Here is a 54746-nt window from a genome sequence, read left to right as displayed (position 1 = left end):
GTGCCATTCACCGGCGAAGTGTCGCTGGTGGCCGTGCGTGCCCGTGATGGCGAAACCCGCTTCTACCCGCTGGTGCACAACACCCACGAAAGCGGCATCCTGCGCCTGTCGGTCGCCAGCCAGGCGCACCCGCTGCAGGCCTTGGCCGAAGACTACGTGGGCCGCGTGCTCAAGCAACTGGACTATGTGGGCGTGATGGCCTTCGAGTTCTTCGAAGTCGACGGTGGCCTGAAGGCCAACGAAATCGCCCCGCGCGTGCACAACTCCGGGCACTGGACCATCGAAGGCGCCGAATGCAGCCAGTTCGAGAACCATCTGCGTGCCGTCGCCGGCCTGCCGCTGGGCTCGACCGCCAAGGTCGGCGAGAGCGCGATGCTCAACTTCATCGGTGAAGTGCCGGCGGTGGACAAGGTGGTTGCCATCGGTGACTGCCACCTGCACCACTACGGCAAGGCCTTCAAGGCCGGTCGCAAGGTCGGCCACGCCACCCTGCGCTGCCACGACATGGCCACCCTCGAGCGCAAGATTGCCGAAGTAGAAGCCCTGATCGACAACTGATCGAACTTCTGCCAGCGGCTTGCCCTCTGAAATGGCGACAAGCCAAAGCGCTGTCTAGGCTTTGGCTTGTTCCACTTTCACTGCAGAGGGATTGCCATGGGTATCATTGGAACCATCTTCATCGGCCTTATCGTCGGCCTGCTGGCCCGCTTCATCAAGCCGGGCGACGACAGCATGGGCTGGATCATGACCATCCTGCTGGGGATTGCCGGCTCCCTGCTGGCCACCTACGGCGGCCAGGCGCTGGGCATCTACCAGGCCGGGCAGGCTTCGGGTTTCCTTGGCGCGCTGGTCGGTGCCGTGATCCTTCTGGTGGTCTACGGATTCATCAAGAAACGCTGAATAGTGGTTAGAATGCCCGGCAATTCATTCGAGTTGCCGAGCATTTTCATGCGTGCCTTTTTCCTCGCTCCACTGCTGTTGGCCAGCGCCCTGGCCCATGCCGAACTGCCTGAAACCGACTGGCTGGAGCTGATGCCCGAGTCGGACCAGCAGGCGCTCGAGCAAATGCCCGAAATCGACCACAACTCGCCGGAAGCCATGGGCACCTTTACCGACAAGGGTGGCCTGAAGCAGAGCAAGGGCCTGCCGGCGGTGATGTACTCGACCAAGACCGTGGCGGCCATGAACGGCAAGGACATTCGCCTGGGTGGCTACCCGGTGCCGCTGGAGAGCGACGCCAAGGGCAACAGCACACTGTTCTTCCTGGTGCCATACCCGGGCGCGTGCATCCATGTGCCGCCACCACCGCCTAACCAGCTGGTGCTGGTGCGCTACCCGAAAGGCCTGAAGATCGATGACATCTACACACCGCTGTGGGTCAGCGGCAAGCTGAAGGTGGAGAAGGTCAGCAATGACCTGGCCGATGCGGCCTATGCGCTGGATGCGGGGAAGGTCAGGGTGGTGGAAGACGCAGACCTCTGATTGCCTGCGCCGGCCCTTTCGCGGGTAAACCCGCTCCCACAGGGTCTCCACAAACCCTGAATATTGTGGCGACCCTGTGGGAGCGGGTTTACCCGCGAAGGGGCCCGAACAGGCACTGCAAGACTCAGATCATTTCACAGCCAATCCTGACCCCCAGCGAGCTGCTGGCCCCAGGCTTCAATTCCACCAGGTCATCCCACACGTTCGCCGTCTCGATGCACAGCATCCGCTGCCACCCGTCATCGGCCATGTCCGGCAGATCCTTGGCCCGCTCGGTCCAAGGGTTCCAGATCACCGCCGAGCGCGACCCGCTGCTGGTCAAGGTAATTCGCCGGCTCCAATGTGGGTCGACAATGCTCAGCGTCTGCGGGGTTGCCAGGTAGATCCGGTCAGTCTCCCCGGCAAACCCCAGCGGCCCCTGCTGCTGGCGTTGTTCCCAGCCAGCCAGGGTCTCGATATAGCCCAGCCCTTCGACCCCTTCGACCCGCGCCTGGCGCACGTCACTGACCGCGAAGTAGCTGTGCAGGGCCTGGCTGATGGTAACGGGGGTATTGCCCATGTTGCGGCTGGTCAGGTTCAGCTGCAGGTCCTCGCCCAGCTCCACTACCAGCTTCAGCTCGACGTCATGAGGCCAGCCAGGCAGGTCACCCTGCGCTTCTGGCAGTTCGAATTCGATGCGCAGGCCATCACCTGCTTCCTCGATACCCAGCAATTGCCAGTCGCGCGCGCGCGCCAAGCCGTGGGCAGGTGCCTGCTCGCCGCGGTACATGGCCTGCACGGCCTGGGGGTTGCGCTGCAGGTTGCCGAACCACGGCCAGCACACCGGCACACCGGCGCGTACCGACTTGCCCTGACGGAAGATGGCCTGGTCGCTCAGCCACAGCAGCGGTGGCTGGCCAACGCGCTGGTAGCTGAGGATCTGCGCGCCCTGCTGGGCGATCAGTAGTTCGGCGTGGTCGCTGCTGATACGCCAGCAGTTGAGTTCGCCATGTTGCTCGGTTACGACCTGGAAGGTAGCCATTGCATTTATCTCATTGATTGCCAGTGGGCCTTGGACCCGGGCACATGCAATGAGTTTACCGCCGGCGTGGCTTAGCGACGAGGTACGGAGCGGGTGCGGCCACTGCCGTCGATGGCGACAAAGACGAACACGGCTTCGGTGACCTTGCGCCATTCGCTGGACAACGGGTCGTCGCTCCACACTTCGACCATCATCTGGATCGAGCTGCGGCCGATTTCCAGGGTCTGGGTATAGAACGACAGCTGCGCGCCGACGGCGACCGGTACCAGAAAGGCCATGCGGTCGATGGCTACGGTGGCCACGCGGCCGCCGGCGACACGGCTGGCCATGGCGGTGCCGGCCAGGTCCATCTGGGCGACCAGCCAGCCGCCGAAGATGTCGCCAAACCCGTTGGTCTCGCGCGGGAGTGCGGTGATCTGCAAGGCCAGGTCGCCTTGCGGGATTGGATCTTCTTGTTCGAGCTCAATCATGCGATGGGGCCTCTGACCCGTGACGCTTTTCGTTGGTGTGGCGCAAAGGCCGGGTAAACGATTCAGCTTGAAACATACTACGCCGATTTCGTTTCACTGGGCGGCCGTAGGGAAACTCTGCGAAACCGTCTGACAATAATGACCGGCGTTTTCGCACAACATCCCACGTTAGGAGCAACCTTTTCCTACGAATCGCCAGTATATAGAGCATAACGGCCAGCGACGACCGCGCATTCATGAATATGTGTAGGGATTTTGTATCGCTTTCGGCGCAGCTCAGCAATTTGCTATCTTCGCCTGTCTCCCAATCCAGAAGCCGCATGCCAAGCGGCCTGCATGCCCACAAAGAGAACAACGAGCGATGACTTCCGTGCCCAGCAGTATCGAGCAGCCTTCGCGGCCGCTGACCCGCAGTGACTACAAGACTCTCTCACTGTCCGCCCTGGGCGGTGCGCTGGAGTTCTACGATTTCATCATTTTCGTGTTCTTCGCCACGGTGGTCGGCAAGCTGTTCTTCCCGGCTGACATGCCCGAATGGCTGCGCCTGATGCAAACCTTCGGCATTTTCGCCGCCGGCTACCTGGCGCGGCCGCTGGGCGGCATCATCATGGCCCACTTCGGTGACCTGCTCGGGCGCAAGAAGATGTTCACCCTGAGTATCTTCATGATGGCCCTGCCAACGCTGATCATGGGCCTGCTGCCAACCTATGCACAGATCGGCATGTGGGCGCCGATCCTGTTGCTGCTGATGCGCGTGATCCAGGGCGCAGCGATCGGTGGCGAGGTACCGGGCGCCTGGGTGTTCGTGTCCGAGCACGTGCCAGAGCGCAACACCGGCTACGCCTGCGGCACCCTCACCGCAGGCCTGACCGCGGGTATCCTGCTGGGCTCGCTAGTGGCAACCCTGATCAACAGCGTCTACAGCGCGCAGGAAGTGGCTGATTACGCCTGGCGCATCCCGTTCCTGCTCGGCGGTGTATTCGGCCTGTTCTCGGTGTACCTGCGCCGCTGGCTGCACGAAACCCCGGTGTTCGCCGAGATGCAGCAGCGCAAGGCGCTGGCCGAGGAGCTGCCGTTGCGCGCGGTGCTGCGTGACCATCGCGGCGCGATCATCCTGTCCATGCTGCTGACCTGGATGCTGTCGGCCGCCATCGTGGTGCTCATCCTGATGACCCCGGCACTGCTGCAGAGCATCTACCACATCAGCCCCACCGACTCGCTCAAGGCCAACAGCCTGGCCATCGTGCTGCTCAGCTTCGGCTGCATCGGTGCTGGCAGCCTGGCCGACCGCTTTGGCGCGGGCCGGGTATTCGTGATCGGCAGCCTGCTGCTGCTGGCCAGTTCCTGGACCTTCTACCACAGCCTGCCGACCCGGCCCGAGCTGTTGTTCCCGCTGTATGCGGTGACCGGTTTGTGCGTGGGTGTGATTGGCGCGGTGCCTTATGTAATGGTCAAGGCCTTTCCGGCGGTGGTGCGCTTCAGCGGGCTGTCGTTCTCGTACAACGTGGCCTACGCGATCTTTGGCGGGCTGACACCGATGGTGGTGACTGCGCTGCTGAAAGTGAGCCCGATGGCGCCTGCCTACTATGTGGCGGGGCTGTGTGCCGTTGGTCTGGTCGTGGGCGTGTACCTGCTCGCCAACAAGCGCTGATCTGCGCCACGGCTGCTGCCCTCTTCGCGGGCACGCCCGCGAAGAGGCCGGACCTGCTTTTCGGTGATGGCCTTTCATCCAATTGTCATATTCAAGTCATATCGTATTCATGCGGCCTGCAGATACTTGGGCCCGTTCCATCCAACACCCCAATATTCCTGCTAGGAGCAAGGCATGAAACTGAAGCGTTTGATGGCGGCCCTCACCTTTGCCGCCGCTGGCGTTGCAACCGCCAACGCGGTAGCCGCTGTCGATCCTGCGATCCCGACCTACACCAAGACCACCGGTGTTTCGGGCAACCTCTCCAGCGTCGGTTCGGACACCCTCGCCAACCTGATGACTCTGTGGGCCGAGGCCTACAAGAAGGAATATCCGAACGTAAACATCCAGATCCAGGCTGCCGGCTCCTCCACCGCGCCACCCGCGCTGACCGAAGGTACCGCCAACCTCGGCCCGATGAGCCGCAAGATGAAGGACGTCGAGTTGCAGGCCTTCGAGCAGAAGTACGGCTACAAGCCGACCGCCATCCCGGTCGCCGTAGACGCCCTGGCTGTGTTCGTACACAAGGACAACCCGATCAAAGGCCTGACCATGGCCCAGGTCGACGCCATCTTCTCTTCCACCCGCCTGTGCGGTGGCAAAGCCGACGTCAAGACCTGGGGTGACCTGGGCGTGACCGGCGACCTGGCCAACAAGCCAGTACAGCTGTTCGGCCGTAACTCGGTATCGGGCACCTACGGCTACTTCAAGGAAGAAGCCCTGTGCAAAGGCGACTTCAAGCCTAACGTCAACGAACAGCCTGGCTCGGCTTCGGTCGTGCAGTCGATCAGCTCCTCGCTGAACGGCATCGGCTACTCGGGCATCGGCTACAAGACCGCCAGCGTCAAGACCGTGGCCCTGGCCAAGAAGGAAGGCGGCGAGTTCGTTGAAGACAACGAAACCAACGCCCTGAACGGCACCTACCCGCTGTCGCGCTTCCTGTACGTCTACGTCAACAAGGCCCCGAACAAGCCTCTGGCCCCGCTGGAAGCCGAGTTCGTCAAGCTGGTGCTGTCGCAAGCTGGCCAGCAGGTCGTGGTGAAGGACGGCTACATCCCGCTGCCGGCCAAAGTCGTCGACAAGACCTTGGCTGACCTGGGCCTGTCCCACGCAGGTAACGTTGCAAAAAAGTAAGTAACTGAGGGGGAGGCCGGTGCTGATGCCCGGCCTCTTCCACGAATTTCCAGTCCGAAGCCAGGTTTCCTGTGCGGCGGGCTTTCGTGCGTCACCATTTTGTAATGTTTTTGTCACACGGGACCGCTAGGGTGTGCGCATGAATGATCTGGCCAACTCCAACATGACCCAAAACTCCCAGCCCGTGCGGATTGATTTCAATACGCCGGAGTTGCAACGCAAGCGCCGCATGCGCGCGCTCAAGGACCGCCTGACCCGCTGGTATGTACTGGTGGGCGGGCTTGCCGTACTGGCGGCGATCACCCTGATCTTCTTCTATCTGGCCTATGTGGTGCTGCCGCTGTTCCAGGGTGCCGAACTGACCAGCAAGAAGGCCCTGGAGCCAACCTGGCTGCAACAGGATGCCGGCAAGCCGCTGATGATCGCGCTTGAAGAGCAGAACCTGGTGGGCATGCGCGTTTCGGACAAGGGCCAGGCACTGTTCTTCGATACCAAGAGCGGTAACGAGCTCAAGCGTTTCGACCTGCCAGTGCCGGCAGGCACCCAGGTCACTTCGATCAGTGCCGATCAGCCGGGTAGCCCGCTGGTGGTGCTGGGCTTGTCCAATGGCCAGGCGCTGGTGTTCCACCACTCCTACAAGATCACCTACCCGGACAACAAGAAAACCATCGCCCCCGGCATCGACTACCCGTACGGCGAGCAGCCGTTCGTGCTCGACGAGCAGGGCCGTGCGCTGGAGCATGTCAGTGTCAACGTCAACGGCGACACCCTGCTGCTGGCCGGCTCCACCGGCGCGCACCTGCAGGTGGTCGAGCTGACCCGTACCGAAAACATGATGACCGAAGAGGTCACCACCGAGCAGAACCGCATTGAACTGCCGCAGATGACTGAAACGGTGAAGAACATCTTCATCGACCCGCGTCAGCAGTGGCTGTACGTGATCAACGGCCGCGCCACCGCGGACGTGTTCAACCTGCGCGACAAGAGCCTCAACGGCCGCTACAAGCTGTCTGACAGCGCCGACACCGAAATCACCGCCACCGCCCAGCTGGTCGGCGGCATCTCGCTGATCATCGGCGACTCCAAGGGCGGCCTGTCCCAGTGGTTCATGGCCCGTGACCCGGACGGCGAATCGCGCTTCAAGCTGATCCGCACCTTCCAGATGGGCAAGGCCGCGGTCGTGCAGATCGACGCCGAAGAGCGCCGCAAGGGCTTCGTCGCCCTCGACGCCGCAGGTGAGCTGGGCGTGTTCCACAGCACCGCGCACCGCACCCTGCTGGTCGAGCCGGCCGCCGAAGGCCCGGGCATCCTGGCCCTGTCGCCACGCGCCAACCGCATCATCATCGAAGAAGGCGGCAAGCTGCTGCCACTGAGCTTGCGTAACCCGCACCCGGAAATTTCCTTCAGCGCGCTGTGGGGCAAGGTGTGGTACGAGAACTACGACGAGCCGAAGTACGTCTGGCAATCGACCGCTTCGAACACCGACTTCGAGCCCAAACTGAGCCTGTCGCCGTTGACCTTCGGTACCCTGAAGGCCGCGTTCTACGCGATGATCCTGGCGGCCCCGCTGGCGATTGCCGCGGCCATCTACACCGCCTACTTCATGGCCCCAGGCATGCGCCGCAAGGTCAAGCCGGTGATCGAACTGATGGAAGCGATGCCGACGGTGATCCTCGGCTTCTTCGCCGGCCTGTTCCTCGCCCCGTACCTGGAAGGCCACCTGCCGGGCGTGTTCAGCCTGTTCCTGCTGATGCCGCTCGGTATCCTGCTGGCCGGCTTTGCCTGGACCCGCCTGCCCGAGTCGATCCGCCTGCGTATCCCGGATGGCTGGGAAGCGGCGATCCTGATCCCGGTCATCCTGTTCACCGGCTGGTTCGCCCTGACCATGAGCCCGCACCTCGAGAGCTGGCTTTTTGGCGGCGACATGCGCCTGTGGATCACCAACGACCTGGGGATAACCTACGACCAGCGCAACGCCCTGGTCGTGGGTATCGCCATGGGCTTCGCGGTCATCCCGAACATCTACTCCATCGCCGAAGACGCCGTGTTCAGCGTGCCGCGCAGCCTGACCCTGGGCTCCCTGGCCCTGGGTGCAACGCCCTGGCAGACCTTGACCCGCGTGGTCATTCTCACCGCCAGCCCGGGTATCTTCTCGGCGCTGATGATCGGCATGGGCCGTGCGGTGGGCGAGACCATGATCGTGCTGATGGCCACCGGCAACACCCCGGTGATGGAGCTGAACCTGTTCGAGGGCATGCGCACCCTGGCCGCTAACGTGGCCGTGGAAATGCCGGAATCGGAAGTCGGTGGCAGCCACTATCGCGTGCTGTTCCTGGCCGCGCTGGTGCTGCTGATGTTCACCTTCATCATGAACACCTTGGCCGAGCTGATTCGCCAGCGTCTGCGCAAGAAATACTCGTCGCTTTGATAGAAAGGTAGCGATCCGTGAAAAAGGATTCCCTCAAAGGCTGGTTCAAGAGCGGCGCCCCAGGCGTCTGGATGAGCGGCGGCGCGGTGGCCATGGCCGTGATCATGACCGTTGGCCTGCTGGCGGTGATTGCCGTGCGCGGCCTGGGCCACTTCTGGCCGGCCGATCTTGTCCAGGCCACCTACAAGGTGCCGGGCCAGGCCGATCACGTCGTCATTGGCGAAGTGGTGCAAAAGGAAGAAGTACCCCGTGCCCGCCTGAAGGGCGCCGGCCTGCCAGTGCCTGACCAGGGCCCGGAGTTCATGACCCGCGAGCTGATCAAGGTGGGCAACCGTGACCTCAACGGCAGCGACTTCACCTGGGTGGTCGGCGACTGGCTGGTGGACGAAAAGCACCCGACCGACCTGATCGCCCTGGAGCGCCGCGAGTGGGGCAACTTCTACGGCTACCTGGTCAGCGTCAAGGAAGAGGGCCGCGTGGTCGCAGAAGGCGCTGCCGCCTGGAACGAGCTGCAGGCCCGTCTCAAGCGCGCCAACCAGCTCAACAGCGAACTGCAAAGGCTCGAGAAGAAAGACATCGGTGCCATCAACCATGGCCTTGAGCGCCTGCGTCTGCAGGCGCGCAAGCTGGAGCTGGAGGGCAAGCTGGACGCCGCCGCCCAGGCCGACATGGACGCCGAGCGTGCCGAGCTGAACAGCCGCTACAAGGCCATCGAAGACCGCCTGACCGGCCTGCACCAGGCCTTCGCCCGCGACAGCCTGGTGGCCCGCGATGGCGACGGCCGTGAAGTGGAAATCAACCTCAGCAAGGTGGTGCACGCCATCCAGCCGAACGCCATGTCGGGCTTCACCAAACTGGGCAGCTACTTCACCAAGGTCTGGGAGTTCCTCAGCGACGATCCGCGTGAAGCCAACACCGAGGGCGGTATCTTCCCGGCCATCTTCGGTACCGTGATGATGACCCTGATCATGGCCGTGATCGTCACCCCGTTCGGTGTGCTGGCTGCCGTGTACCTGCGTGAATATGCCAGACAGGGCCCGGTGACCCGCCTGATCCGCATCGCTGTGAACAACCTGGCCGGTGTACCGGCGATCGTCTACGGCGTGTTCGGCCTGGGCTTCTTCGTCTACGTGCTGGGTGGTTCGATTGACCGCCTGTTCTTCCCTGAAGCACTGCCGGCGCCAACCCTGGGTACCCCGGGCCTGCTGTGGGCATCGCTGACCCTGGCGCTGCTGGCCGTGCCGGTGGTGATCGTGGCCACCGAAGAAGGCCTGGCGCGCATCCCGCGCACCGTGCGCGAAGGCTCGCTGGCCCTGGGGGCGACCAAGGCCGAGACCCTGTGGAAGATCGTCCTGCCGATGGCCAGCCCGGCGATGATGACCGGCATGATCCTCGCCGTGGCCCGCGCCGCCGGTGAAGTGGCGCCGTTGATGCTGGTAGGTGTGGTGAAGCTGGCGCCATCGCTGCCGGTGGACGGTAACTACCCGTACCTGCACCTGGACCAGAAGATCATGCACCTGGGCTTCCATATCTATGACGTCGGTTTCCAGAGCCCTAACGTCGAAGCAGCGCGGCCGCTGGTATACGCCACGGCGTTGCTGCTGGTGCTGGTGATCGCGGCCCTCAACCTCTCGGCCGTGTGGATCCGTAACCACCTGCGCGAGAAGTACAAGGCCCTCGACAGCTGATCCTGATTGCAAGCGTGCCGCCCGTGAGCCGGGCGGCCCTTTGAAACGAATTGTTAGCGTATGGAGTTGACCATGCAGCAAGAATCCCATGCCCACGGCATCGACATGTCTGCCCTGGGCCGCGACAAGCAGAGCCTGCGCCTGGCCGAAGAAACCGTAGCCATCGAAGTGCCGGGTCTGAGCCTGTTCTACGGCGACAAACAAGCGCTGTTCGATGTGCAGATGAATATCCCCAAGCAGCGCGTGACCGCTTTTATCGGCCCGTCCGGCTGCGGCAAGTCGACCCTGCTGCGCACGTTCAACCGCATGAACGACCTGGTTGACGGCTGCCGCGTGGAAGGCGCCATCAACCTGTACGGCAACAATATCTACCGCAAGGGCGAAGACGTGGCCGAGCTGCGCCGCCGTGTGGGCATGGTATTCCAGAAGCCCAATCCGTTCCCCAAGACCATCTACGAAAACGTGGTCTATGGCCTGCGCATCCAGGGCATCAACAAGAAGCGCGTGCTCGACGAAGCGGTCGAGTGGGCGCTGAAGGGCGCGGCCCTGTGGGACGAGGTCAAGGACCGCCTGCACGACTCGGCACTGGGCCTGTCCGGTGGCCAGCAGCAGCGTCTGGTCATTGCCCGCACCATCGCCGTGGAACCGGAAGTGCTGCTGCTCGACGAACCGTGCTCGGCACTGGACCCGATCTCGACCCTGAAAGTCGAGGAACTGATCTACGAATTGAAATCCAAGTACACCATCGTCATCGTGACCCACAACATGCAGCAGGCGGCCCGTGTTTCGGACTACACCGCGTTCATGTACATGGGCAAACTGGTCGAATTCGGGGATACCGACACCCTGTTCACCAACCCGGCGAAGAAGCAGACCGAAGACTACATCACCGGTCGCTACGGCTAGCAGCCGCTCGGGACAGGTGCCTGGCCCCTGTGGGAGCGGGTTTACCCGCGAAGCAGGCGCTGCGGTGTCTGGCACCGGCTTCGCCGGTGTTCGCGGGTGAACCCGCTCCCACAGGATGTGTTTGCCAGGGTGGGCCAGGGTATGACACGAACAAATTGAAGCTTGCAGCTTCTTCGCGGAGCGAACGATGATCAACAAAGAAAGCCTTACGCATCACATTTCCCAGCAGTTCAACGCCGAGCTCGAAGAGGTGCGTAGCCACCTGCTGGCCATGGGCGGCCTGGTCGAAAAGCAGGTCAACGACGCAGTTACCGCGCTGATCGAAGCCGACTCGGGCCTGGCCCAGCAAGTGCGCGAAGTCGATGAGCAGATCAACCAGATGGAGCGCAACATCGACGAGGAGTGCCTGCGCATCCTCGCCCGTCGTCAGCCGGCGGCCTCCGACCTGCGCCTGATCATCAGCATCTCCAAGTCGGTGATCGACCTGGAGCGCATCGGTGACGAGTCGACCAAGATCGCCCGTCGCGCCATCCAGCTGTGCGAGGAAGGCGAGTCGCCGCGCGGTTACGTCGAGGTGCGTCACATCGGTGACCAGGTACGCAACATGGTCCGCGACGCGCTGGACGCCTTTGCCCGCTTCGACGCCGAACTGGCACTGTCGGTGGCCCAGTACGACAAGACCATCGACCGTGAATACAAGACCGCCCTGCGTGAGCTGGTGACCTACATGATGGAAGACCCGCGCTCGATTTCGCGGGTACTGAGCGTGATCTGGGTGCTACGTTCGCTGGAGCGCATCGGCGACCATGCGCGCAACATCTCCGAGCTGGTGATCTACCTGGTGCGCGGCACCGACGTGCGTCACATGGGCCTCAAGCGCATGACGGCAGAAGTGCAGGGTACCGCTGTCGCTGACGGCGAAAACGCTAATGTTCCGGCTGAACCGGACGATAAGTAAGGTTGCTCCCGAGCATCGACGCCCGGCCTTGGCCGGGCGTTTTCGTTTGCGGTCGAGGAGCCGGCAGGCACCCGCGAACGATGTGAAGAAGTCCCGGCGTGACCAGGTTGTAGCAAATGGCCATTATTCGGCAGTAGGCTAGTCGGGATTCAGAAGGAGTATCGATGAGTAAAGTGAATGTGCTGGTCGTGGATGACGCCCCGTTTATCCGTGACCTGGTCCGCAAATGCCTGCGTAATGCCTTCCCGGGCATGACCATCGACGATGCCGTCAACGGTCGCAAGGCCATGGCCATGCTGGGCAAGGAAGCGTTCGACCTGGTCCTGTGCGACTGGGAGATGCCGGAAATGTCCGGCCTGGAACTGCTCACCTGGTGCCGCCAGCAGCCTGCGATGAAGAACCTGCAGTTCATCATGGTGACCAGCCGTGGTGACAAGGAAAACGTCATCCAGGCGATCCAGGCGGGCGTTTCCGATTTTGTCGGCAAGCCGTTCACCAACGAGCAGCTGCTGACCAAGGTGAAAAAGGCCTTGGCCAAGATCGGCAAGCTCGACAGCCTGATGGCCAGTGGCCCGGCGCGGATCAATTCGGCGTTCGCCAATGACTCGCTGAATGCGCTGACAGCCGGCAAGCCTGAAGCGGTGAAGGTCGCGGCGCCAGCGGCGGCACCCGTACCCGCCAGGCCACTGGCCAGTGCCCCCAGGCCCGCAGCCCCCGCGCCGACTGGCCGCGGCCAGGGCCAGTTGCGCCTGGCCAGCGGCATGCAGCCGTGCGTGATCAAGGCGCTGAGCCTGAAGGAGGCCCTGCTGGTGGTGCGCCGTGGCGAAGTGCTGCCGCAGGTGCTGGAGGGCGCGGTGCTGGACCTGGAGCAGGGCGAGAGCGCCGAAGTCGCGCGCCTGAACGGCTACCTGCATGCCGTCGCGGCACTGGAGCCCAAGCCCGACAGTGACTGGTTGCAACTGACCTTCAAGTTCGTCGACCAGGATGCCCAGAAGCTCGACTACCTGTCGCGGCTGATTGCCCGCGGGACGGCGCAGAAGCACTTCACCCCGGGCGCCTGAGTCATGGCTACTGGCCTTGTCGCCGGCAAGCCAGCTCCCACGGGTACAGCGCCAACCTCTGGCCTTGTGCAATTCCTGTGGGAGCTGGCTTGCCGGCGATGGGGCCAGTCCTGTTGACGCCATCCGACCAACTGTCATACCCGCCACAAAACCCGCTGCTAGGCTTCGACAGATCATAACTGTCAAAAAGCCACTATCATGCCCGCCCGCCTGCTGCTGTTCTGTGCATTGCTCATGGCCTCGGCGTCGAGCCTGGGCATGACCATCTACGAGATCACCGACGATGGCCGTGTGACCTCCTATTCCGACCGGCCCGGCCCCGGTGCCAAACCCTTGGTGCGGCGCGTACCCATGGTCGAAATGGCCGAAGGCCAGGTGCTGCTGAACGCGATTACCTTCAACGGCGGCGTGAGCTTCTCGGCGCGCAACCAGCTGCATGTGCCGGTGGAGGTGGAGTTGCGCCTGGACAACCTGGTGAACGCACAAGGTGGCAATGCCCCACGTATCGTGCGCCGGGTGCTGCCGCCGCGCACCACGCAAATGCTCAGCGTGCTCAGGGGGCGGCCCGGAATGCTGCTGAACTACCGCTCGACCCTGCTGCAGGCCATGGGCGACCCGGGCAAGCGGCCGCAGGGTTTCCGTTATGCCTTTCCCTGGCTCGGCGGGCCGTTCCGCGTGACCCAAGGGCCCAATGGCCGAGTAAGCCATTTTGGGCCCAAGGGGCGCTATGCCATGGATATCGCCATGCCCGAAGGCACCACCATCATTGCGGCGCGGGAAGGAGTGGTGGTGAAGACGGAGAACAGCCAGAGCGGGCGCGGGCCCAACCCGTCGGGCAATTTCGTCAGGATCCTGCACCCGGATGGCACCATGGGCGTGTACCTGCACCTGATGCGCGGTTCGGTGGTGGTGGCGGAGGGGCAACGGGTGCGGCAGGGGCAGATGCTGGCCAGGTCGGGCAATACCGGCAACAGCACCGGGCCGCACCTGCATTTCGTGGTGCAGCGCAATGTGGGGTTGGCGCTGGAGTCGATACCTTATCGGTTCGACAGGCCGATCAGCGGGTTGCCTGACTTCACTGCGGGTAACCCTTGATCCGTGCCGGCTTCTTCGCAGGCTCGCCCGCTCCCACAGGTAATCTGAAAGGCCCGGCCTTTGGCGATCCTGTGGGAGCGGGCGAGCCCGCGAATGGCCCTCAATCCAGCTTGAGCACCTTGGCCAACACGATCTTCGGCCCTTTCATCTTCTTGATGATGATGCGCAGCCCTTCGACCTCCAGCACTTCCTCTTCTTCAGGTACGCGCTTGAGTGTCTCGTAGACCAGACCGGCCAGGGTTTCTGCCTCGATGTGGTCAAGGTCGACGCCCAGCAGGCGTTCGACCTTGAACAGCGGCGTATCGCCACGCACCAGCAGCTTGCCCGGCTGGTAGGCGAGGATGCCGCGCTCGGTCTTGCGGTGCTCGTCCTGGATGTCGCCCACCAGCACTTCCAGTACGTCTTCCATGGTCAGGTAGCCAATCACCTTGCCATCGGCTTCCTCCACCAGCACGAAGTGTGCGCCGCCCTTACGGAACTGCTCCAGCAACTGTGCCAACGGCATGTGCCGCGACACGCGCTCCAGCGGCCGGGCCAGGTCGTCCAGGTCGATGGTTTCGGGCAGGTGCTCGAGTTCGGCCAGCTCCAGCAGCAGGTCCTTGATGTGCAGCAGGCCGGTGAACTCCTCGCGCTCGGCGTCGTACACCGGGTAGCGGCTGAACTTGTGGCGGCGTACCAGGGCCAGGATCTGCTTCAGCGGCGCATGGGCGTCGATGCTGACCATGTCCTCGCGCGAATTGGCCCAGTCGACCACCTCCAGCTCACCCATTTCCACGGCCGAGGCCAGTACGCGCATGCCCTGGTCGCTCGGGTCCTGGCCCCGGCTGGAGTGCAGGATCAGCTTGAGCTCTTCACGGCTGTAGTGGTGCTCGTGGTGCGGGCCGGGCTCGCCCTGGCCGGCAATGCGCAGGATGGTGTTGGCACTGGCATTGAGCAGGTAGATGGCCGGGTACATCACCCAGTAGAACAGGTACAGCGGCACGGCGGTCCACAGCGACAGCAGTTCGGGCTTGCGGATGGCCCAGGACTTGGGCGCCAGCTCGCCGACCACGATGTGCAGGTACGAGATGACGAAGAAGGCGACGAAGAACGAGATCGCCTTGATCAGCTCGGGCGTGTCCACGCCGACGTATGCCAGCAGCGGTTCGAGCAGGTGGGCGAACGCCGGTTCACCGACCCAGCCCAGGCCCAGCGAGGCGAGGGTGATGCCCAGCTGGCAGGCCGACAGGTAGGCGTCGAGCTGGTTGTGTACCTTGCGCAGGATGCTGCCACGCCAGCCATGCAGCTCGGCGATGGACTCGACGCGGGTGGCGCGCAGCTTGACCATGGCGAACTCGGCGGCAACGAAGAAGCCGTTGAGCAGCACCAGGAGCAAGGCAAAGATGATCATGCCGAAATCGGCGAATAACGAGGTGAGGCTGATACCAGGGGAAGGGTCCATGATGGAGTTTTTACGGGGTCCGTCTTCAAGATAGAGAGAAAAAAAGTGCCAGCTCTTGCTGGCACAGGGGGTCCAATGTAGCGGCTGGGGCCGTAAAAGCAAAGGGTGGCGGACTTATTGCGGCCCCTGTGGGAGCGGGCGTGCCCGCGAAGGGCCGCGCAGCAGTCCCGATCTCAAGCCTTGCCGTTAGCCAATTGTGCCGGTGCAAAGTGACAGGTAAAGGTACTGCCATGCCCCGGCACGCTGCTGATCTCCAGCTTGCCGCGGTGGCGCATCAGCACATGCTTGACGATCGCCAGCCCCAGCCCGGTGCCGCCGGTATTCGACGCACGGCTGGAATCGACCCGATAGAAGCGCTCGGTCAGGCGCGGCAGGTGCTTGGCATCGATGCCCACCCCCGAGTCCTGCACCGACAGGTGTGCGCCCTGGGCATCGGCCCACCAGCGAATACGGATGCTGCCGTTGTCCTGGGTGTACTTCACCGCGTTGAACACCAGGTTGGAAAAGGCACTGCGCAGCTCCGACTCGCTGCCCTTGAGCTTCACGCCGGGTGTGGCTTCCAGGGTGATGCGCTGGTTGCGTGGCCCGGACAGGGCCTGGGCGTCGTTCCTGATCGCGGTGAGCAAGGCATCGACTGCCACCGGCTGGTTGTCCGACGGGTAGTCGGTAGCCTCCAGCTTGGCCAGCAGCAACAGGTCGTTGAGCAGCGTCTGCATGCGCGAGCCTTGCTGGCTCATCTGCTGCAGGGCTCGGCTCCAGCGCGGGTTCACGTCCTCGACGTTGTCCAGCAGGGTTTCCAGGTAGCCGGTGATCACCGTCAGCGGCGTGCGCAGCTCGTGGGACACGTTGGCGACGAAGTCCTTGCGCATCTGCTCCAGCTGGTGGATGCGGGTAACATCGCGCACCAGCATCAGGTGCTCGTTGTTGCCGTAGCGGGTGATGTGCAGCTGCACGCGCATGCGGTCGTTGATCGGCGAGGGGATCTCCAGCGGCTCTAGGTAGTTCTCCGCCTCGAAGTATTCCTTGAAGCGCGGGTGGCGCACCAGGTTGGTCACCTGCTGGCCGCCGTCCTGTGGGGTCTTGAAGCCCAGCAGGGTCTCGGCGGCGCGGTTCCACCATTCCAGGTTGCCGTCGCTGTCGAGCATGATCACCGCGTCACGCAGCGCAGCGGTGGACTCCTGCACCCGGTCGATCACCGCCTGCAGGCGGCCGCGCACGCGCTGGTCGCGGCGTTGCAGGTGGTAGATGCTGTCGAACACCTCGCCCCACAGGCCGTAGCCATCGGGCGGTGCTTCGTCGGGTTGGTGGTTGCGCAGCCAGTCATGCAGGCGCAGCAGCTGCTTGAGGGTCCAGCCCAGGTACAGCGCCAGGCCGATGGCCAGGCTCCAGCCATAGTAGCCGCTGACCAGCCCGCCGATCAGGCAGACGGTGATCAGCAGCAGCAGGTGGCGAATCAGGGTCGCGTGCCAGTTCTGGTTCAATTGACGGTCCTTGTACAACGACGTGCAGCTTGGCGCTTTTCAGCTCGATCAGCTCTTGGTCGAGAAGCGGTAGCCGGTGCCCCGGACGGTTTGTACCAGATTTTCGTAGGCTTCACCCAGCGCCTTGCGCAGGCGGCGGATGTGCACATCGACGGTGCGTTCCTCGACATAGACGTTACCACCCCACACCTGGTCCAGCAGCTGGCCACGGGTGTAGGCGCGCTCCTGGTGGGTCATGAAGAACTGCAGCAGTCGGTATTCGGTGGGGCCCATTTCGGCGGGCTTGCCGTCGATGGTCACGCGATGGCTGATCGGGTCGAGCAGCAGGCCGCCGACTTCGATCGGTGCCTCGCTGTCGCTCGGGCCGGAGCGGCGCAGCACGGCTTTCAGGCGGGCGACCAGTTCACGCGGCGAGAACGGCTTGGTGATGTAGTCGTCGGCGCCCACTTCCAGGCCCTGGATCTTGTTGTCCTCCTCACCCTTGGCGGTGAGCATGATGATCGGGATGTCGCCGGTCAGCTCGTCGCGCTTGAGGCGGCGGGCCAGCTCGATGCCGGAGGTGCCCGGCAGCATCCAGTCGAGCAGGATCAGGTCCGGTTTGCGGTCGACGATGATCGCGTGGGCCTGTTGGGAGTTTTCCGCTTCCAGGCAGTCATAACCGGCCATTTCCAGGGCAACGGCGATCATCTCGCGAATCGGCGCTTCGTCGTCGACGATCAGAATGTTCCTGCCAACCATGCTCAAAACCTCTCCTGGATACGGTGTCTTGGCCCGCATTAGATAACGGAATTATTGCAGCTGTGTGACAGGGTGTTGGCCGTTCTGGCGACATTCCGTGACTGAACTAGGCTTGAAAGGGCCGCAATCGTGGCAACCCGAACTCAATCCCCCCGAATCAATGGTGAATCCAATGACACGACAAACGCTGAGCTGGATGGCCCTTTTCACTGCGCTGGCGCTCCCGGGGGTGGCCTTGGCCGACCATGCGATGGAGAAGGGCGGGATGTTGGTCGATCATGCCGGCATGACCCTGTACACCTTCGACAAGGATGCGGGTGGCAAGTCGATGTGCAATGGCGAATGCGCCGCCAACTGGCCGCCGCTGATGGTCAAGGGCGGTGAAATGGCTTCTGGCAAGTGGACCCAGGTCAAGCGTGACGACGGTTCGATGCAGTGGGCCTACGACGGCAAGCCGCTGTATACCTTCGTCAAGGACAAGAAGGCCGGTGATATGACCGGTGACGGCATGAAGGACGTCTGGCACGTCGCCAAGCCTTGAGATCCCGGGGCCGCTTAGCGGCCCATCGCCGGCAAGCCAGCTCCCACAGGTTGTATGCAAGCCTTGATGGCAGCGCTGTACCTGTGGGAGCTGGCTTGCCGGCGATAGGGCCATCAGCTTCAGCGCATTGCGTAATCCAGCACCACCCCGATGAACACCAGCATCCCCGCCCAGTGATTGTGCAGAAACGCCTTGAAGCACGACTCCCGGTCCAGCTTGCGCGTCGACCAGTATTCCCAGGCAAAGCACGCCGCCGCGCCCAGCAGCCCCAGATGGAACCAGCCACCCAGCTCGAAGCGGTTGCCGGCCAGCAACAGGCAGCCCAGCGACAGCAGCTGCAAGGTCAGGATGATGGTGCGGTCGGCGTCGCCGAACAGGATTGCGGTCGACTTCACGCCAATCTTCAGGTCGTCATCACGGTCAACCATGGCGTAGTAGGTGTCGTAACCCACAGTCCACAGCAGGTTGGCGATATACAGCAGCCAGGCGCTGGCCGGCAGCTCGCCACCCGCTGCGGTGAAGGCCATGGGAATGCCCCAGGAATATGCCGCCCCCAGCACCACCTGCGGGTAATAGGTGTAGCGCTTCATGAACGGGTAACAGAACGCCAGTGCCACCGCGCCGAACGACAGCCACACCGTGCGGCTGTTGGTGCACAGCACCAGCAGGAAGCTCACTCCGACCAGGATGGCGAACAGCGCCAGTGCTTCGCGTGGCCGGACCCGGCCACTGGCCAGGGGGCGGTCGGCGGTGCGCTTGACGTGACCGTCCACCTTGCGGTCGGCAAAGTCGTTGATGCAGCAGCCTGCGGCGCGCATCAGCACCACGCCGAGGCCGAAGATCAGCACGTTGGCCAGGGTTGGTGAGCCGTTGCCGGCAATCCACACCGCCGACAAGGTCGGCCACAGCAGCAGGTAGATACCAATCGGCCGGTCCATGCGGCTGAGCTGGACGAAGTCCCAGGCCCGTGGGTGCAGGCGGTTGAGCGACTTGAGCAGTTGCAGGTACATCAGCGGTTTTCCTCCTTGGCCGCTTGCCACAATGCTGGCAGAAATACCTCTGCCACCAGCAGGTCCAGGCCGTCACGCTCGAAGCGCGAACGGCGGCCCCACAGCGCCGCATGGGCGGCTTCGCTCGGTAGCCAGGCCTGTGGATAACTGCACACCTCGATGGGGTGGCGGATGAACGCCTGATCGCAGAACAGCAGCTCGCCCAGCGAGCGGCTGCCCAGGGTTTCCAGGTCCAGCCCGCCGCGCTCCAGGGCGCTGCGGCTGGCGACGCTGCGGGCGAATACCCAGGGTCGGCCATGGCCGCGCAGGTACACCTCACGCACCCAGCCCTCGGCGCCGGCGGCGATGCCCAGTGCCTGGCATTCGTCATCGCGCAGCGGCTGCCAGCCCTCGAACAGCGGGGTGACGGAGAAGTGATCGTTGGACAGGCGGGTCAGGCGGCGGGTCAGCGAGCCCTCGTCGAACAGCCAGTCAAGGGTGGGCTGGTCGATGTCGGTCGCCAGCCGTGAATACGGCAGCCACGCGACAGCGGCTGCTTGCGGGGATTCGTACGACACGTCGGTCTGCTTGTTACAACCAGAGAGGCGGCGAGCTTAGCATGATTGCCCCGACTGCTTGCATACTGCTGGCAGGGCCGCTACAAAGCCCCACGAATTGCGCGCTGGCCTCTTCGCGGCCGCGCCCGCTCCTACAGGTTATGCACAACTCCTGTGGGAGCGGGCGTGCCCGCGAAGAGGCCATCAGCAGCAACACAAAGCCCCAGCCTGAAGCGAGGAAACCCACCCCCATGAAAAAGTGGCAATGTATTGTCTGCGGCCTGATCTACGACGAAGCCGAGGGCTGGCCCGACGACGGCATCGCCCCCGGCACCCGCTGGGAAGACGTGCCTGAAGACTGGCTGTGCCCCGACTGCGGCGTCGGCAAGAGCGACTTTGAAATGATCTCCATCGGCTAATCGAGGAAAGCACGACATGACGTCCCCTGTGGTAATCATCGGCACCGGCCTTGCGGGCTACAACCTGGCCCGTGAATTTCGCAAGCTCGATGCGCAGACGCCGCTGCTGCTGATCACCGCCGATGACGGTCGCTCCTACTCCAAGCCCATGCTGTCCACCGGCTTTGCCAAGCAGAAAGACGCTGATGGCCTGTGCATGGCCGAGCCGGGCGCCATGGCCGAGCAACTGAACGCCGAGATTCGCACCCATACCCGCATCAGCGGCATCGACCCGGGCCACAAGCGCCTGTGGATTGGCGAGGAGGCGGTGGAGTACCGCGACCTGGTGCTGGCCTGGGGCGCGCAGACCGTGCAGGTGCCGATCGAAGGCGATGGCGGCGATCGGGTGTTCCCGATCAACGACCTGGAAGACTACGCGCGCTTCCGTGCTGCCGCCGTCGGCAAACAGCGCGTGCTGATCCTCGGTGCCGGCCTGATCGGCTGCGAATTCGCCAACGACATGAGCCTGGGCGGCTTCCAGGTCGATGTGGTGGCGCCGTGCGAGCAAGTCATGCCGACCCTGCTGCACCCGGCCGCTGCCACTGCCGTGCAGGCCGGGCTGCAAGGCCTGGGCGTGCGCTTTCACCTGGGCCCGGTACTGACCCGCCTGCAGCAGGTGGGACAGGGCCTGGAGGCACACCTGTCCGATGGCAGCGTAATCGCCTGCGACCTGGTGGTTTCGGCCATCGGCCTGCGCCCGCGCACCGACCTGGCCGCCGCCGCCGGGCTGCAGACCAACCGCGGCGTTTGCGTGGATCGCCAGCTGCGTACGTCCCACGCCAACATCTTTGCCCTTGGCGACTGTGCCGAGGTCGATGGCATCAACCTGCTCTATGTGATGCCGCTGATGAGCTGCGCCCGCGCCCTGGCGCAAACCCTGGCCGGCAAGCCGACAACGGTCGCCTACGGGCCGATGCCTATCACCGTGAAAACCCCCGCCTGCCCGCTGGTGGTTTCGCCGCCGCCCCCGGGCCACGAAGGCACCTGGCAGGTGGACGGGCAGGGCAGTGACCTCAAGGTGCTCTGCCTTGATGCCGACGGCAAGCTGCTGGGCTACGCCCTGACCGGGGCGGCCGTGATGGACAAGCTGGCCCTGAATCGCCAGCTGCCGGCCGTTATGGCGTAAATAGCTGGTGTTCTGTCGGATTTATCCTGTTGTTGCTTGCACAATGGCCGCCCAGATACTGGCGCGGCCCCGGTGCACGTGCCATTCTCACTTCCGTCTGCCGCAGATTAGAGCCTGCGGTGCCTTGAGCGCTGCTCCCAGGGCAGCACGGCATAACAACAAGAATTCCGTCAAAGAGGCTTCACTATGCGCAAACCAGAACTCGCCGCCGTCATCGCCGAAAAGGCCGATCTGACCAAGGAAAAGGCCAATCAGGTTTTGAACGCGATTCTCGACAGCATCACGGGTGCCCTGGACAAGGACACCGTGACTTTGGTCGGTTTCGGCACCTTCGAAAAACGCCATCGCGGTGCGCGTACCGGCAAGAACCCGCAAACCGGTGAGCCGGTCAAGATCAAGGCCAGCAATACCGTGGCCTTCAAGCCAGGCAAGAACCTGCGCGACAGCGTCAACGCCCCCGTCAAGCCGGCCAAGAAAGGCAAGTGATCGCTCCCTGACAACCCCAGTGTCAGCCAAGCGGGCGCCCCAGGGCGCCCGTTGTGCTTTCTGCAGGCAAAATGTTTCGAACTTGCATAAATAGTTCTGTAAAAGGATAAACTGCGCGCCTTAGTCACTTTTAATTCGAGGCGCGTTGATGAAGTTCCGCTTTCTTCTCTGGGCCATGGGGCTGTTGATGGCCAGGGCCAGCCGTAACAACCCGGCTTTCCAGCAGCAGCTCAAGGGCAAGGACCTGGTGTTCCAGATGCAGACTCTGGACGGCAAGGTCGCCCGGCACTTCATCGTCAACAATGAACGCATCAGCAGCAAAGGCGGCGCGCACCCGCAGCCGGCGTTCGCCATTGCCTTCAAGGACGCCGCCTATGGCTTCGCTACCCTGCAGGCGGGTAACAAGCAGTTGGCGTTCATGCAGGGGATTCAGGACAAGCACATCCAGATCAAGGGCAACCCGGCCCTGGTGATGTGGTTCCAGGGGTTGATGAAGTACCTGAAGCCGAAGAAGAAGGGCTGAAACCCAACGGGGATGTTGACGCCTTACCTGTGGGAGCGGGCATGCCCGCTCCCACAGGTTACGCGTTAATGCTTAATGCGGTGCGTGGAACTGCGAAGCCAGCTCGCGCAGCAGGTTCTCGGCCTCGAGCACCTTGTTCACCACTTCCTCGGCCTTGTCCCGGGTTATCCCCAGCCGCTCCAGCAGCTCGTCAGGAATCTCCTGCTGCGGCCCCGAGCCAATCCCCCGCGAGCGCAGCAGGCGGGTGGCCAGGCATACCAGGTTGGGGAATGCCGAATACTCGCCTTCATAGGCTGGGTCGTGCTGGAAGCGCAGCGCGGTGGACAGTTCTTCCGGCATGTCCCACAGCTTCATCAGCCAGGCTCCGATCTGTTCGCGGCTGATGCCCAGCAGGTGTTGTTCCACGTAGGTGTGGCACAGGTGCGGGTTGACCTCCAGGTGGCGGCAGATCAGCGAGAAGTGCGGCGGAAACACGTGTGCCAACAGCAAGTAGCCGAAATTGTGCAGCAGCCCGGCCAGGTAGGTCAGGCCAGCTTCCGGGCGTTCGGCGCGCGGCATGGCACGGGTCAGGCCATCGATGACGGCAGCAGTGTAGATCGACTGCTGCCAGTATGGTGTGGCCTGCTGCGGGTGGTCTTTCGGCAGGCTCAGGGTCTTGCCCAGTGCGAGGCCCAAGGCCAGGTTGATCACCAGGTCGAAACCCAGCACCCGCACGATGGCATCTTCCACAGAGCGAATCTTGTAGGTCGAGCCGTAGTAGGGCGATGCCGCCCAGCTCACCACCTGTGCCGCCAGTGCCGGGTCGGTTTCGACCACGCCCGTGATGTCATCGATACTGGCGTTGGGGTCTACCCGCAGCTTGATGATCTTTTGCGCGGTGTCGGCCAATGGCGGGATTTCGATGGTTTCTTCCAGGCGCTTCTGAATGCGCCTGGCGGTGAAGGCTTGCACTGCCTGGGTGATTTCCCGGGTGTCGTCATCGGGGCGGTCGAGGTTTGGGCTGATGGCCTCGACCTCCTGGCCGAAGCTGCTGGCGCTGGCCTTGACCAGCATGCGCTTGAAGTGCACGCGGTCGATTTCCAGCAGCAGGCCGGCTTCACCGGACTGGATGAACACGCTATCGGCGTCGAGCAGGCTCTTTTCGTACTGGCACGGCGAGCTGGTCAGCGCCGGGATACCCGGCAGGGCCTTGAGCTGATGCTTGTCCAGCATCTGCTTCAGGCGCGGCACCGACACCGCCGTGAGCTTGCGCCCGGTCAGTTCGGCCAGGCGGTCAAGGTCCAGCAGCTGGCTTTGCGGGAACAGCACCATCAGGGCGCCGACCTCGTCATCGAGCAGCACGGCCTGTACCCGCGACGCTGGCGGCAGGTGCGGATGTTCGACCACCTCGCGGTAGGCTACGCCGAGTTTGTCGAGCAGCAGCCGGATGACCGAGGGAGCGTGTGGGGTTGCGGTTTCCAGGGCAACTTCAGTCATGGTCCGTATCCACTGATTCTTTTAAACGCAAAGTATAACCAGCCTCGGGGCGAAACTGGATCCATTATGGGACGAGCGTCACACTTGGCCATATTGCTGGCCATGGCGCAGCCAGCGGTCGAGCAGTGGGCTGACGTGCTCCGGCCAGCGTGCGATCAGGGCCTGGGCGGCGTCGCGCACGGCCGGCAGCAGGTCGGCATCGCGCATCAGGTCGGCGACCTTGAACTGCAGCAGGCCGGTCTGGCGGGTGCCGAGCATCTCGCCGGGGCCACGCAGCTCCAGGTCTTTCTCGGCGATGATGAAGCCGTCGTTGGTTTCCCGCATGATCCCTAACCGTTCGCGGCCGATCTGCGACAGTGGCGGGTGGTACAGCAGCACGCAATGGCTTACGGCGCTGCCCCGGCCAACCCGGCCGCGCAGCTGGTGCAACTGGGCCAGGCCCAGGCGCTCGGGGTTCTCGATGATCATCAGGCTGGCGTTGGGCACGTCCACGCCCACCTCGATGACCGTGGTGGCGACCAGCAACTGCAGGTTGCCGGCCTTGAACTCGGCCATGATTTCAGCCTTTTCCGCCGGCTTCATGCGACCGTGGATCAGCCCCACCCGCAGTTCGCCCAAGGCGCTGCCCAGCTCCTCGTAGGTGCTTTCGGCGGCCTGGCAGGTCAGTTCTTCGGACTCTTCGATCAGGGTGCACACCCAGTAGGCCTGGCGCCCTTCGGCGCAGGCGGCGCGTACCCGCTCGACCACTTCGAAGCGGCGGCTGTCGGCCACCAGCACGGTGTTCACCGGGGTGCGCCCGGGCGGCAGTTCGTCGAGCACCGAGGTGTCCAGGTCGGCGTAGGCGCTCATGGCCAGGGTGCGCGGAATGGGCGTGGCGGTCATGATCAGCTGGTGCGGGCACAGCTCGCCGGCCACGCCCTTCTTGCGCAGGGCCAGGCGTTGCTGCACGCCAAAACGGTGCTGTTCATCGATGATCGCCAGGGCCAGGTGCTTGAACTTCACCTCTTCCTGGAACAGCGCGTGGGTGCCGACCACCATCGGTGCACCGTTGGCGATCTGCTCCAGGGCGGCTGCCCGGGCCTTGCCCTTGAGCTTGCCGGCCAGCCAGGCCACTTCGATGCCCAGCGGTTCGAGCCAGCGCTTGAAGGTGATGTAGTGCTGTTCGGCGAGGATCTCGGTGGGCGCCATCAAGGCCACCTGGTAGCCGGCCTCCAGGGCCTGCAGGGCAGCCAGGGCGGCGACCACGGTCTTGCCGGCACCCACGTCGCCCTGCACCAGGCGCATCATCGGCTCGTGCTGGCTGAGGTCGTAGGCAATTTCGTTGGCCACCCGCTGCTGCGCGCCGGTCGGCTGGAAGCCCAGGTTGGCCAGGTACTGCGCCTGCAGACGCTGGGCCTTGGGCAGCACCGGTGCGCGCAGGCTGCGCAGGCTTTCGCGCAGGCGTTGCTGCGACAGCTGGTGGGTCAGCAGCTCTTCGAAGGCCAGGCGGTGCTGGGCCCAGTGCTGGCCTTCGGCAAGCTCGTCGAGGTCGGCATCGGCCGGCGGGTTGTGCAGGTAGCGGATGGCATCGTCCAGCGGTGCCAGCTGGTAGTCCCTGGCCAGTTCGTCGGGCAGCCAGTCCGGCAGGCTGCGCGGGCCGAGCAGGCCCAGGCTCTGCTGGCACAGCAGCCGCAGGCGTTGCTGGGTAAGGCCTTCGGTGGACGGGTAGATCGGCGTCAGGGTCTGCTCGACCGGTGGCGGCGGCTCGTCGCCATTCAGCGCGCGGTATTCCGGGTGGTAGATTTCCAGGCCCGAAGCACCAGGGCGGGCTTCGCCGTAGCAGCGCAGGTGAGTGCCACGCTTGAGGCCTTCCTTCTGCGCGTTGCTGAAGTGGTAGAAGCGCAGGCTCAGCACGCCGCTGCCGTCACCCAGGCGCACTACAAGACTGCGGCGCTTGCCCATGGTCACGTCGGCGCCGCTGACCACGCCTTCGATCACCGCGTCCTGGCCCGGACGCAACTGCCCGATCGGCACGACGCGGGTGCGGTCCTGGTAGCGCAGGGGGAGGTGGAACAGCACGTCTTGCAGGTTCTCCAGGCCGACCTTGGCGAGTTTCTCCGCCATGGCCTCACCAACCCCCTTGAGTACCGTGACCGGGACCTTCGACAGCTCACTCATGACTCAGGCCGGCTGTTCCGCAGGGGCTTTGGCGACCGAGCACAGGCGGATCGAGTCGGCGAGGATCTCGATGGCCTTCGGCCGCGGGAAGCTGGCGCGCCAGGCGATGGCCACGGTGCGGAATGGTGCCGGTGCGGTCAGTGGGCGGACCTCGATGACGCCGGGGGCGTAGTGGTGGCTGTGCACCGCCGACAGCGGCAGGATCGACACGCCAAGGCCCGAGGCCACCATGTGACGGATGGTTTCCAGCGAGCTGGACTCGACCGTGGTGTGCCTGGAGCCTTCACCGCCCTTGTTCAGCGTTGGGCAGGCTTCCAGTACCTGGTCGCGGAAGCAGTGGCCTTCACCGAGCAGCAACAGGCTCTTGTCGTTGAGCATGGCGGTGTCGATGGTCTTTTTCGCCGTCCACGGGTGGTCGGCCGGCATCAGGGCGCAGAATGGCTCGTCGTACAGCGGCAGGGTCAGCACGTCGGCTTCGTTGAACGGCAGGGCGATGATCACTGCGTCCAGTTCGCCGTTGCGCAGCTTTTCGCGCAATACGTGGGTGAAGTTTTCTTCGATGTACAGCGGCATCTGCGGTGCCACACGGTGCAGCTGCGGGATCAGGTGCGGGAACAGGTACGGGCCGACGGTATAGATGGCACCGACCTTGAGCGGGGCGGTCAGCTGGTTCTTGCCGGCCTGGGCCAGTTCGCGAATGCCCTGGGCCTGCTCCAGTACCTTCTGCGCCTGGGCGACGATGCTTTCGCCGACCGGGGTCAGGCGTACCGCGCTCTTGCTGCGCTCGAAAATCAACACGCCAAGCTCATCCTCGAGCTTCTTCACACCGACCGACAGGGTCGGCTGGCTCACATGGCAGCGTTCGGCGGCATGGCCGAAGTGCTGTTCCTGGGCGAGTGTGACGATGTAGCGTAATTCTGTGAGGGTCATAACGTGCGTCCATGAAGTTGCGGGCCCAGCATAGCGGCTGCAATCGATAGACGCACGTTATCAGACTTGCCGATTTGTGACAGAAACAAAAGTCTCAGCGGCGGTCCAGCGAGTAGACGAACGGTGCCACGACTTCGATCGTGCCGTTGTTCAGCAACTCGGGTGGCGGCTTGGGTACCGTGCCGGCCCGGCGGATCATTTCCAGGGTCGCCCGGTCCAGGGCGGCACTGCCCGAGCCACCGGCCATGGAATACGACACCACCTTGCCTTCGGCGTCGACCACGAAGCGCAGGCGGTTGATGCCCTGCAGGCCGCGACGGCGCGCGTCTTCCGGGTAGCGCTTGTACTTGGCCAGATGACGCAGCAGGTCGCTCTGCCAGGTCGGCAGGGCGTTGCTGTTGGACGCAATGCTCGGCGCCGGTGCAGCGGACTTCTGCGGTGGCGTGTTGCTGGGCGGTGCGTCTACCGTTTGTTCGGTCGGCGGTGCTTCCTTCGGCGGCTCAGGCTTTTTCTCGGGCTTGGGCGGCTGCGGCTTGGCCTTCGGCTTGGGCGGCTTGGGAATGGCGATCTTGGGTTTGGGGGCCTCGGCCAGCTTCGGCAGCGGCGGTTCCTCGACCGGTGCCGGTGGCTGTGGGGCCGCTTTCGGAGGGGGTGGTGGCGCAGGCTCCGGCAACGGTGCCAGCTCGACCATCATGGCTGCCGGGGGCAGTTCGATGGCCTGGGGCACCGACCAGTTGAGCGTCAGCAGCACGGCGACCACGTGCACACCCAGCACGATCGCCAGGCTGCCACCGTAGCGCGCCATGTTCGAGCGCGTTCTTGTCATTTCTTGGCTGCCGTCTCGAGACCTACCAGACCGACTTTCAGGTAGCCGGCCGCGCGCATGTTGTTCATCACTTCCATCAGGTCACCGTAATCCACGCCTTTGTCAGCCTGGAAGAAGATGGTGGTTTCCTTGTCGCCCTTGGTCTTGGCATCGAGCATCGGGCCAAGCTGGTCGGGGGCAGGGACCTGATCGTCGCCGACGTACAGCTTCTGGTCGGCCTTGACGCTGACGAACACCGGTTTCTCGGGCCTCGGCGCCGGCTTGGCGGTCGAGGCTGGCAGGTCGACCTTGATGTCGACCGTGGCCAGGGGGGCTGCGACCATGAAGATGATCAGCAGCACCAGCATCACGTCGATGAACGGCGTAACGTTGATTTCGTGGTTTTCGGCGAGGTCGTCGCCACCTTCGTTGAGATGCAGGCCCATGGCTTACCCCACTTTCACCATGTGCGGGGCAACACGCTCGCTGCCCTGGTGGTCCAGGTCACGGCTGACCAGCAGCAGCACCTGGGCGGAGGCGTCGGACACCTGGGCCTTGTAGCCGGCGATGGAGCGGGCGAAGACGTTGTAGATGACCACGGCCGGGATCGCGGCGACCAGGCCCAGGGCGGTGGCCAGCAGGGCTTCGGCGATACCCGGGGCAACCACGGCCAGGTTGGTGGTCTGGGTCTTGGCGATGCCGATGAAGCTGTTCATGATGCCCCATACGGTACCGAACAGGCCGACGAACGGCGCAGTGGAGCCGATGGTGGCGAGTACGCCGGTGCCGCTGCTCATGGTACGGCCGCTGGCGTGTACCAGGCGCTCCAGGCGGAAGCTGACGCGCTCCTTGATGCCTTCTTTTTCGCGGGCGTTGGCCGACAGGCGCATCTCTTCGAGGGCGTCGTGGACCAGGGTGTGGGCCAGGGTGCCTTCCTTGTTGGAAACGTCGCTGGCTTCCTTGAGGCTGGCGGATTTCTTCAGCAGGGCGATTTCACCACGCAGGCGGCGCTTGGCGCCCATCAGCTCGAAGCCTTTGGCGATCCAGATGGTCCAGGTGATGATGGAGGCGATGGCCAGGCCGATCATGACTGCCTTCACCACCACGTCGGCGTTCTTGTACATGCCCCATGGGGACAGGTCGTGGGCCATGCCCAGCGAGGTGTCTTCAACCAGGGCTTCGACGCTCGGGTCTACTGCGACCGGGGCATCAGCCGGGGTGGCGGCAACTGCGCCGGCAGCCGGCGCTGCGGCTGGAGCAGCTGGAGCAGTAGCGGCAGCCGGGGTGGCGGCATTGGCGGTTGGCTCATCGGCCATGGCCACCGGGGCCAGCACCAGGCTGAGCGTCAGCGCGGCGATGGCGCGCCAGGCGCGCGACGGGGTTGGCGAAGCGGAAGGTTGAGTACGTGTCATGCTGGCCGGACCTGATGAAGAATAGAGTGAACGTTCTCCAAGGCCTCGAGGTAGGCCGAGAACAATTTGGCGGCCATTATTGCAAGTAATTCTTGTTAACAAAAGTAATCTTGTTGCTTTTTTCGCCTATGGTCTAGCTATCCATCGTGTAGCGTGGGCGGGCTGATCAATTGGTCCAGGGAGTTTAGAGATGTCAGGCCTTTCCGTGATGGTGGTGGGTTGTGGTGATGTAGGCGGGCGTCTTGCCCGGCAAATGCTTGCGCGCGGTTGGCAGGTGTGCGGCCTGCGTCGCTCGATCGGGCAGTTGCCTGCGGGTGTCGTGCCGGTGGCTGCAGACCTGTCCGAGCCCTCCATTCCCGCCGCCTGGCCGCAGCGTGCACCGGACTACCTGGTGTACTGCGTGGCGGCCAGCCAGCACGACGAGGCGGGTTACCAGGCGGCGTATGTTGATGGTTTGCGCCATGTGCTGGCCTGGCTGGCCGAGCGCGGCCAACGCCCACGGCGCCTGCTGTTCGTGTCCAGCAGCAGCGTGTATGCACAGAAGGACGGCGAGTGGATCGAGGAGGGCGCGGCCACCGAGCCTGAAGGCTATTCCGGGCGGTTGATGCTGGAGGCTGAGCGGCTGGCACTGGCCAGTGGCATCCCGGCTAGCGTGGTGCGCCTGACCGGAATCTATGGCCCCGGCCGCGAGTGGCTGCTCAGTCAGGTGCGCCAGGGCTACCGCGTGGCCGAGGAGCCTCCGCTGTATGGCAACCGTATTCATGCCGAGGACGCCGCCAGCCTGTTGGCGTTCCTGTTGCAGGCCGATGCCGATGGCAAGGTGCTGGATGACTGCTACATCGGCGTCGACGACGACCCGGCGCCGCTGGCCGACGTGGTGGCCTGGCTGCGGGCGTACATGGGGGTGACCGAGTGGTCGGATGAGCAGCGGGTGCGGCGTACCGGCAGCAAGCGCTGCAGCAATGCCCGGGCAAGGGCGTTGGGCTGGGCGCCGGTGTATCCGAGTTACAAGGAAGGCTATGCCGCAATCCTGGAAGGCGTGCGCTGAGTCTACCGGCCTCTTCGCGGGTAAACCCGCTCCCACAGGTGCACCGCTGGTTTCAAGCCTGGCGGTGTACCTGTGGGAGCGGGTTTACCCGCGAAGAGGCCAGTGTGTTCGGCCGCTATTCAGCAGGTCTCAGCTGCGCTCCAGCACCCATTGGCGCTTGCCTGCTGCCAGTTCCGGCATTTCATCCGGCTGCGCACGGTTCACCGCCTGGAAAATCTCCAGCTTGTCGCCATCGCGCTTGATGATGAATGGCGCACCACGCTGGTTGCGCTCCAGCCACAGGCTGTCATTGCTGCCACCCATGGTCGCGCAATCACCCGCCAGGCACAGGGCGAAACGGTCTGGCCCCGGCAGGCCGGTGACGTTGCCGGTGTCGCTGAAGCGCACGGTGGCACCTTTGCCCTGGCCTTCGACGACCTTCCAGTCGCCGCCCAGATAGGCCTGGTACAGCGCCTTCTCGAAGCTGCTGCCCAGTGGTGCGTTGGCCGCCGCCGGCGCTTTGGCGCGCACGAAGGTCTGCTTGCTGCCGCTTTGGTCGACAGCCTGCAGTTCGTCGCCATCGAGCGACAGTTGCTCGGTCTGGCCGCCCTGGAAGCTGGCCTGCCATTGCTTGTCGGTGGCGCTCAGCTGGCCGTCGGCCGCTTCGAAACCATTGCTGTAGCTGGCCTGCTGGCTGGCGACGTCGAGCTTCCACTCGAACACCGGGCCGTGCTCATTGAGCGCCTGGCGCAGGCTGCCGCCCTTGACGGCCGCAGTGATGGCGTCCTGGTTGATCCAGGTGCCGTTGAAATCTTCGGGTTTGTGGCTGGCGCAGCCGCCCAGAAGCAGGGCTGCCAGCGCGAAGGGCAGTGCTTGACGCATGACGGGGTAACCTTGCAGAGAAGGGAAGGTGACGGGCAGGGCGCCCGTCACCGGGGCATCATTCGATGACCAGGATGGCGTCCATTTCGACCTGGGCGCCTTTCGGCAGCGCGGCAACGCCGATGGCGGCGCGGGCTGGGTACGGCTGCTCGAAGTAGCGGCCCATCACCTCGTTGACCTTGGCGAAGTGGCTCAGGTCGGTGAGGAAGATGTTCAGCTTGACGATGTCCTTGAACGAACCGCCAGCGGCTTCAGCCACGGCCTTGAGGTTCTCGAACACCTGTACGGTCTGGGCTTCGAAGCCTTCGACCAGCTCCATGGTCTTCGGGTCCAGCGGGATCTGGCCCGACATGTACACGGTGTTGCCGGCCTTGATCGCCTGCGAGTAGGTGCCGATGGCGGCAGGGGCCTTGTCGCTGTTGATGACGGTCTTGCTCATGATGACTCCTTGCGGTTGGCGGACTACGTACGCATGCGGGTGATGCGGACCACACCGGTCAGGGTACGCAGCTTCTTGATCACACGCGCCAGGTGCACGCGGTCGTGCACGCTGACCACCAGTTGGACCACGCTGATACGGCCGTCGCGTTCGTCCATGCTGATCTTCTCGATGTTGCCGTCGGCGGCGTTGACACTGCTGGCCAGCAGGGCAATCAGGCCGCGCTGGTGCTCCAGTTCGACACGCAACTCGACATTGAATTCACCGGTGATGTCCTTGGCCCAGGAGAGCTGTACGCATTTCTCCGGGTTGTGGCGGATTTCACTGATGTTGCGGCAGTTTTCCAGGTGCACGACCATGCCCTTGCCGGCTGACAGGTGGCCGACGATCGGGTCTCCCGGGATCGGCGTGCAGCACTTGGCGTAGCTCAGCACCAGGCCTTCGGTACCGCGGATCGCCAGCGGGCCTTCCGGTGCCGGCAACTGCTCGCCTTCGGCCGACAGCAGGCGGCGCGCGACCACGTAGGCCATGCGGTTGCCCAGGCCGATGTCTTCGAGCAGGTCTTCGATCAGTTCCAGGCGGTACTCGGCGAGAATCGCCTGGATACGCTCCTGGGGGATTCTCTCCAGGCTGCTGTCGAAGCCGGTGAGCACCTTGTTCAGCAGGCGTTCGCCCAGGCTGATGGACTCGGAGCGACGCTGCTGCTTGAGCGCGTGGCGGATGTGCGTGCGCGCCTTGCCGGTAACCACGAAGTTGAGCCAGGCCGGGTTCGGCCGTGCGCCCGGGGCGCTGACGATTTCCACCGTGGAGCCGCTTTGCAGCGGTTCGGACAGCGGCGCCAGGCGGCGGTTGATGCGGCAGGCGATGCAGCTGTTGCCGACGTCGGTGTGCACCGCGTAGGCGAAGTCGACGGCCGTGGAGCCTTTGGGCAGCTCCATGATGCGGCCTTTGGGCGTGAACACGTAGACCTCGTCCGGGAACAGGTCGATCTTCACGCTCTCGATGAATTCCAGCGAGTTGCCGGCACGTTGCTGCAGTTCGAGGATGCCCTTGACCCACTGGCGGGCACGGGCGTGGCTGCCCTTGGGCTGCTCGTCGTCGTTGGACTTGTACAGCCAGTGCGCAGCGATGCCGTTGTTGGCCATCTCTTCCATCTCGCGGGTGCGGATCTGGATTTCGATAGGCACGCCGTGCATGCCGAACAGCGTGGTGTGCAACGACTGGTAGCCGTTGGCCTTGGGGATCGCGATGTAATCCTTGAAGCGACCGGGCAGCGGCTTGTACAGGTTGTGCACGGCGCCGAGCACGCGATAGCAGGTGTCGACCTTGTCGACGACGATGCGGAAGGCGTACACGTCCATGATCTCGTTGAAGGCGCGGCGCTTGCCACGCATCTTCTTGTAGATGCCATAGAGGTGCTTCTGCCGGCCGCTGACCTCGCCCTCGATGCCGTCGGCGGCCAGGCAGTTGGCCAGCGAGTGCTCGATCTTGGCGACGATCTCTTTGCGGTTGCCGCGTGCGCTTTTCACTGCCCGGTGGATCAGTGACGAGCGCATCGGGTGCATGGCCTTGAAGCCGAGGTCCTCGAACTCCACGCGTACGGTGTGCATGCCCAGGCGGTTGGCGATGGGGGCGTAGATCTCGAGGGTTTCCTTGGCGATGCGCCGGCGTTTTTCGCCGGACAGCACCTCCAGGGTGCGCATGTTGTGCAGGCGGTCGGCCAGCTTGACCAGGATCACGCGGATATCGCGGGCCATGGCCATGGCCATTTTCTGGAAGTTCTCGGCCTGCGCCTCGGCCTTGGTCTCGAAGTTCATCTGGGTCAGCTTGCTGACCCCATCGACCAGTTCGGCCACGGTCTCGCCAAACTGCTGGCTGAGGGCTTCCTTGGCGATGCCGGTGTCTTCGATCACGTCGTGCAGCATGGCCGCCATCAGGCTCTGATGGTCCATGTGCATGTCGGCGAGGATGCTGGCCACGGCCAGCGGGTGGGTCACGTAGGGCTCGCCACTGCGGCGGCGCTGCCCGTCGTGGGCCTGTTCGGCGTAGAAATAGGCGCGCCGGACCAGGTTGACCTGTTCCGGGCCAAGATAGGTCGACAGCCGTTCGGCCAAGGCTTCTATACCCGGCATGGGTTCACCTCCTGCCGAGGAAGGGGGCCTTGCGCCGTGCGACTTCGACCTGGCATCAATCAGACAGCCTCGTTGTTCTCGTCCTCGAACGCGGCGAACACCGGATCCTCGGTGACGATCTCTTCAGCGGCGATGAACTCGTTGGTGACGATGCCTTCGGCGATTTCACGCAGGGCAACAACGGTCGGCTTGTCGTTTTCCCACGCAACGCGTGGCTCTTTGCCGCCGGTCGCCAGCTGGCGAGCGCGCTTGGTCGAGAGCATGACCAGCTCAAAGCGGTTATCCACGTGTTCCAGGCAGTCTTCAACAGTTACGCGGGCCATGGTCTTCCTCAGTAGCAATTGCGGTGGGCGTGCAGCCCAATAGTGGGCAGGCGGACTCGATAGTTTAAAAAATCACCAGCCAATAGGGAAGCGCTGTTTTGTCGGGTGGTTACCTTCAAGCCCTGTATTGCCTTCTTCGCGGCTAAAGCCGCTCCCACAGGGACCGCATTGTTCTCAGGTTCATCACCGCACCCTGTGGGTGCGGCTTCAGCCGTGAAAGGGCCGGAACAGACACCCTATCACTTGAGCTTGACGATAACCTCAGAGCATCGCGTCACGCAACCGCGGGGTCAGCTCCTCGAACAGGGTCTGCACCGAGCGCAACGCCCGGCAATCGGGCCGGGTCAGCAGCCACAGCTGGGTGTCGCAACCCGGCAGCGGCCCGCTCAGCGCATCCACCCCGGGCAGCGCGTGCACCATGTAGTCCGGCAACGCCGCCACGCCGAGCCCGGCCGTGACCAGCTGGGCGATGGTCGACATGCCGCTGCACTGGTAGCGCGGGCTCAACCCCGGGTGCTGCTGGTTGCGCCAGACCACCGTGGGGTGGTCCTGCATCGAGTCGTCGGGGGCGATCCACGGCACGCTGGCAGGTGACTCGGCCAGGCGCTCGCGCCACTGCGGTTGGCCGCAGACCACGTAGGAGGTGGACCCCAGGTTGCGGCCCACCAGGTGCTCCGGCGGCGTGTTGGTCAGGCGCAGGGCAATGTCGGCATCGCGCCGGCTGAGGTTGGCGAAGGTGTTGGAGGTGCCCATTTCCAGCGACAAGGCCGGGTAGTTGGGCATGAACTCGGCCAGCGCCGGCAGCAGCAGGCTGTGCATCACCGCTTCGGTACAGGTCAGCCGCACCGTGCCGCTGACCACCTGCTCGCCACTGGTCATGGCGATGCGCGCCGCCTCCAGCGCCTGCTCGGCGCGTTCGGCCTGCTCGGCCAGGGCCTGGGCGGTGTCGGTCGGCAGGTAGCCCTTGCGGCTCTTGACGAACAAGGCGGTGCCCAGCGCCGACTCCAGCCGGCGGATCGAGCGGAACACCGTCGACACGTCGACCTTGAGCAGCTCGGCAGCCTTGGCCAGCGAGCGGCCACGTTCCAGGGCCAGGACCAGGGAAAGGTCGGCATGGGTAATCTGATATTGCATTGGTGCACGCTCTGCTTGCCGAATTGCCAATGTCTGTTGCGTTTTGGCCATTTTATAGTGGAACGGCCCCCGGGAATCAATGCGCCCGGTCGGGTAACCAATCCCCACGATGGGAAAGTGAAAAGAACAACAGCTGCAACCATCGTCGCCCGTGAGGCGCCAGCCGTATCCCCACATCGCCGCAGCAAATCAAAGGATGTACAGCCATGACGTCGGTAACCCCGTGCGCCAGTTCTTCCAGCGAGATGAATGACTTCCTCCAGGCCCATCCGGACACGCAGTACGTCGACCTGCTGATCTCCGACATGAACGGCGTGGTACGTGGCAAGCGCATCGAGCGGGCCAGCCTGCACAAGGTGTACGAGAAGGGCATCAACCTGCCGGCATCGCTGTTCGCCCTGGACATCAACGGTTCCACCGTCGAGAGCACCGGCCTTGGCCTGGACATCGGCGATGCCGACCGCATCTGCTTCCCGATCCCCGGCACGCTGTCGGACGAGCCGTGGCAGAAGCGCCCCACCGCCCAGCTGCTGATGACCATGCACGAGCTGGATGGCCAGCCGTTCTTCGCCGACCCGCGCGAAGTGCTGCGCCAGGTAGTGAGCAAGTTCGACGACCTGGGCCTGGATATCTGCGCCGCGTTCGAGCTGGAGTTCTACCTGATCGACCAGGACAACCTCAACGGTCGCCCGCAGCCGCCGCGCTCGCCGATTTCCGGCAAGCGCCCGCAGTCGACCCAGGTGTACCTGATCGACGACCTCGACGAATATGCCGACTGCCTGCAGGACATGCTCGAAGCGGCCAAGGAGCAGGGCCTTCCCGCCGACGCCATCGTCAAGGAAAGTGCCCCGGCACAGTTCGAGGTCAACCTGCACCATGTGGCCGACCCACTGAAGGCCTGCGACTACGCGATCCTGCTCAAGCGCCTGATCAAGAACGTCGCCTACGACCATGAAATGGACACCACCTTCATGGCCAAGCCCTACCCGGGCCAGGCAGGCAATGGCCTGCACGTGCACATTTCCTTGCTGGACAAGAAAACCGGCAAGAACATCTTTGCCAGTGACGACCCGCTGCAAAGCGATGCGCTGCGCCACGCCATCGGTGGCGTGCTGGAAACCATGCCGGCGTCGATGGCCTTCCTCTGCCCGAACATCAACTCCTACCGCCGCTTCGGTGCGCAGTTCTACGTGCCCAATGCGCCAAGCTGGGGCCTGGACAACCGCACCGTGGCCGTACGCGTGCCCACTGACAGCAGCGACAACGTGCGTCTCGAGCACCGCGTGGCTGGTGCCGACGCCAACCCGTACCTGATGCTCGCGGCGATCCTCGCTGGCGTTCACCACGGCCTGACCAACCAGCTCGAGCCCCAGGCACCGATCGAAGGCAACTCCTACGAACAGCTGGAGCAGAGCCTGCCGAACAACCTGCGCGATGCCCTGCGCGCGCTGGACGACAGCGAAGTCCTCAACCAATACATCAGCCCGGACTACATCGATATCTTCGTGGCCTGCAAGGAAAGCGAACTGGCCGAGTTCGAAGTGTCGATTTCCGACCTCGAGTACAACTGGTACCTGCACACGGTGTAAGCCCATGAGCGCAAATGCGGTCCCCTTGATCGGCGTCAGCGCCTGCCGCCAGCAGGTGGGGAAGAACTCGTCGCACACGGTAGGCGACAAGTATGTCGAGGCGGCCGGCTTTGCCGGCTTGCCACTGATCTTGCCGGCCCGTGACGGGGGCAGCGACACGCAGGCGCTGCTGGCCCGCCTGCACGGCATTGTTTTTACCGGCTCACCTTCAAATATCGAACCGCATCATTACAATGGCGCCCCCAGCGCGGCAGGTACCCGGCACGATCTGGCACGCGATCGCCTGACCCTGCCGCTGCTGCAGGCGGCCATTGCCGCCGGCGTGCCGGTGTTCTGTATCTGCCGTGGCTACCAGGAACTGAACGTGGCCCTGGGCGGCAGCCTGCACCAGCGCGTGCAGGAACTGCCCGGCTACCTTGACCACCGTGAACCTGAGGACGCACCCCTGGAGGTGCAATACGGCCCTCGTCACCCTGTCGGCATCGAGCCTGGCGGGATGTTCGAGCGCCTGGGCCTGGCTGAGCAGTTCGAGGTCAACTCGCTGCACAGCCAGGGCATCGACCGCCTGGCCCCGGGCCTGCGCGTCGAGGCACGGGCCCCGGATGGCCTGATCGAAGCGGTGTCCATGCCTGCGGCGCCGGGCTTTGTGCTCGGCGTGCAGTGGCACCCGGAGTGGCGATTTACCGAAAACCCGGTCTCGCTGCGCCTGTTCCAGGCGTTTCGCGAGGCCTGCATTGCCTACGCAGCACGGGAGGGCGCACGGCAGGAGGCATTCTGAAGTCACCCGAAGGTCTCGGATGACTTGTTCCCGGCAGCAAGCTTTCAATGAGTGAAAGCGGGCCTTGTGCGCAAGGCCTGTGAAAACAATTCCAAAATTTACGGCAAATACTCATGAGCAATTACACAGAAGCCGGCCGCCCACCCGACGTGGCGGCCGACGCGGGCAATACCCAGCGCAGCAAGGGCCTGGCCACAGGCCGGCTGGGCTTGCTGGCCAGCGTGGTGCTGGGCATTTCCACCATCGCCCCGGTCTACACCCTGACCGGCGCCCTTGGCCCGACCGTGCGTGAAGTGGGTGCGCACCTGCCCGCCGTGTTCATCGTCGGCTTCCTGCCGATGCTGCTGGTGGCCTTGGGCTACCGCGAACTGAACTCGGCGGAGCCGGACAGCGGTACTTCGTTTACCTGGTCGGCGCGTGCCTTCGGCCCGATGATCGGCTGGATCGGCGGCTGGGGCCTGGTGGTCGCCACCACCATCGTGTTGTCGAACCTGGCAGGGGTGGCGGTCGATTTCTTCTACCTGTTCCTTGGCCAGATCACCGGCAAGCATGAGCTGGCGGCATTGGCCGACAACCTGCTCATCAACATAACCACTTGTTGCGTGTTCATCGCCTTGGCGGTGTGGATCTGCTGCCGCGGCATGACCACCACCATGACCGTGCAGTACGGCCTGGTGGCCCTGCAGTTGCTGGTGCTGATCGGCTTCGCCTTTGCCGCTTTCGGCGAAACCACCGCGCCGCCACCGCTGGAGTTCGATTTCGCCTGGTTCAACCCGTTCGGCGTCGAGTCGTTCTCGGCTTTTGCCGCCGGGCTGTCGCTGTCGATCTTCATCTTCTGGGGCTGGGACACGTGCCTGACCGTCAGCGAAGAGTCGGTGGGCAGTGAAGAGGTGCCGGGCAAGGCCGCCACCTGGACCGTGATGTTGATTCTCGGCCTGTACCTGTTTACCGCCATCGCCACCCTGCAGTTTGCCGGTATCAGTGAAACTGGCCTGGGCCTGAACAACCCGCGCATCCAGGAAAACGTGTTTGCCCACCTGGCCGGCCCGGTCATGGGGCCGCTGGCGATCCTGATGTCCATCGCCGTGCTGGCCAGCACGGCGGCTTCGCTGCAGTCGACCTTCGTGGCGCCGGCGCGCACCCTGTTGGCCATGGGTTACTACGGCGCGGTACCGCAAAAGTTCGCCAGCGTCTGCCCGCGTTCGCAAACCCCGCGCTACGCCACCATCTGTGCCGGCCTAGCCGCAGGCCTGTTCTACGTGACCATGCGTACCCTGAGCGAGAACGTGCTGGCCGATACCATTACCGCACTGGGCATGATGATCTGCTTCTACTATTCGCTGACCGCGTTCGCCTGCGTCTGGTATTTCCGCCACAGCCTGTTCGACAGCCTGCGCCACTTCATCATGCGCGGCCTGTGCCCGCTGGTGGGTGGGGTGATCTTGTCGGTGATCTTTGCGCGTACCGCCATCGATAGCGCCTCGCCGGACTTTGGCAGTGGCTCGCATGTGGGCGGGCTGGGGCTGGTGTTCGTTATTGCCGCGATCATCTCGGTGCTCGGCATCGCGCTGATGATGCTGTCGCGCATGCGCGCGCCGGCGTACTTCCTGGGGGCTACCCTGCGTCAGCAGGCTACCTTGCCACTGCAGGAATAAAGCTGGGGGCGCTTTGTGCCCCTATCGCGACACAAGGCCGCTCCCACAAAAGCACGGCGTACGCCATCAGATGTGGGAGCGGCCTTGTGTCGCGAAAGGGCCTCGAAGAGGCCCAGGCAATCTTTAGCCGATCATTTGCTTCAGCAACGCCGCATGACGCTGCTGCTGCTTCTTCAACACCAGGCGATTCGAGCGGAACACCGCTTTCAAATCCTCCAGCGCCACGTCGAAATCATCGTTGATGATCACGTAGTCATACTCGTCGTAGTGCACCATCTCGCTGACGGCTTCCTTCATGCGCCCGGCGATGATCTCTTCGCTGTCCTGCCCGCGGCCGTCCAGGCGCTGGCGCAGTGCCTGCTGGCTTGGCGGCAGGATGAACACCGACAACGCCTGCGGCATCAGCTTGCGCACTTGCTGCGCGCCCTGCCAGTCGATTTCCAGGATCAGGTCGTAACCCTGGTCCAGGGTCTGCTGCAGCGCGCTGCGCGAGGTGCCGTAGAAGTTGCCGAACACCTCGGCATGCTCCAGGAAGTCGCCTTGGGCGATCAGCGCCTTGAATTCCTCGTGGACGACGAAGTGGTAGTTCACCCCGTGCTGCTCGCCCGGGCGCATGGCGCGGGTGGTGTGCGAGACCGAGACGCGGATTTGCTGGTCGTCCTTGGTCAGGGCGGTGACCAGGCTGGTCTTGCCGGCGCCCGAAGGAGCCGAAACGATGTAGAGGGTGCCGCTGCTATGGTTCATGGTCGGGGTGGCCTTACTCGATGTTCTGTACTTGTTCACGCATCTGTTCGATCAATACCTTCAGGTTGACCGCCGCTTGCGTGCTGCGTGGGTCGAAGGCCTTGGAGCCGAGGGTGTTGGCCTCGCGGTTGAGTTCCTGCATCAGGAAGTCCAGGCGCCGGCCGGCGGCACCGCCACCCTTGAGCACTCGGCGCACTTCGGTGACGTGGGTGCTGAGACGGTCGAGTTCCTCGGCCACGTCGCTCTTCTGGGCCAGCAGCACCATCTCCTGCTCCAGGCGTTGCGGGTCGAGTTCGGCCTGCATGTCGCCGAAGCGGTCGAGGATCTTCTGCCGCTGCGCCGCCAGCATCTGCGGCACCAGGGCGCGCAGGGTGGTGACTTCGCTGGCCATGTTGTCCAGGCGCTCGTTGATCAGCCGGGCCAGTTCCTGGCCTTCACGCTGGCGCCCGGCCTTGAGCTCGGCCAGCGCTTCATCGAACAGCGCCATGGCTTCGCTATTCAGTGCCTGCGGGTCGCTGGCGTCGGCTACCAGCACGCCAGGCCAGGACAGCACCTCCAGCGGGTTCAGGGGGGCCGGCTGCTTGATCAGGCCGGCCACTTCCTCGGCGGCGGCAACCAGCTGTGCGGCGCGCTCGCGGTCCACCTTCAGTGGTTTGCCGTTGCTGTCTTCGTTGAGGCGCAAGGTGCATTCCACCTTGCCCCGCGACAGGCCCTGGCGCAGGCCTTCACGCACGGCGCCTTCGAGGTCGCGCAGGGCCTCGGGCAGGCGCAGGTGCGGTTCCAGGTAACGGTGGTTGACCGAGCGCAGCTCCCAGACCAGGGTGCCTTGGCTGCCGGCGCGCTCGACACGAGCAAAAGCGGTCATGCTGTGCACCATGGGGAGTACCTCGCGTAGATGAATGAACGGTGGGAGCCTCTCGGCTGCAAGGCGCAGGATTGTAGCGCAGTGGGGCCTTGGCGCCCAATCCACCCATGTTACCGACGGGTGGCCTGGCCGGTAGGAAAAGGCGACGGGCAGTGCCGGGCGCGACAATAGGCATGTCTTCCCCGGGCTGCGGGCTCTATAATGCTCGGCAGATTCAAAGTCCCAGTACAGGTATCCCAGATGAAACGTCCAAGTGGTCGCGCCGCCGATCAGCTCCGCTCGATCCGCATCACCCGCAACTACACCAAGCACGCCGAAGGGTCGGTACTGGTCGAGTTCGGTGACACCAAGGTCATCTGCACGGTCAGCGTGGAAAACGGTGTGCCACGCTTCCTCAAAGGCCAGGGCCAAGGCTGGCTGACCGCCGAATACGGCATGCTGCCGCGCTCCACCGGCGAGCGTAACCAACGTGAAGCCAGCCGTGGCAAGCAGGGTGGGCGCACCCTGGAAATCCAGCGCCTGATCGGCCGTTCGCTGCGCGCCGCGCTGGACATGAGCAAGCTCGGTGACATCACTCTGTACGTCGACTGCGACGTGATCCAGGCCGATGGTGGCACCCGCACTGCGTCCATCACCGGTGCCATGGTCGCCCTGTGCGACGCCCTGGCGGTGATCAAGAAGCGCGGTGGCCTGAAGGCCGGCAACCCGCTCAAGCACATGATCGCCGCCGTGTCGGTGGGCATGTACCAGGGCGAAGCGGTGCTCGACCTGGACTACCTGGAAGACTCCGCCGCCGAAACCGACCTGAACGTGGTCATGACCAGCGCCGGTGGTTTCATCGAAGTGCAGGGTACTGCCGAGGGCGCGCCGTTCCAGCCTGAAGACTTCAACGCCATGCTCGCCCTGGCACAGAAGGGCATGAGCGAGATCTTCGAACTGCAGCAGGCGGCACTGGCCGACTGAACCCAGCCAGGGAGGTGCGGGGCATGAGCGAATCGAACCTGTCGATCACCCCGCCCAATGCCGAAATCCGGCAATGGGCGATGTTCTGCCACCTCTCCGCGCTGCTGGGCCTGGTGGTGCCGCTCGGGCACCTGCTGGGCCCGCTGGTGCTGTGGCACCTCAAGCGCGAGCAAGACCCTTTCATCGACGCCCAGGGCAAAGAGGCGCTGAACTTTCAGATCAGCGTGACCATTGCCGGGTTCATCTGCTTCCTGCTGATGTTCGTGTTCATCGGGCTGGTGCTGTTCGCCATGCTGATGGTCGCGGTGATGATCCTGATCATCATTGCGGCGGTGCGGGCGAATGAGGGCAAGCCTTATCGCTACCCGATGATCTGGCGACCGATCAAATAGCAATTGGGGCCGCAGAGCGGCCCCAATTGCGTTTAGATGGTCAACGTCCAGTCATAGTCGACGATCAGCGGCGCATGCTGGGAGAAGCGCGGCTGACGCGGCAGACGGGCGTTACGCACGAAGCGGCGCAGGCCCGGGGTTAGGATCTGGTAGTCGAACCGGTAGCCCAGGTTGAGCATCTCGGCCTGCTCGTTGTCCGGCCACCAGCTGTACTGGTCGCCTTCACGGCTGACTTCGCGCAGGGCATCGACGTAACCCATCTCGCCAGTGATCGCATCCATCCAGGCGCGCTCCGGCGCCAGGAAACCCGGCGACTGCTGGCTGTCACGCCAGTTCTTGATGTCGAGCTTCTGCTGCGCCACGTAGAACGAGCCGCAGTAGATGTATTCGCGACGCTTGCGACGCTGTTTGTCCAGGTATTTGGCGAAGTCGTCCATCAACTTGAACTTCTGGTTCAAGTCTTCGTCGCCGTTCATACCCGAAGGCAGCAGCAGGCTGGCAATACTGACTTTGTCGAAATCTGCTTGCAGGTAACGCCCGTAGCGGTCGGCTGTCTCGAAGCCCAGGCCGGTGATGACTGCCTTGGGCTGCATGCGCGAATACAGGGCCACACCACCTTGGGCAGGCACCTCCGCGTCGCAGGCATAAAGGAAATAGCCATCGAGCTGGAAAGCTGGGTCATCGAGTTCAAAGGCCGAGGCGCGGGTATCCTGAAGGCAGATGACGTCGGCATTCTGGGCTTGCAGCCAGCTGAGCAAACCACGCTCGGCCGCAGCCTGAATGCCATTTACGTTCACACTGATGATCCGCATAAATGGCCCCAAAAATCTCGTGCGTGTATGATACCCGAGCTCAAACCATTTAGCTAAATCCGTGGTGTCCGGGACTATCCATGCAGCCGTATCAGCGCGACTTCATCCGTTTTGCCATCGATCGCGGGGTACTGCGTTTCGGTGAATTCACCCTGAAATCGGGGCGTACCAGCCCGTATTTCTTCAATGCCGGCCTGTTCAACACCGGTTCCGCCCTGGCCGAACTGGGGCGCTGCTATGCCGCAGCCATCGTCGACAGCAAGATCCCGTTCGATGTGCTGTTCGGCCCGGCCTACAAGGGTATCCCGCTGGCAGCGACGACTGCCGTGGCCCTTGCCGATCAGCATCAGCTCGACGTGCCATGGTGCTTCAACCGCAAGGAAGCCAAGGATCACGGCGAAGGCGGCAGCCTGGTCGGTGCACCGCTGGCCGGTGACGTGCTGATCATCGACGACGTGATCACCGCCGGTACCGCCATTCGTGAGGTCATGCAGATCATCAATGCCCAGCAGGCCAAGGCCGCCGGCGTGCTGATCGCGCTGAACCGCGAAGAGCGTGGCAATGGCGAGCTGTCGGCGATCCAGGAAGTGGAGCGCGACTTCGGTATCCCGGTGGTCAGCATCGTTTCGCTGACCCAGGTGCTGGAGTTCCTGGCCGATGACCCGCAGCTGAAGCAGCATCTGCCGGCTGTCGAGGCTTACCGGGCGCAGTACGGTATCTGATTCGAGGCCCGGAAATGAAAAAGGCGACCTTCGCATGAGGGTCGCCTTTTTTGTTTCGCCTGTTCCGGCCTCTTCGCGGGTAAACCCGCTCCCACAGGATCTCCACAGCCCTCAAAGGCGGTGCTGTACCTGTGGGAGCGGGTTTACCCGCGAAGAGGCCGGAACAGGTTGACGATCAGCGCTGCTTGCGGTTGGTAATCAGGGTACCCACACCGCTGTCGGTGAAGATCTCCAGCAGTACCGCATTCGGCACACGGCCGTCGATGATGTGCGAGCTGTTCACACCGCCCTGCACCGCATCCAGCGCGCACTTGATCTTCGGCAGCATGCCGCCGTAGATGGTGCCGTCGGCGATCAGTTCGTTGACCTGCTCGGTGGTCAGGCCGGTCAGCACCTCGCCCTGCTTGTCCATCAGGCCGGCGATGTTGGTCAGCAGCATCAGCTTCTCGGCCTTCAGCGCCTCGGCTACCTTGCCCGCCACCAGGTCGGCGTTGATGTTGTACGACTCACCGTTGGCACCCACGCCGATCGGCGCGATCACCGGGATGAAGTCGCCCTTCACCAGCATGTTCAGCAGGTCGGTGTTCACGCTCACCACTTCGCCCACGTGGCCGATGTCGATGATTTCCGGGGTGGTCATCTCGGGTGTCTGGCGGCTGACGGTCAGCTTGCGGGCGCGGATCAGCTCCGCGTCCTTGCCGGTCAGGCCGATGGCGCTGCCGCCGTGGCGGTTGATCAGGTTGACGATGTCCTTGTTGACCTGGCCACCCAGCACCATCTCCACCACGTCCATGGTCGCCGAGTCGGTGACGCGCATGCCGTCGATGAAGTGGCTTTCGATCGACAGGCGCTTGAGCAGGTCGCCGATCTGCGGGCCACCACCGTGGACCACCACCGGGTTGATGCCCACAGCCTTCATCAGCACGATGTCACGGGCGAAGCCGGTCTTGAGCTCCTCGCTCTCCATCGCGTTGCCGCCGTACTTGATCACCAGGGTCTTGCCGACAAAGCGGCGGATGTAAGGCAGTGCTTCGGACAAAACCTCGGCTACATGGGAAGCGGCATCGCGATCGAGGGTCATGCAGGGCTCCTGTAAGGAACAGATAGTCGGTCAGAACGGCAGTTGCAGCTCAGGCTCAACCCGCAGCAACTGAGTACGGAAAACATCCTTGATACGTTGCAATTCGGCGTCGCTGTCGGCCTCGAAGCGCAGCACCAGCACCGGGGTGGTGTTGGAGGCGCGAACCAGGCCCCAGCCGTGGGCATAATCCACCCGCACACCATCGATGGTGGTCAGGTTGGCGTCGCCCCAGTCGGCGTCGCGTTGCAGTGCATCAATGATGCTGAATTTACCCTCGTCGGTCACATCAATATTGATTTCCGGCGTGGAAATATCGTTCGGGAAGGCGGCAAACAGGTTTTCGGCGCTTTGCCCGGTCTTGCTGAGGATCTCCAGCAGGCGCGCGGCGCTGTAGATGCCGTCGTCGAAACCGTACCAGCGTTCCTTGATGAAGATGTGACCGCTCATCTCGCCGGCCAGCAGCGAGCCAGTCTGTTTCATCTTCTTCTTGATCAGCGAGTGTCCGGTCTTCCACATCAGCGCGCGGCCGCCGTGCTGCTCGATCAGCGGGGTCAGGCGGCGGGTGCATTTGACGTCGAAGATGATTTCGGCGCCCGGGTTGCGCGACAGCACGTCCTGGGCAAACAGCATCAGCAGGCGGTCGGGGTAGACGATGCTGCCGGTGTTGGTCACCACGCCGACGCGGTCGCCGTCACCGTCGAAGGCCAGGCCGATGTCGGCGCCGGTTTCCTTGACCTTGGCGATCAGGTCTTCGAGGTTTTCCGGCTTGCCCGGGTCCGGGTGGTGGTTGGGGAAGTTGCCATCGACCTCGCAGAACAGCGGGATCACTTCGCAGCCCAAGGCTTCGATCAGTTGCGGCGCAACCACGCCAGCGGCGCCATTGCCGCAGTCCACCACCACCTTGAGCTTCCTGGCCAGCTTCACGTCGCCGACAATCTGCTGGAAGTAGCGGTCGAGGATCTCGACCTTTTCTACGCGGCCTTCGGCGCGGGTCAGGTTGTTGGTTTTCAGGCGGGTCAGCAGCGCCTGGATCTGTTCGTTGGCCAGGGTATCGCCGGCGATGACGATCTTGAAGCCGTTGTAGTCCGACGGGTTGTGGCTACCGGTCAGCATCACACCCGACTTGCCGGCCAGCACGTTGGCTGCGTAGTACAGCGCCGGGGTAGGCACCAGGCCGACGTCGCTGACCTGGCAGCCGGCATCGACCAGGCCCTTGATCAGCTGTTCGACCAGCATCGGGCCGGACAGGCGGCCATCGCGGCCGACCGAAACCTGCGGTTCGCCCTGGGCCAGGCTTTGCGCGCCGATGGCGCGGCCGATCCAGTAGGCGGTTTCGGCGTGAAGGGTTTTGCCGACCACGCCGCGAATGTCATACGCGCGGAAAATGCTGTCTGGCAGTGCGGCGGGGACCAGGTGGGCCATGTCGTTCATCTCTGGAAGCTCCATTAGTCAAAGGCTTTCTGGGCAGGCGCAAACTGAACGCTTGGACGGTGGTTTCGCCAGAGAGTTCGCCATCCTTGGCCTGAACGGTCATTTCTCGGCTCAGTGGCTGCCGGAATGGCCGAAGCCGCCAGCGCCGCGCTGGCTTTCATCGAACGCTTCGACGATGTCGAAATGGGCCTGTACCACCGGTACCAGCACCAGCTGGGCGATGCGCTCGCCGACAGCGATGGTGAACGGGGTGTTGCCGCGGTTCCAGCACGACACCATCAACTCGCCCTGGTAGTCCGAGTCGATCAGCCCGACCAGGTTGCCCAGCACGATGCCGTGCTTATGGCCCAGGCCCGAGCGCGGCAGGATCACCGCCGCCAGGCCCGGGTCGCCGATGTAGATCGACAGGCCGGTGGGAATCAGCAGGGTCTGGCCTGGCTCGAGGACGGTGTCCTCCTTGAGCAGGGCGCGCAGGTCCAGGCCGGCGGAGCCGGGGGTGGCGTACTGCGGCAGGGGGAATTCGGTGCCCAGGCGTGGGTCGAGGATCTTGGCTTGAAGAGCGTGCATGTAACTTATTGAACCTGATTGAGCCGTTCGGCGATGAAGGCGACCAGTTGCCGGGCGATCTTGCCCTTGCTGGTCTGCGCGAAGAGGGTCTGGTGCTGCTGGCGGTCGATCACGGTCAAGGCGTTTTCTTCGCTGTTGAAGCCGATGCTGGGGTTGGCCACATCATTGGCGACGATCAGGTCGAGGTTCTTGTCCTTGAGCTTGCGCGTGGCGTAATCGAGCAAGTGTTCGGTTTCGGCGGCGAAGCCGACGCTGAACGGGCGGTCGGCGCGGCCAGCGAGGGTGGCAAGGATATCGGGATTGCGCACCATCTGCAGCAGCATGCCGTCGCCGGTCGTAGGATCTTTCTTCAGTTTTTGCGTGGCAACGACTTCCGGGCGGTAGTCCGCGACCGCCGCCGAGGCGATGAACAGGTCGCACGGCATGGCCGCTTCACAGGCTGCGAGCATGTCCCGCGCGCTGACCACGTCGATACGGCTGACCCGGTCGGGGGTCGGCAGGTGCACAGGGCCGGTGACGAGGGTGACCCTAGCCCCGGCTTCGGCGGCCGCTTCGGCCAGGGCGAAGCCCATCTTGCCGGAGCTATGATTGGTGATGTAGCGCACCGGGTCGATGTTTTCCTGGGTCGGGCCGGCGGTGATCAGCACGTGCTTGCCGGTCAGGGCCTGGCGCTTGAAGCTTTCCGCGGCACACCAGGCCAGGTCGGTGGCTTCGAGCATGCGGCCCAGGCCGACGTCGCCACAGGCCTGGCTGCCGGACGCCGGGCCGAACACCTGGATGCCACGGCTCTTGAGCAGTTCGAGGTTGGCCTGGGTGGCCGGGTCGCGCCACATGGCCTGGTTCATGGCCGGGGCCACGGCGACGGTAGCGTCGGTGGCCAGTACCAGGGTGGTCAGCAGGTCGTCGGCCATGCCTTGGGCCATGCGCGCCATGAGGTCGGCGGTGGCCGGGGCGATCAGCACCAGATCGGCCCACTTGGCCAGTTCGATATGGCCCATGGCCGCTTCGGCGGCAGGGTCGAGCAGGTCCATGTGCACCGGGTGGCCCGACAGCGCCTGCAGGGTCAGCGGGGTGATGAACTCTGCACCACCACGGGTCATGACGACGCGCACCTGCGCGCCGTGCTCCAGGAGTCGGCGAATCAGTTCGGCGCTTTTGTAGGCGGCAATGCCGCCACCCACGCCGAGAACGATGCGCTTGCGATACAGCCGCTGCATAGGCTTGCCTTTTTCCAGTGAGAGCGGGCGGCGACGTTTGGGAATGCCTGCGGCAGAACGTCGCATGTACGAGGCGAAATAGATTAACACAGGGCCGAAATGGGCCGCAGCAAGGGCAGAGGGGCGGGATGAATATCAGGGAGTGGCCGGCTGAAGAGCGGCCGAGGGAGAAGTTGTTGCAGCGTGGGGTCGGAAGCCTGACGGATACGGAATTGCTTGCTGTATTTCTCGGCTCAGGTGTGCGTGGGCGCAATGTCGTGGAACTGGCGCGAGGTCTGCTCGTGAAGTTCGGGGGCTTGCGCCAGTTGCTGGAGGCCGACCGTGAGGCCTTCGTCGGTGAGCTTGGTTTGGGCCCGGTGAGGTACAGCCAGTTGCAGGCGCTGCTGGAGATCGGGCGCAGGCACCTTGCAACTTCGATTGAGCGTGAATCTGCGATGGACAGCCCGGGAACGGTGAGGCGCTATCTGAAAGCGATGCTGCGACATGAAGTCAGCGAGGTGTTCGGATGTCTCTTTCTCGATACCAAGCACAGGCCGTTGGCGTTTGAAATCCTCTTCCGAGGCACGATAGATCGGGCCAGCGTCTACCCACGGGAAGTGGTGCGGCGGGCATTGCTGCATAACGCAGCGGCCTTGATCCTGTGCCACAACCACCCCTCAGGCAACAGTGAGCCCAGCCAGGACGATGTGCATTTGACCCTGTCGCTGAAGCGGGGGCTGGCGTTGATCGATGTGCGGGTGCTGGATCACATCATCATCGGTGACGGGGAGCCGCTGTCGATGGTCGAGCATGGGTGGATTGTGGCCTGAGGAAAAACTGGGAGCCTTGTGCTGCCAGTACCGGCCCTTTCGCGGGTGAACCCGCTCCCACAGGGATGGTGCCATGTTCAAAGTTGGCGCGTTCCCTGTGGGAGCGGGTTTACCCGCGAAGAGGCCGGCGCGGGCTTACTTGGTCACTGACACCTTGCTGAAATCCAGCCGCCCGAACGGGCTCACCTGGTACCCCTCGACCCCTTGGCGCAGCAGGGCCGCCGCCGTCGGGTGCGCCAGCGGCACCCACAGCGCCTGCTGCTGAATCAGGGTTTGCGCCTGCTGGTAAAGCCGGCTGCGCACGCTCTGGTCGTTGGTGGTACGCCCGGCGCTGATCAACTGGTCCAGGCGGCTGTCGCAGAAACGTGCGAAGTTGGTCCCCGACTGCACCGCGGCGCAGGAAAACTGCGGGCTGAGGAAGTTGTCCGGGTCGCCGTTGTCACCCGCCCAGCCCATGAACAGCAGGTCATGCTCGCCCGCCTTGGCGCGGCGGATCAGCTCGCCCCACTCGATCACGCGGATCTCGGCCTTGATGCCAATCTTGGCCAGGTCGGCCTGCAGCATCTGCGCACCGAGGCTGGGGTTGGGGTTGAGCAGGCTGCCCGACGGGCGGGTCCAGATCGTGGTGCTGAAGCCTTGGGCCAGGCCAGCCTTGGTCAGCAGGGCCTTGGCTTTCTTCAGGTCCAGCGGGTAGCCGGGCAAGTCCTTGGCGTAGCTCCAGGTGTTGGGCGGGTAGGGGCCGTTGGCGGCTACCGCGGAGTCTTCGAACACGGCCTTCAGATAAGCCTGCCTGTCGAAGGCCAGGTTGATGGCCTGGCGCACTTCCGGCTTGTCCAGCGGTGGGTGCTGGCTGTTGATGGCGACGAAGGCGGTCATGAAGGCCGGGGTGGTGACCACCTTGAGGTTGCCGTCCTTGCCGGCTTCGGCAATGTCCAGCGGCTTGGGCGACAACGCGACCTGGCACTCGCCGCGCTTGAGTTTCTGCAGGCGCACGTTGGCATCGGTGGTGATGGCGAAGATCAGCGGGTCGACCGCCGGCTTGCCGGCGAAGTAGTCAGGGTTGGCGCGGTAGCGCACCAAGGCGTCCTTCTGGAAGCGCTGGAAGATGAACGGCCCGGTACCGACCGGCTGGCTGTTGAGCTTCTCCGGCGTGCCGGCCTTGAGCAGTTTGTCGGCGTACTCGGCGGAGTAGATCGAGGCAAAGCCCATGCTCAGCGTGGCCAGGAACGTGGCGTCCGGGTGGTTGAGGGTGAAACGCACGGTGTTCGGTGCGGGCGCCTCGATCGCCTTGATCAGGCTGCCCAGTTGCAGCGACTGGGCATGCGGGTAACCGCCCGGTGCGGTCTTGTGCCAGGCATGGGCGGGGTAGAGCATGCGCTGGAAGCTGAACAGCACATCGTCGGCGTTCAGGGCGCGGCTTGGCTTGAAGTAGGCGGTGGTGTGGAATTTCACGTCATCGCGCAGGGTAAAGTCGTAGATCAGGCCATCGGCCGATACCGTCCAGCTGGCCGCCAGGCTCGGCACCACCTTGCCTTGCGCCGCGTCGAACTCCACCAGCCGGTTCATCAGCACATCGGCCGTGGCGTTGGTGGTGGTCAGCGAGTTGTACTGCACCACGTCGAAGCCTTCGGGGCTGGCCTCGCTGCAGACGCTCAGCGGGGCGGCCTGGGCAACGCCGGCGGCGAACAGGGCGCCTGCGGCGAACAAGGAGTTGAACAATAAGGAAAGGGCGGCAGCACGCATAGTGGCTCCTTGGCTGTCAGTGGCCCATCTGCCAGTGCAGTCTGGAAAAGGCCTACCCTAGTGTGCCCGTCGGGAAATGGCCACACCCTTTTTTACAAAATTGGCGACGAGCGGTCGACGGCTGACGGGGCCTGCCGCTATGCTGGCCGGGCGCGTCGAGGCTCGTGTCAATATTCATCTAATGTTGTTGCGGCCGAGTCTTTCTGGTATAAAGCAGCGCTCTTTTCTAGGGGCTCGGCCTGTCGCATCAGCGAATGCGGCCGATAAGACCTCCAGAATCACGGCGCCCAGGCGCCAAAGACTGAGAGATTAAGCGGCCAACCCATGCCGGGTTGGGCATGTGGTTTTAGAGGGCTGAGTCATGTCGAGAGTCTGTCAAGTTACTGGTAAGGGTCCAGTAACCGGGAACAACATTTCCCACGCAAACAACAAAACCCGTCGTCGTTTCCTGCCGAACCTGCAGCACCACCGTTTCTGGGTTGAATCCGAGAAGCGTTTCGTGCGTCTGCGCGTATCTGCCAAAGGCATGCGCGTCATTGACAAGCGTGGTATCGACGTAGTGCTGGCCGAGCTGCGCGCTCGCGGCGAAAAGTTCTAAGGAGAACGTCATGCGTGAATTGATCCGTCTGGTTTCGAGTGCTGGCACTGGCCACTTCTACACCACCGACAAGAACAAGCGCACCACTCCGGACAAAATCGAGATCAAGAAATATGATCCGGTTGTTCGCAAGCACGTGGTGTACAAGGAAGCCAAGATCAAGTAATTGATCGGCGACCTGAAAAAACCCGCATCCGAAAGGACGCGGGTTTTTTTATGCCTGTGCTGGCCTCTTCGCGGGCAAACCCGCTCCCACAGGTGCATCACAAGCCTTTAGGGCGGTGAAATCCTTGTGGGAGCAGAGGCCGGCACAGCCTCAAATCATTTCTGCTCGAACATCACATAGATCTTGCGGCAAGGTTCCAGCACCTCCCAGGTGCCCTTGAACCCCGCCGGAATGACAAACCGGTCACCGGCACGCAAAGTCTTGGCCCCACCGTCCTGGTCGCGCAGCACCGAAACACCCTGGACGATCTCGCAGTACTCATGCTCGGTGTAGTTCACCGTCCATTGCCCCACCTCGCCTTCCCACACGCCCGCGGCAAACTGCCCGCACGGGCTGGAATAATGGTTGTAGACCGCCTGGTCGGGCTCGCCCTTGAGGATTTTTTCCGCCGCCGGGCGGTAGCGTTCGGCCTCGGTAATGACCTGTGCGAAGTCGATGATGCTGTCGATGCTCATGGTGCGGCTCCTGTTGTTGTTTAATAAAATGCACATCAGTAGGCTTTTGAGCCTTCTGTGTCAAATATATTGATAGTTTACCCGGGCTGGTTTAGGGTATCGCTTGCCAGTGTGCGCTCGTCGCCCACCAGAATTCTGACAACGCCTGTGAGTCCTCAGTGCGGCGTTGCACCTAAACAAGAGGAGGAGTTTCGTATGACCACCCTGACTCGTGCGGACTGGGAACAACGTGCCCAGCAACTGAAGATCGAAGGCCGTGCCTTCATCAACGGCGAATACACCGATGCCGCATCCGGTGAAACCTTCGAGTGCCTGAGCCCGGTCGACGGACGCTTCCTGGCCAAGGTTGCCAGCTGTGACCTGGCCGATGCCAACCGCGCTGTGGAAAACGCCCTCGCCACCTTCAACTCCGGCGTGTGGTCGCAGCTGGCACCGGCCAAGCGCAAGGCCAAGCTGATCCGCTTCGCCGACCTGCTGCGCAAGAACGTCGAAGAGCTGGCACTGCTGGAAACCCTGGACATGGGCAAGCCGATCGGTGACTCCTCCAGCATCGACATCCCGGGCGCGGCCAATGCCATCCACTGGACTGCCGAAGCCATCGACAAGGTCTACGACGAAGTCGCCCCGACCCCGCATGACCAGCTCGGCCTGGTCACCCGTGAAGCAGTGGGTGTGGTCGGTGCCATCGTACCGTGGAACTTCCCGCTGCTGATGGCCTGCTGGAAGCTTGGCCCGGCCCTGGCCACCGGTAACTCGGTAGTGCTCAAGCCGTCCGAAAAATCGCCGCTGACTGCCATTCGCATCGCCCAGCTGGCCATCGAAGCCGGTATCCCGGCTGGCGTGCTGAACGTGCTGCCAGGCTACGGCCACACCGTGGGCAAGGCACTGGCCCTGCACATGGACGTCGACACCCTGGTGTTCACCGGTTCGACCAAGATCGCCAAGCAGCTGATGATCTATGCTGGCGAATCGAACATGAAGCGCATCTGGCTGGAAGCCGGTGGCAAGAGCCCGAACATCGTCTTCGCCGACGCCCCGGACCTGCAAGCTGCTGCCGAGGCTGCCGCCAGCGCCATCGCCTTCAACCAGGGCGAAGTGTGCACCGCAGGCTCGCGCCTGCTGGTCGAGCGTTCGATCAAGGACAAGTTCCTGCCAATGGTGGTCGAGGCCCTGAAAGGCTGGAAGCCAGGCAACCCGCTGGACCCACAGACCACTGTCGGTGCCCTGGTCGACACCCAGCAGATGAACACCGTGCTGTCGTACATCGAAGCCGGCCACAAGGACGGCGCCAAGCTGCTGGCCGGTGGCAAGCGCACCCTGGAAGAGACCGGCGGCACCTATGTCGAGCCGACCATCTTCGACGGCGTGACCAACGCCATGCGCATTGCCCAGGAAGAAATCTTCGGCCCAGTGCTGTCGGTGATCGCCTTCGACACCGCTGAAGAGGCCGTCGCCATTGCCAACGACACGCCGTATGGCCTGGCCGCTGGCATCTGGACCTCGGACATCTCCAAGGCCCACAAGACCGCCCGTGCCGTGCGCGCTGGCAGCGTCTGGGTCAACCAGTACGACGGCGGCGACATGACCGCGCCGTTCGGTGGCTTCAAGCAGTCGGGCAACGGCCGTGACAAGTCGCTGCATGCGCTGGAGAAGTACACCGAGCTGAAGGCGACCTGGATCAAGCTGTAATCCCAGGGGGCCGCTTTGCGGCCCATTCGCGGCACAAGGCCGCTCCTACAGGGGCATGCGTTTCCCTGTAGGGGCGGCCTTGTGCCGCGAATGGGCTGCAAAGCAGCCCCAAGAACTCAAGAGGTCAAGGATGCGTTGGGGGACCTACTTCGCCGTACTGGCATCGGTGCTCAGTGTCGGGCTGGCGCTGGGCGTGAGCATGCCGCTGGTGTCCCTGCGTCTGGAAGCCTGGGGCTATGGCAGCTTCGCTATCGGCGTAATGGCCGCGATGCCGGCGCTGGGTGTGCTGGCAGGTGCCAGCCTGGCCAGCCGCCTGGCCGGCTGGGTCGGTGTGCCCTCGGCCATGCGCATATGCCTGTGGGGCGGCGCGCTGTCGATCGGCCTGGTGGCACTGCTGCCCAGCTACCCATTGTGGCTGCTGTTGCGGCTGATGATCGGCATGTCCCTGACCGTGGTGTTCATCCTCGGCGAAAGCTGGATCAACCAACTGGTGGTCGAGCAATGGCGTGGCCGCTTGGTGGCGCTGTATGGCAGCAGCTATGCCCTCAGCCAGCTGGCCGGCCCGCTGGTGCTGGGCTTTCTCGGCTCGGATGACGACTTCGGCTTCTGGGCCGCGACCGGCCTGCTGCTGGTGGCGCCGCTGATTCTCCTTGGGCGTGGTGGTGCGCCCAGTACAGAGGCCTGCAGCGTCACCTTCGGCGACCTGTTCGCCTTCTGCCGGCGTTTGCCGGTGATCGCCTGGGCCATTGCCCTGTTCGCCTCGTTCGAGGCGATGATCCTGACCTTGTTGCCGGTGTACTGCCTGCAGCAGGGCTTCAGCACCGAAATCGCCCTGTTCATGGTCAGTACCGTGGTGGTGGGCGACGCAGTGCTGCAGCTGCCCATTGGTGCGCTGGCCGACCATATGTCGCGGCGCACCCTGTTCACCGGCTGCGCGGTGACCTTGCTGTTGTCCAGCCTGGCGATTCCGCTGTTGTTGCACACGCCGGCGATCTGGCCGTTGTGGGTGTTGTTCGGCGCCAGTGCGGGGGGCTTGTTCACCTTGTCGCTGGTGCTGATCGGCGAGCGCTACCGCGATGATGAGCTGGTGCGGGCCAATGCCCATGTGGCGCAACTGTGGGGCATTGGCTGCCTGCTCGGGCCGTTGTTGGCGGGGGCGGGGGGCCAGTGGATCAGCGGGCATGCGTTGCCGTTGCTGATGGCTGCGGGGGCTGCGGGGTTGGTGGTATTGACCCGGAGGCGCGGGGCCTTCGAGCCTGCTTCTGCCTGATGGATTTTTGGGGCCGCTTTGCGGCCCATCGCGACGCAAGGCCGCTCCCACATTTTGAACTGCGCCCCTGATGTTGGACAAAAATCCAACCTCAGGGGCGTTTCACATGAGCAAGCACACCAGACAGTTCAAGCTTTCCGCCATCCAGGC

Annotated in this window: 54 protein-coding genes and 1 pseudogene (1 of these 55 running past the window's edge); 28 read left to right on the top strand and 27 right to left on the bottom strand. The window is 63.7% G+C overall.

The window, feature by feature from the left end; genetic code table 11:
- From ACIQYU_RS22275 to ACIQYU_RS22265, 3 genes are all read left to right on the top strand, one after another.
- Positions 1–558, top strand: the 3' portion of a protein-coding gene (locus tag ACIQYU_RS22275; protein ID WP_063912261.1) for a 5-(carboxyamino)imidazole ribonucleotide synthase. 525 nt of this gene lie to the left of the window's left edge; the window shows 558 of its 1083 coding nt (coding positions 526–1083); its start codon lies off the left edge, out of view; its stop codon occupies positions 556–558.
- A gap of 96 nt (positions 559–654) precedes the next feature.
- Positions 655–900, top strand: a complete 246-nt coding sequence (locus ACIQYU_RS22270) for a GlsB/YeaQ/YmgE family stress response membrane protein (protein WP_063912260.1) — start codon at positions 655–657, stop codon at positions 898–900.
- A gap of 48 nt (positions 901–948) precedes the next feature.
- Positions 949–1482 (top strand): DUF3299 domain-containing protein, encoded by a 534-nt coding sequence (locus ACIQYU_RS22265; protein ID WP_371033897.1) that lies wholly within the window; start codon positions 949–951, stop codon positions 1480–1482.
- Positions 1483–1606: 124 nt separating this feature from the next.
- On the opposite strand, the gene ACIQYU_RS22260 is transcribed toward ACIQYU_RS22265, so the two are convergent.
- Together ACIQYU_RS22260 and ACIQYU_RS22255 are read right to left on the bottom strand one after the other, a co-directional pair.
- On the bottom strand, positions 1607–2503 hold the full coding sequence (locus ACIQYU_RS22260; RefSeq protein ID WP_233687606.1) for a D-hexose-6-phosphate mutarotase: 897 nt from the start codon (positions 2501–2503) through the stop codon (positions 1607–1609).
- Positions 2504–2574: 71 nt separating this feature from the next.
- Positions 2575–2973 (bottom strand): acyl-CoA thioesterase, encoded by a 399-nt coding sequence (locus tag ACIQYU_RS22255; RefSeq protein WP_003253317.1) that lies wholly within the window; start codon positions 2971–2973, stop codon positions 2575–2577.
- Between the two features lie 361 nt (positions 2974–3334).
- On the opposite strand from ACIQYU_RS22255, the gene ACIQYU_RS22250 reads away from it, so the two are divergent.
- The 8 genes from ACIQYU_RS22250 (at position 3335) to ACIQYU_RS22215 (ending at position 13933) form a co-directional block, all read left to right on the top strand.
- Positions 3335–4624, top strand: coding sequence for an MFS transporter (locus ACIQYU_RS22250; RefSeq protein WP_207831346.1), 1290 nt, complete (start codon positions 3335–3337; stop codon positions 4622–4624).
- Between the two features lie 174 nt (positions 4625–4798).
- Positions 4799–5797 (top strand): phosphate ABC transporter substrate-binding protein PstS, encoded by a 999-nt coding sequence (locus ACIQYU_RS22245; RefSeq protein ID WP_056793940.1) that lies wholly within the window; start codon positions 4799–4801, stop codon positions 5795–5797.
- Between the two features lie 139 nt (positions 5798–5936).
- Positions 5937–8225 (top strand): ABC transporter permease subunit, encoded by a 2289-nt coding sequence (locus tag ACIQYU_RS22240; RefSeq protein WP_241106099.1) that lies wholly within the window; start codon positions 5937–5939, stop codon positions 8223–8225.
- A 71-nt stretch (positions 8226–8296) separates the two neighbouring features.
- Complete coding sequence (gene pstA, locus ACIQYU_RS22235) at positions 8297–9913, top strand: phosphate ABC transporter permease PstA (protein WP_343585269.1); 1617 nt, start codon at positions 8297–8299, stop codon at positions 9911–9913.
- 72 nt (positions 9914–9985) lie between these two features.
- Entirely contained in the window at positions 9986–10819 is an 834-nt protein-coding gene (gene pstB / locus ACIQYU_RS22230) for a phosphate ABC transporter ATP-binding protein PstB (RefSeq protein WP_046613712.1), read from the top strand.
- 187 nt (positions 10820–11006) lie between these two features.
- Positions 11007–11777 carry a phosphate signaling complex protein PhoU gene (gene phoU / locus ACIQYU_RS22225; protein ID WP_063912252.1) on the top strand — a complete coding sequence of 257 codons (771 nt, stop codon included), beginning with the start codon at positions 11007–11009 and terminating at the stop codon, positions 11775–11777.
- 164 nt (positions 11778–11941) lie between these two features.
- Positions 11942–12838 carry a response regulator gene (locus ACIQYU_RS22220; RefSeq protein ID WP_333956769.1) on the top strand — a complete coding sequence of 299 codons (897 nt, stop codon included), beginning with the start codon at positions 11942–11944 and terminating at the stop codon, positions 12836–12838.
- 198 nt (positions 12839–13036) lie between these two features.
- On the top strand, positions 13037–13933 hold the full coding sequence (locus ACIQYU_RS22215) for a M23 family metallopeptidase (protein WP_207831342.1): 897 nt from the start codon (positions 13037–13039) through the stop codon (positions 13931–13933).
- 100 nt (positions 13934–14033) lie between these two features.
- On the opposite strand, the gene ACIQYU_RS22210 is transcribed toward ACIQYU_RS22215, so the two are convergent.
- The 3 genes from ACIQYU_RS22210 to phoB form a co-directional block, all read right to left on the bottom strand.
- A complete protein-coding gene (locus tag ACIQYU_RS22210; protein WP_087500932.1) occupies positions 14034–15374 on the bottom strand; it encodes a hemolysin family protein in 1341 nt (446 codons plus the stop codon).
- A gap of 173 nt (positions 15375–15547) precedes the next feature.
- Entirely contained in the window at positions 15548–16855 is a 1308-nt protein-coding gene (phoR, locus tag ACIQYU_RS22205) for a phosphate regulon sensor histidine kinase PhoR (RefSeq protein ID WP_207831340.1), read from the bottom strand.
- A 48-nt stretch (positions 16856–16903) separates the two neighbouring features.
- Positions 16904–17593, bottom strand: a complete 690-nt coding sequence (gene phoB / locus ACIQYU_RS22200) for a phosphate regulon transcriptional regulator PhoB (protein ID WP_207831338.1) — start codon at positions 17591–17593, stop codon at positions 16904–16906.
- A gap of 172 nt (positions 17594–17765) precedes the next feature.
- Here phoB and ACIQYU_RS22195 point away from each other — a divergent pair, with 172 nt between their 5' ends.
- Positions 17766–18134 (top strand): hypothetical protein, encoded by a 369-nt coding sequence (locus ACIQYU_RS22195; RefSeq protein ID WP_207831336.1) that lies wholly within the window; start codon positions 17766–17768, stop codon positions 18132–18134.
- Positions 18135–18253: 119 nt separating this feature from the next.
- Here ACIQYU_RS22195 and ubiA read toward each other — a convergent pair whose 3' ends face one another.
- Positions 18254–19144, bottom strand: coding sequence for a 4-hydroxybenzoate octaprenyltransferase (ubiA, locus tag ACIQYU_RS22190; protein ID WP_233687604.1), 891 nt, complete (start codon positions 19142–19144; stop codon positions 18254–18256).
- Positions 19144–19701: a chorismate--pyruvate lyase family protein gene (locus ACIQYU_RS22185; protein WP_402802230.1), complete on the bottom strand. Its 558-nt coding sequence runs from the start codon at positions 19699–19701 to the stop codon at positions 19144–19146. Before ACIQYU_RS22185 ends, ubiA begins: the two co-directional genes overlap by 1 nt.
- Positions 19702–19931: 230 nt before the next feature.
- Here ACIQYU_RS22185 and ACIQYU_RS22180 point away from each other — a divergent pair, with 230 nt between their 5' ends.
- From ACIQYU_RS22180 to ACIQYU_RS22165, 4 genes are all read left to right on the top strand, one after another.
- Positions 19932–20099: a rubredoxin gene (locus ACIQYU_RS22180; RefSeq protein ID WP_003253349.1), complete on the top strand. Its 168-nt coding sequence runs from the start codon at positions 19932–19934 to the stop codon at positions 20097–20099.
- A gap of 16 nt (positions 20100–20115) precedes the next feature.
- Positions 20116–21264 (top strand): NAD(P)/FAD-dependent oxidoreductase, encoded by a 1149-nt coding sequence (locus ACIQYU_RS22175; protein ID WP_207831332.1) that lies wholly within the window; start codon positions 20116–20118, stop codon positions 21262–21264.
- A gap of 186 nt (positions 21265–21450) precedes the next feature.
- Positions 21451–21750, top strand: a complete 300-nt coding sequence (locus ACIQYU_RS22170) for an HU family DNA-binding protein (RefSeq protein ID WP_013974808.1) — start codon at positions 21451–21453, stop codon at positions 21748–21750.
- 148 nt (positions 21751–21898) lie between these two features.
- Positions 21899–22273, top strand: coding sequence for an SCP2 sterol-binding domain-containing protein (locus ACIQYU_RS22165; protein WP_063912243.1), 375 nt, complete (start codon positions 21899–21901; stop codon positions 22271–22273).
- Positions 22274–22345: 72 nt separating this feature from the next.
- Here ACIQYU_RS22165 and ACIQYU_RS22160 read toward each other — a convergent pair whose 3' ends face one another.
- The 6 genes from ACIQYU_RS22160 to exbB form a co-directional block, all read right to left on the bottom strand.
- Positions 22346–23749, bottom strand: coding sequence for an aminoacyl-tRNA deacylase and HDOD domain-containing protein (locus ACIQYU_RS22160; protein ID WP_207831330.1), 1404 nt, complete (start codon positions 23747–23749; stop codon positions 22346–22348).
- 78 nt (positions 23750–23827) lie between these two features.
- On the bottom strand, positions 23828–25906 hold the full coding sequence (recG, locus tag ACIQYU_RS22155) for an ATP-dependent DNA helicase RecG (protein ID WP_039612341.1): 2079 nt from the start codon (positions 25904–25906) through the stop codon (positions 23828–23830).
- Positions 25907–25909: 3 nt separating this feature from the next.
- Positions 25910–26836 carry a hydrogen peroxide-inducible genes activator gene (locus tag ACIQYU_RS22150; protein ID WP_087500924.1) on the bottom strand — a complete coding sequence of 309 codons (927 nt, stop codon included), beginning with the start codon at positions 26834–26836 and terminating at the stop codon, positions 25910–25912.
- A gap of 94 nt (positions 26837–26930) precedes the next feature.
- Entirely contained in the window at positions 26931–27662 is a 732-nt protein-coding gene (locus ACIQYU_RS22145) for an energy transducer TonB (RefSeq protein WP_085588821.1), read from the bottom strand.
- On the bottom strand, positions 27659–28087 hold the full coding sequence (gene exbD / locus ACIQYU_RS22140; protein ID WP_013974803.1) for a TonB system transport protein ExbD: 429 nt from the start codon (positions 28085–28087) through the stop codon (positions 27659–27661). The genes ACIQYU_RS22145 and exbD overlap by 4 nt, the downstream gene beginning before the upstream one ends.
- A 3-nt stretch (positions 28088–28090) precedes the next feature.
- On the bottom strand, positions 28091–29053 hold the full coding sequence (exbB, locus tag ACIQYU_RS22135; protein ID WP_207831328.1) for a tonB-system energizer ExbB: 963 nt from the start codon (positions 29051–29053) through the stop codon (positions 28091–28093).
- A 190-nt stretch (positions 29054–29243) separates the two neighbouring features.
- Here exbB and ACIQYU_RS22130 point away from each other — a divergent pair, with 190 nt between their 5' ends.
- Entirely contained in the window at positions 29244–30101 is an 858-nt protein-coding gene (locus ACIQYU_RS22130) for an SDR family oxidoreductase (protein WP_241106098.1), read from the top strand.
- A 129-nt stretch (positions 30102–30230) separates the two neighbouring features.
- On the opposite strand, the gene ACIQYU_RS22125 is transcribed toward ACIQYU_RS22130, so the two are convergent.
- From ACIQYU_RS22125 to ACIQYU_RS22105, 5 genes are all read right to left on the bottom strand, one after another.
- Positions 30231–30962, bottom strand: coding sequence for a hypothetical protein (locus tag ACIQYU_RS22125; RefSeq protein WP_063912237.1), 732 nt, complete (start codon positions 30960–30962; stop codon positions 30231–30233).
- 58 nt (positions 30963–31020) lie between these two features.
- Entirely contained in the window at positions 31021–31401 is a 381-nt protein-coding gene (locus ACIQYU_RS22120) for a RidA family protein (protein WP_009684531.1), read from the bottom strand.
- 23 nt (positions 31402–31424) lie between these two features.
- The gene (gene spoT / locus ACIQYU_RS22115; protein WP_207831324.1) at positions 31425–33533 is read right to left on the bottom strand and encodes a bifunctional GTP diphosphokinase/guanosine-3',5'-bis pyrophosphate 3'-pyrophosphohydrolase; all 2109 of its coding nucleotides are present in this window, start codon (positions 33531–33533) and stop codon (positions 31425–31427) included.
- 59 nt (positions 33534–33592) lie between these two features.
- Complete coding sequence (gene rpoZ, locus ACIQYU_RS22110) at positions 33593–33856, bottom strand: DNA-directed RNA polymerase subunit omega (protein WP_003253383.1); 264 nt, start codon at positions 33854–33856, stop codon at positions 33593–33595.
- Positions 33857–34117: 261 nt separating this feature from the next.
- Positions 34118–34990 carry a LysR family transcriptional regulator gene (locus ACIQYU_RS22105; protein ID WP_013974798.1) on the bottom strand — a complete coding sequence of 291 codons (873 nt, stop codon included), beginning with the start codon at positions 34988–34990 and terminating at the stop codon, positions 34118–34120.
- Positions 34991–35196: 206 nt separating this feature from the next.
- On the opposite strand from ACIQYU_RS22105, the gene ACIQYU_RS22100 reads away from it, so the two are divergent.
- From ACIQYU_RS22100 to ACIQYU_RS22090, 3 genes are all read left to right on the top strand, one after another.
- Positions 35197–36579: a glutamine synthetase family protein gene (locus ACIQYU_RS22100; protein ID WP_402802217.1), complete on the top strand. Its 1383-nt coding sequence runs from the start codon at positions 35197–35199 to the stop codon at positions 36577–36579.
- A 4-nt stretch (positions 36580–36583) separates the two neighbouring features.
- Positions 36584–37357, top strand: a complete 774-nt coding sequence (locus ACIQYU_RS22095; RefSeq protein WP_063912235.1) for a gamma-glutamyl-gamma-aminobutyrate hydrolase family protein — start codon at positions 36584–36586, stop codon at positions 37355–37357.
- A gap of 113 nt (positions 37358–37470) precedes the next feature.
- The gene (locus ACIQYU_RS22090) at positions 37471–39012 is read left to right on the top strand and encodes an APC family permease (RefSeq protein ID WP_063912234.1); all 1542 of its coding nucleotides are present in this window, start codon (positions 37471–37473) and stop codon (positions 39010–39012) included.
- A gap of 123 nt (positions 39013–39135) precedes the next feature.
- Here the strand turns inward: ACIQYU_RS22090 and gmk are convergent, their stop codons facing one another.
- Together gmk and ACIQYU_RS22080 are read right to left on the bottom strand one after the other, a co-directional pair.
- The gene (gmk, locus tag ACIQYU_RS22085) at positions 39136–39756 is read right to left on the bottom strand and encodes a guanylate kinase (RefSeq protein WP_207831319.1); all 621 of its coding nucleotides are present in this window, start codon (positions 39754–39756) and stop codon (positions 39136–39138) included.
- A 13-nt stretch (positions 39757–39769) separates the two neighbouring features.
- Positions 39770–40633, bottom strand: coding sequence for a YicC/YloC family endoribonuclease (locus ACIQYU_RS22080; protein WP_063912232.1), 864 nt, complete (start codon positions 40631–40633; stop codon positions 39770–39772).
- A gap of 228 nt (positions 40634–40861) precedes the next feature.
- Between ACIQYU_RS22080 and rph the strand changes: the two genes are divergently transcribed.
- The gene (gene rph, locus ACIQYU_RS22075; RefSeq protein WP_013974792.1) at positions 40862–41584 is read left to right on the top strand and encodes a ribonuclease PH; all 723 of its coding nucleotides are present in this window, start codon (positions 40862–40864) and stop codon (positions 41582–41584) included.
- A gap of 23 nt (positions 41585–41607) precedes the next feature.
- Complete coding sequence (locus ACIQYU_RS22070; protein WP_003258195.1) at positions 41608–41976, top strand: DUF4870 domain-containing protein; 369 nt, start codon at positions 41608–41610, stop codon at positions 41974–41976.
- Positions 41977–42008: 32 nt separating this feature from the next.
- Here the strand turns inward: ACIQYU_RS22070 and ACIQYU_RS22065 are convergent, their stop codons facing one another.
- The gene (locus ACIQYU_RS22065) at positions 42009–42788 is read right to left on the bottom strand and encodes an exodeoxyribonuclease III (RefSeq protein ID WP_003253401.1); all 780 of its coding nucleotides are present in this window, start codon (positions 42786–42788) and stop codon (positions 42009–42011) included.
- Positions 42789–42868: 80 nt separating this feature from the next.
- Between ACIQYU_RS22065 and pyrE the strand changes: the two genes are divergently transcribed.
- A complete protein-coding gene (pyrE, locus tag ACIQYU_RS22060; RefSeq protein WP_003253405.1) occupies positions 42869–43510 on the top strand; it encodes an orotate phosphoribosyltransferase in 642 nt (213 codons plus the stop codon).
- Between the two features lie 175 nt (positions 43511–43685).
- On the opposite strand, the gene argB is transcribed toward pyrE, so the two are convergent.
- From argB to coaBC, 4 genes and pseudogenes are all read right to left on the bottom strand, one after another.
- Positions 43686–44591, bottom strand: coding sequence for an acetylglutamate kinase (gene argB, locus ACIQYU_RS22055; protein WP_003258198.1), 906 nt, complete (start codon positions 44589–44591; stop codon positions 43686–43688).
- Between the two features lie 30 nt (positions 44592–44621).
- Positions 44622–45989 (bottom strand): annotated as a pseudogene (locus ACIQYU_RS22050) (phosphomannomutase/phosphoglucomutase); the annotation flags it as partial.
- 144 nt (positions 45990–46133) lie between these two features.
- The gene (dut, locus tag ACIQYU_RS22045; protein ID WP_015272329.1) at positions 46134–46589 is read right to left on the bottom strand and encodes a dUTP diphosphatase; all 456 of its coding nucleotides are present in this window, start codon (positions 46587–46589) and stop codon (positions 46134–46136) included.
- A 5-nt stretch (positions 46590–46594) separates the two neighbouring features.
- On the bottom strand, positions 46595–47806 hold the full coding sequence (gene coaBC, locus ACIQYU_RS22040) for a bifunctional phosphopantothenoylcysteine decarboxylase/phosphopantothenate--cysteine ligase CoaBC (protein WP_012274821.1): 1212 nt from the start codon (positions 47804–47806) through the stop codon (positions 46595–46597).
- A 128-nt stretch (positions 47807–47934) separates the two neighbouring features.
- On the opposite strand from coaBC, the gene radC reads away from it, so the two are divergent.
- Positions 47935–48615 (top strand): DNA repair protein RadC, encoded by a 681-nt coding sequence (radC, locus tag ACIQYU_RS22035; RefSeq protein ID WP_241106097.1) that lies wholly within the window; start codon positions 47935–47937, stop codon positions 48613–48615.
- 135 nt (positions 48616–48750) lie between these two features.
- Here the strand turns inward: radC and ACIQYU_RS22030 are convergent, their stop codons facing one another.
- Positions 48751–50358: an ABC transporter substrate-binding protein gene (locus ACIQYU_RS22030; protein WP_207831313.1), complete on the bottom strand. Its 1608-nt coding sequence runs from the start codon at positions 50356–50358 to the stop codon at positions 48751–48753.
- 361 nt (positions 50359–50719) lie between these two features.
- Here ACIQYU_RS22030 and rpmB point away from each other — a divergent pair, with 361 nt between their 5' ends.
- Both rpmB and rpmG read left to right on the top strand, forming a co-directional pair.
- Complete coding sequence (gene rpmB / locus ACIQYU_RS22025) at positions 50720–50956, top strand: 50S ribosomal protein L28 (RefSeq protein ID WP_003258972.1); 237 nt, start codon at positions 50720–50722, stop codon at positions 50954–50956.
- A 10-nt stretch (positions 50957–50966) separates the two neighbouring features.
- Positions 50967–51122 carry a 50S ribosomal protein L33 gene (gene rpmG / locus ACIQYU_RS22020; protein ID WP_003253507.1) on the top strand — a complete coding sequence of 52 codons (156 nt, stop codon included), beginning with the start codon at positions 50967–50969 and terminating at the stop codon, positions 51120–51122.
- A gap of 155 nt (positions 51123–51277) precedes the next feature.
- Here the strand turns inward: rpmG and ACIQYU_RS22015 are convergent, their stop codons facing one another.
- A complete protein-coding gene (locus ACIQYU_RS22015; protein ID WP_003258971.1) occupies positions 51278–51637 on the bottom strand; it encodes a cupin domain-containing protein in 360 nt (119 codons plus the stop codon).
- A gap of 195 nt (positions 51638–51832) precedes the next feature.
- Here ACIQYU_RS22015 and ACIQYU_RS22010 point away from each other — a divergent pair, with 195 nt between their 5' ends.
- Together ACIQYU_RS22010 and ACIQYU_RS22005 are read left to right on the top strand one after the other, a co-directional pair.
- On the top strand, positions 51833–53326 hold the full coding sequence (locus ACIQYU_RS22010; RefSeq protein ID WP_402802207.1) for an aldehyde dehydrogenase: 1494 nt from the start codon (positions 51833–51835) through the stop codon (positions 53324–53326).
- Positions 53327–53456: 130 nt separating this feature from the next.
- Entirely contained in the window at positions 53457–54596 is a 1140-nt protein-coding gene (locus tag ACIQYU_RS22005) for an MFS transporter (RefSeq protein WP_284381973.1), read from the top strand.
- Positions 54597–54746: the final 150 nt, after the last annotated feature.

Origin of the sequence: Pseudomonas sp. NPDC096925 (genome assembly GCF_044762545.1) — a bacterium.
In the GTDB taxonomy this organism is placed as follows: Bacteria; Pseudomonadota; Gammaproteobacteria; order Pseudomonadales; family Pseudomonadaceae; genus Aquipseudomonas.
This window is presented reverse-complemented; position numbering and strand designations above follow the sequence as displayed.

Excerpts from the sequence above, each read along its gene's own strand:
- ACIQYU_RS22100 (WP_402802217.1), top strand. The coding sequence starts at position 35,197 with ATGACGTCGGTAACCCCGTGCGCCAGTTCTTCCAGCGAGATGAATGAC.
- ACIQYU_RS22070 (WP_003258195.1), top strand. The coding sequence starts at position 41,608 with ATGAGCGAATCGAACCTGTCGATCACCCCGCCCAATGCCGAAATCCGG.
- ACIQYU_RS22260 (WP_233687606.1), bottom strand. The coding sequence starts at position 2,503 with ATGGCTACCTTCCAGGTCGTAACCGAGCAACATGGCGAACTCAACTGC.
- rpmG (WP_003253507.1), top strand. The coding sequence starts at position 50,967 with ATGCGTGAATTGATCCGTCTGGTTTCGAGTGCTGGCACTGGCCACTTC.
- exbD (WP_013974803.1), bottom strand. The coding sequence starts at position 28,087 with ATGGGCCTGCATCTCAACGAAGGTGGCGACGACCTCGCCGAAAACCAC.
- ACIQYU_RS22165 (WP_063912243.1), top strand. The coding sequence starts at position 21,899 with ATGAAGTTCCGCTTTCTTCTCTGGGCCATGGGGCTGTTGATGGCCAGG.
- ACIQYU_RS22245 (WP_056793940.1), top strand. The coding sequence starts at position 4,799 with ATGAAACTGAAGCGTTTGATGGCGGCCCTCACCTTTGCCGCCGCTGGC.
- ACIQYU_RS22145 (WP_085588821.1), bottom strand. The coding sequence starts at position 27,662 with ATGACAAGAACGCGCTCGAACATGGCGCGCTACGGTGGCAGCCTGGCG.
- ACIQYU_RS22175 (WP_207831332.1), top strand. The coding sequence starts at position 20,116 with ATGACGTCCCCTGTGGTAATCATCGGCACCGGCCTTGCGGGCTACAAC.
- argB (WP_003258198.1), bottom strand. The coding sequence starts at position 44,591 with ATGACCCTCGATCGCGATGCCGCTTCCCATGTAGCCGAGGTTTTGTCC.
- ACIQYU_RS22150 (WP_087500924.1), bottom strand. The coding sequence starts at position 26,836 with ATGACCCTCACAGAATTACGCTACATCGTCACACTCGCCCAGGAACAG.
- radC (WP_241106097.1), top strand. The coding sequence starts at position 47,935 with ATGAATATCAGGGAGTGGCCGGCTGAAGAGCGGCCGAGGGAGAAGTTG.
- recG (WP_039612341.1), bottom strand. The coding sequence starts at position 25,906 with ATGAGTGAGCTGTCGAAGGTCCCGGTCACGGTACTCAAGGGGGTTGGT.
- ACIQYU_RS22030 (WP_207831313.1), bottom strand. The coding sequence starts at position 50,358 with ATGCGTGCTGCCGCCCTTTCCTTATTGTTCAACTCCTTGTTCGCCGCA.
- ACIQYU_RS22105 (WP_013974798.1), bottom strand. The coding sequence starts at position 34,990 with ATGCAATATCAGATTACCCATGCCGACCTTTCCCTGGTCCTGGCCCTG.
- coaBC (WP_012274821.1), bottom strand. The coding sequence starts at position 47,806 with ATGCAGCGGCTGTATCGCAAGCGCATCGTTCTCGGCGTGGGTGGCGGC.
- gmk (WP_207831319.1), bottom strand. The coding sequence starts at position 39,756 with ATGAACCATAGCAGCGGCACCCTCTACATCGTTTCGGCTCCTTCGGGC.
- ACIQYU_RS22215 (WP_207831342.1), top strand. The coding sequence starts at position 13,037 with ATGCCCGCCCGCCTGCTGCTGTTCTGTGCATTGCTCATGGCCTCGGCG.
- pyrE (WP_003253405.1), top strand. The coding sequence starts at position 42,869 with ATGCAGCCGTATCAGCGCGACTTCATCCGTTTTGCCATCGATCGCGGG.
- phoB (WP_207831338.1), bottom strand. The coding sequence starts at position 17,593 with ATGGTTGGCAGGAACATTCTGATCGTCGACGACGAAGCGCCGATTCGC.
- spoT (WP_207831324.1), bottom strand. The coding sequence starts at position 33,533 with ATGCCGGGTATAGAAGCCTTGGCCGAACGGCTGTCGACCTATCTTGGC.
- ACIQYU_RS22195 (WP_207831336.1), top strand. The coding sequence starts at position 17,766 with ATGACACGACAAACGCTGAGCTGGATGGCCCTTTTCACTGCGCTGGCG.
- pstA (WP_343585269.1), top strand. The coding sequence starts at position 8,297 with ATGAGCGGCGGCGCGGTGGCCATGGCCGTGATCATGACCGTTGGCCTG.
- ACIQYU_RS22170 (WP_013974808.1), top strand. The coding sequence starts at position 21,451 with ATGCGCAAACCAGAACTCGCCGCCGTCATCGCCGAAAAGGCCGATCTG.
- ubiA (WP_233687604.1), bottom strand. The coding sequence starts at position 19,144 with ATGTACCTGCAACTGCTCAAGTCGCTCAACCGCCTGCACCCACGGGCC.
- pstB (WP_046613712.1), top strand. The coding sequence starts at position 9,986 with ATGCAGCAAGAATCCCATGCCCACGGCATCGACATGTCTGCCCTGGGC.
- ACIQYU_RS22090 (WP_063912234.1), top strand. The coding sequence starts at position 37,471 with ATGAGCAATTACACAGAAGCCGGCCGCCCACCCGACGTGGCGGCCGAC.
- dut (WP_015272329.1), bottom strand. The coding sequence starts at position 46,589 with ATGCACGCTCTTCAAGCCAAGATCCTCGACCCACGCCTGGGCACCGAA.
- ACIQYU_RS22265 (WP_371033897.1), top strand. The coding sequence starts at position 949 with ATGCGTGCCTTTTTCCTCGCTCCACTGCTGTTGGCCAGCGCCCTGGCC.
- ACIQYU_RS22065 (WP_003253401.1), bottom strand. The coding sequence starts at position 42,788 with ATGCGGATCATCAGTGTGAACGTAAATGGCATTCAGGCTGCGGCCGAG.
- ACIQYU_RS22220 (WP_333956769.1), top strand. The coding sequence starts at position 11,942 with ATGAGTAAAGTGAATGTGCTGGTCGTGGATGACGCCCCGTTTATCCGT.
- ACIQYU_RS22015 (WP_003258971.1), bottom strand. The coding sequence starts at position 51,637 with ATGAGCATCGACAGCATCATCGACTTCGCACAGGTCATTACCGAGGCC.
- ACIQYU_RS22130 (WP_241106098.1), top strand. The coding sequence starts at position 29,244 with ATGTCAGGCCTTTCCGTGATGGTGGTGGGTTGTGGTGATGTAGGCGGG.
- ACIQYU_RS22095 (WP_063912235.1), top strand. The coding sequence starts at position 36,584 with ATGAGCGCAAATGCGGTCCCCTTGATCGGCGTCAGCGCCTGCCGCCAG.
- rpoZ (WP_003253383.1), bottom strand. The coding sequence starts at position 33,856 with ATGGCCCGCGTAACTGTTGAAGACTGCCTGGAACACGTGGATAACCGC.
- ACIQYU_RS22005 (WP_284381973.1), top strand. The coding sequence starts at position 53,457 with ATGCGTTGGGGGACCTACTTCGCCGTACTGGCATCGGTGCTCAGTGTC.
- ACIQYU_RS22270 (WP_063912260.1), top strand. The coding sequence starts at position 655 with ATGGGTATCATTGGAACCATCTTCATCGGCCTTATCGTCGGCCTGCTG.
- ACIQYU_RS22210 (WP_087500932.1), bottom strand. The coding sequence starts at position 15,374 with ATGGACCCTTCCCCTGGTATCAGCCTCACCTCGTTATTCGCCGATTTC.
- ACIQYU_RS22250 (WP_207831346.1), top strand. The coding sequence starts at position 3,335 with ATGACTTCCGTGCCCAGCAGTATCGAGCAGCCTTCGCGGCCGCTGACC.
- ACIQYU_RS22240 (WP_241106099.1), top strand. The coding sequence starts at position 5,937 with ATGAATGATCTGGCCAACTCCAACATGACCCAAAACTCCCAGCCCGTG.
- ACIQYU_RS22160 (WP_207831330.1), bottom strand. The coding sequence starts at position 23,749 with ATGACTGAAGTTGCCCTGGAAACCGCAACCCCACACGCTCCCTCGGTC.
- ACIQYU_RS22010 (WP_402802207.1), top strand. The coding sequence starts at position 51,833 with ATGACCACCCTGACTCGTGCGGACTGGGAACAACGTGCCCAGCAACTG.
- ACIQYU_RS22255 (WP_003253317.1), bottom strand. The coding sequence starts at position 2,973 with ATGATTGAGCTCGAACAAGAAGATCCAATCCCGCAAGGCGACCTGGCC.
- ACIQYU_RS22180 (WP_003253349.1), top strand. The coding sequence starts at position 19,932 with ATGAAAAAGTGGCAATGTATTGTCTGCGGCCTGATCTACGACGAAGCC.
- rpmB (WP_003258972.1), top strand. The coding sequence starts at position 50,720 with ATGTCGAGAGTCTGTCAAGTTACTGGTAAGGGTCCAGTAACCGGGAAC.
- rph (WP_013974792.1), top strand. The coding sequence starts at position 40,862 with ATGAAACGTCCAAGTGGTCGCGCCGCCGATCAGCTCCGCTCGATCCGC.
- ACIQYU_RS22120 (WP_009684531.1), bottom strand. The coding sequence starts at position 31,401 with ATGAGCAAGACCGTCATCAACAGCGACAAGGCCCCTGCCGCCATCGGC.
- phoU (WP_063912252.1), top strand. The coding sequence starts at position 11,007 with ATGATCAACAAAGAAAGCCTTACGCATCACATTTCCCAGCAGTTCAAC.
- ACIQYU_RS22080 (WP_063912232.1), bottom strand. The coding sequence starts at position 40,633 with ATGGTGCACAGCATGACCGCTTTTGCTCGTGTCGAGCGCGCCGGCAGC.
- exbB (WP_207831328.1), bottom strand. The coding sequence starts at position 29,053 with ATGACACGTACTCAACCTTCCGCTTCGCCAACCCCGTCGCGCGCCTGG.
- ACIQYU_RS22125 (WP_063912237.1), bottom strand. The coding sequence starts at position 30,962 with ATGCGTCAAGCACTGCCCTTCGCGCTGGCAGCCCTGCTTCTGGGCGGC.